This is a genomic window from Nonomuraea phyllanthi, assembly GCF_006334985.2.
GTDB classification, from domain to species: Bacteria; Actinomycetota; Actinomycetes; order Streptosporangiales; family Streptosporangiaceae; genus Nonomuraea; species Nonomuraea phyllanthi.
The window spans coordinates 285,147-341,369 of sequence record NZ_VDLX02000010.1 but is presented as its reverse complement, the minus strand read 5'-3'; the positions used below and the strand labels follow the sequence as shown (position 1 = coordinate 341,369).

Sequence of the window (56,223 nt, the reverse complement as noted above, 5' to 3'; positions counted from 1 at the left end):
CCTCCTCCGGCAAGGACCCGCTGATCACGCCCGGCCTCTTCCGCAAGCGGGCCTTCACCGGCGGGCTGGTGGCGGGCCTGGCGTTCTTCACCGGCATGATGGGCTTCGGCCTGGTCTTCAGCCTCTACACGCAGATCGGCCTCGGCTACACGCCGCTCCAGGCCGGCCTCGCCTCGCTGCCGCAGGCCATCGGCGGCGTGGTCGGTTTCGGGCTCGCCATGTCGGGGCTGCAGGAGAAGCTGGGCCGCGGCCTGCTGCAGATCGGCACAGCCGTCATGGCGGCGGGCGCGGCGGCGCTCGCCCTCACCATCCACCTGGCGGGCGTCGACGTCAGCGTCTGGCAGCTTGCCCCAGGGCTCGGCCTCGTCGGCATCGGGATGGGGCTGACCATGGCGCCGTTCTTCGACATCGTGCTCGCCGGGGTCGAGCCGCACGAATCCGGCTCGGCCTCCGGCACGCTCACCGCCACCCAGCAGCTCGGCGGCGCGCTCGGGGCGGCCGTGCTCGGCACGCTCTTCTTCCACCTGCTCGAGAGCCGGTGGAGCTTCGGGTCGTCGATGCAGGTCACGGTGTGGGTGGAGGTGGGGTTGCTGGCGCTGACGTTCGCGCTGTCGTACCTGCTCCCGCGCAAGGCCATGCCGGACACGTCACACGCCTGACCAGGCGGCCCCTCCCCTTGGCCGTGCGGCCCGCCCTCTGGCCGTGCGGCCCGGCCCGTCGCCCGGACCGCCGGCCCCTTAAAGAAACCTCGATCCCGTCAGCCGGACGTCTCGCCCCGGTTGGCGGGCCGCTGACCTGCAGATGCGCTGACCTCGGGCACGCGCTGCCGAGCCCGTCGACGGCACCGCTCACCTCGTCGATCGTGCAGCTGGCCTTGTCGAGAGGCTGCTGAGGAGCAGGGCCACCCGTCCGATGGGGCGAGCCTTGACCAGGTGGACGGCCAGGCGAGACGGTCCGCAGCATCGCGCGGGGGCTCACCTCGCGAGGTGGCGTTCGGCCCACTGGGTGATGTCGCGCCGTTCGATCGCCGCCGCCATCAGCTCGGGAAAGGCGTCCGGCGTACACGCGAAGGCAGGCACGCCCATCGCCGCCAGCGCGGCCGCGTTCTCGTGGTCGTAGAAGGGCGCGCCCTCGTCCGACAACGCGAGCAGCACGATCACCTGGACCCCCGCCTGCGTCATCGCGGCCACCCGGCGCAGCATCTCCTCCCTGACGCCACCCTCGTACAGGTCGCTGATCAGCACGAAGACGGAGTCGGCGGGCCGCGTGACGAGGCCCTGGCAGTAGGCGATGGCCCGGTTGATGTCGGTCCCGCCGCCCAGCTGGGTGCCGAACAGCAGCTCCACCGGGTCGTGCAGCTGGTCGGTGAGGTCCACCACCGCCGTGTCGAACACCACCAGCGACGTCTTCAGCGACCGCATCGACGCCAGCACCGCCCCGAACACGCTCGAATAGACCACCGAGGCTGCCATCGAGCCGCTCTGGTCGACGCAGAGCACGACCTCGCGCTGCACCGAGCGCTGCCTGCGGGCGTAGCCGACGAGCCGCGAGGGGACGACCGTGTTCCTCTCCGGCAGGTAGTTCTTGAGGTTGGCCCTGATCGTGCGGTCCCAGTCGATGTCGGCCACCCGCTTGGGGCGGTGGGTCCTGGCCGAGCGGTCGAGCGCGCCGCTCACGGCGGCCCTGGTCTTCTGGGCGAGCCTGCGTTCGAGCTCGTCGACCACCCTGCGCACGACCGCCCTGGCCGACTCGCGGGCCTGGTCGGGCATGACGCGGTTGAGCGCGAGCAGGGTGCCGACGAGGTGCACGTCCGGCTCGACGGCCTCCAGCATCTCGGGCTCCAGGAGCAGCCGGGTGAGGTTCAGCTTCTCGATGGCGTCCTTCTGCATGACCTGGACGACCGTGGAGGGGAAGTACGTGCGGATGTCGCCCAGCCAGCGGGCCACCCGGGGCGCGGACGCGCCGAGCCCGCCCTCGCGGCCGCCGCCGTGGTCGTAGACGGCGGACAGGGCGGCGTCCATGCGCGCGTCGGCGCCCTCCAGCGAGCACCCGGTGCCGTCGGCGTCCCCGCCGCCCAGCACCATCCGCCACCTGCGCAGCCGCTCGTCCTCGTCGTTCATCGTCCCGCCTTTCCGAGGATCGTGAGCACGGTCTCCACGGCCGCCGCCGCGCGCCGCTCGTCCACGTCGCGTTCCTGCTCCCCGGCCCGCTCCCCCGCGCGTTCGCCGTGGCCGGCCGTGCGGACGCGTTCCCCGACGGCCCGGCGTTCCGGCGCGGCGAATCCCCCGAACGTACGGCGCAGCAGCGGCAGCACGTCGGTGAACTGCTCGCCGGGCAGCCCGGTGAGCCACCCGTCCACCAGGCCCAGCAGCCGGGGGTCGTGCACCAGCAGCAGCCCGCCGCCCGCCAGGAAGCCCTCGATCCAGGCCGCCGCGCGAGCCGGCGCCTGCCCCCTGGACGTGGCCCTGGCCAGGCGGTCGGCGGCGTCGTCGAGCTCCCCGCAGTCCAGCAGGATCCTGGTGAGCCGCCCCTCGATGAGGCCGTGCAGGTCGTGCCGGTCGCTGACGCCGAGCAGCGTGGCCAGCCACCGGGCGCGGGGCGAGGCGTCGTCGTCGCTCAGGAGCGCCACGGCGGCGTGCACCGCGTCGACGTGCTGGAGCAGGCCGGCCGCCGCCTCGTCGTCCAGCCCGGCCACCGCGACCGGCAGGCCGACGCAGATCCGGTCGAGCATCGAGCGCACGATCACCGCCAGCCCCTCGGCCGAGGTGCCGCGGACGTCGCCGTACCGGTGGGCGCGCACCATCGCGGGCAGCGCCGCCATCAGCCGGGTCACGTCGGTGTCGAGAGCCGCCCTGGCCGACAGCGCGGCCAGCACCTCGGGCAGCGCATCCGGCAGGTCGGCCAGCAGGCACCGTTCGACCAGGGACGTCAGGTCCGCCAGGGACGCGCCGCCCGAGCCCGCCAGGTCGGCGGCCCGGCGTGCCGCGGCCCCCGCCACGGTGGTGCCCAGGGCCGCCCGCTCGATGAGCGCCAGGTCGTGCTCGGGCCGCCACCGCAGCGTCCACGTCTCCCTGAACGTCCCCTTCCCGCGCGACTCGCCCAGGCCGCCCCATGCGACGCCGAGCAGCCCGAGCCGGTGCAGCAGGTGGCTGCGGCCTAGATCGAGCGGTTTGCGCAGGTCGAGGTCGATCTCACGGTCGAGCGCCTCGGGCTTGAGCTTGAGCCGCCGCTGCTGCTCGCGCAGGTCGCGCTGGAGCGGCACCATCGGCGTGCCGTCGGTGACGTGGCCCAGCCGGTCGCCGACGACCATGCGCCGCTGGATCAGCTCGACCGCGAGGTCGTCGCCCTCGCACAGCACCGCCCTGGCCGCCTCGGTGACCTCGCCGAGCCCGGCCAGGGGCCTGCCGCGCAGGGCGGCCAGGCCGTGCGCGAGCCGTACGGACTCGATGACGTGCGCGGACGACACGGCCAGCCCTTCGTCGCGCAGCACGGCGGCGGCGCCGGCCAGCCACCGCTCCACGGGCCGGTCGGGCGCGCCGAACAGGTGGTCGTACCAGCCGGGCGAGCTGATCCCCGCGCCGTAGCCGCTCCAGGAGGCCAGCCGCCCGTACGTCCACGGCACCCACGTCAGCTCGGCTTTCACCTTGGGCAGTCCGCGCAGGACCGCGTTGTCCCGCGCGGCGGGCGGGAGGCCGCCCGTCAGCGCCGGCACGTGCCAGGCCCCGCAGATCACCGCGATCCGGCCGTGCCCCTGCTTGACGGCCGCGCGGAGGGTCTTCCGCAGGTACGCCTCGCGCCTGGCCTCCCTGCCGTCGGGCTCGTGCCCCTCGCGCACGGCGGCCATGGCCTCGGCGATCACCTCGAACGGCGTGTCGCCCCGGTGCTCGACGACGTCCTCCCACCAGCGTTCGGGATCGTCGTATCCGGCCGCCGCGGCGAGGTTCGCGATGGGGTCGGTACGCAGGCCGTCGTCGTGCTGCTCCTCGTCTGGCTCCGCCAGGCTGTGGGCGGCGGGCAGGTCGCAGAAGCGGACCGGGATGCCGGCGGCCGTGCCGTACAGGATGGCCTGCCACTCGGGCGAGAACGCGGCGAACGGCCAGAACGCGGCCCGCGCCGGGGCCCCGGGCACGTGGGCCAGCAGCGCGACGGGCGGCTCGAGTTCGGGGGCGAGCGCGACCAGCGCGTCAGCCTCGGGCGGGCCCTCGACGAGGATGGCGTCGGGGCGCAGGCGCTCGAGCTCCCGCCGTACGGCGCGTGCCGAGCCCGGCCCGTGATGCCGTACGCCCAGGACGGAGACGGACGTTTCCCCCAGGACCAGCTCGTTCACCCCAGCACCACCGCCCGCGCCACCCTTCCGCGCACCCCACCACCGCAGGGGACGCTCGCCGGCCCCTCCTCCACCAGGGTGGGAGGGCCACCATCCGGCAGGACGCCCGCCATCGCCCCTGTGTCCGGGCCGCCGGGTGGCGGGGTGGTCCGCGCGACCTCGCCGGCCGGGGCGGCGCAGGGCGGGATCACGAGACCTCGCGGCAGGCGCGGTAGAAGTCGCGCCAGTCAGGGCGCTCGCGCACCACCGTCTCCAGGTATTCGCGCCACACCACCCGGTCCGACACCGGCTCCTGCACCACCGCCCCCACGATGCCGGCGGCCACGTCGGAGGGGCGCAGCACGCCGTCGCCGAAGTGGGCCGCGAGGGCGATGCCGCTGGTGAGCACCGAGATGGCCTCGGCCGTGGACAGGGTGCCGCTGGGCGACTTGACCTTGGTGCGGCCGTCCTCGGTGACGCCCGTGCGCAGCTCGCGGAACACCGTCACCACCCGCCGGATCTCCGACAATCCCGTGCTGGTCTCGGGCAGCTCCAGGGCGCGCCCGAGCTGGGCGACGCGGCGCGAGACGATGTCGACCTCCTCCTCGGCCGTGGCGGGAACCGGCAGCACGACCGTGTTGAAGCGGCGGCGCAGCGCGCTGGACAGCTCGTTGACGCCCCGGTCGCGGTCGTTGGCCGTGGCGATGACGTTGAAGCCGCGCTCGGCCTGGACCTCCCGGTTGAGCTCGGGGATCGGCAGCGTCTTCTCCGACAGCACGGTGATGAGGGCGTCCTGGACGTCGGACGGCATGCGGGTCAGCTCCTCGACCCGGGCGACGCGGCCCTCGGCCATGGCGCGCATCACGGGCGACGGGGTGAGCGCCTCGATCGAGGGGCCCTCGGCCAGCAGCCTGGCGTAGTTCCAGCCGTACCGGACGGCCTCCTCGGCGGTGCCGGCGGTGCCCTGGACGAGCAGCGTGGAGTCGCCGCTGATGGCGGCGGCCAGGTGCTCCGACAGCCAGGTCTTGGCCGTGCCGGGCACGCCGAGCAGCAGCAGCGCGCGGTCGGTGGCCAGCGTGGCGACGGCGACCTCGACGATGCGGCGCGCGCCCACGTATTTGGGGGTGACGCGGTCGCCGTCGCCCAGGATGTACGTGGTCACGGCCCACGGCGACAGCTTCCAGCCGGGCGGCCTCGGCCGGTCGTCGTCCTTGGCCAGGAGGGCCAGCTCCTCGGCGTACTGATCTTCCGCGTGCGGGCGCAGAACGGTCATGAGCCCTCCTTCGCCGGTCTCGTGCTCTTTGCCATGGGTTGTTCAAAGCTCCTTGTACATGTCGGCGCGGAACCGCAGCAGGGCCGCCACCTGCTGGACGGACTCCGCGGGTGAATAGCTCAGGACCAGCGGGAACAGGGCCGGGTCGATGCGCTCGCCGGCCAGCTTGACCAGCTCGCCGAGGTTCCACGGCTGCGTGGCGGCCACCCTCACGATCTTGTGGAGCACGGCCGTGGCCAGGCCCTCGCGCCAGTGGGACGACACCCCGCCCAGCACCATGATCAGCTGGCTGTCCACATCATGCTTTTTCACGAAATCAGCAGCGAGCTCCTGCTGCTCGTCAGGCGGCAGGGACTCCAGCAGGTCCGCGATCGGATCCCACCCGAACATCGCCCGCGCCCACTCCGGGTCCTTCTGGAGCACGGCGGCGCGCACCCAGGCGGCCTTCACCTCGGCGTCCCAGTCGGGGATCCTCATCTCCAGCAGCCGCGCGGGCGGCAGGCCCCAGGTCGCCAGCGGGGCGCGGGCGAGCACCTGCTGCAACCACCAGGCCCGCTCGCCGATGCCTCTGGGCGGTTTGGGGCGGATGCCGTCGCGTTCCATCGCCTTGTCGCACGTCTTGGGGGCCTCGACCGTGATGACGTTTCCCGCCACGGCCACGCAGGCGCGCGCCCGTTCGGCCATGCGCTGGGACATGCGCGACCCGGGCAGGCGGGTCAGGAGGTTGGCGGCCGCCTGGCGCACCTCCCTGCGGCGGTCGTCGAGCGCGCTCTCCAGGAACGGCTCGTCGTCCATGCTCAGCCCGTCGGCCAGCAGCTCCACGAACTCCGCCCGGTCGTCGGGCGTCTCCCGCTCCCACGTGCTCTCCAGCAGCCGCCTGGCCTCCGCCGGATCGGCGGTCCTGAGGGCACGCAGGTGCGCCCGCCGGTCGGCGGCGCCGCCCAGCTCCCACGTCTCGCCGGTCGGCTCCTCGAGGAGGTAGCCCCAGGCCGGGTTGAGCCCGGCCAGCCACCGGCCCCGCTGCCCGGCCAGCACCCCCAGATGCACCCGGATCGACCGGTCGCGCCGGCCGCGCTCCAGCAGCTCGGGCAGCACGTACGCGGGCACCCGCCGGCCGGTGCCCGCCGCCGCGGCCAGCCACTCGGGCAGCAACCGCTCGTGCTCGCCGCCCATGATCCGCGCCAGCCGTCCGGCCGCCCGCCTGCCCACGGCCACCCGCTCCTCGTGCGGCGCCGGCTCCTGGAGCCGCGCCTCCCCCGGCTTGCCTCCGGCCCGGTGCCGCGCCACCTCGACGGCCGCCGCTTCCAGCAGACTTCCTCGGTACGGCCGGCGATCGGTGCCCACGAGCGCCGTCGATGCCAGCTCCTCCCACCCGGTCAAAGGATCACCGCCCTGTCGTCGTCGTCCCAGGTGGTCAGGGGTCGCAGGCCGCGCGGCGTCCACTCGGCGGCGACGGTGAGCGGCCGGCCGCCGGAGACGGCGATCAGCCGCCAGGGGTCACGGGCGGCCGGGTGCAGCGGGAGGCCGCCGATCGAGCTCCGCCCGGGTACCACGCCGGCCAGGACCAGCGGCCACGACTCGGTCCACGGGTCCTCCGCCAGCGCCCCGGCCACCTCGTCGAGCGCCTCCTCCGGCGGCACCCCTGGTGGGGCTCCCCCGGTGGGGGCGTCCTGGGAGGGGTCGCGGCGGACGGCGACCAGTGCCCTCAAGGGGGCGGCGCCCGGGTAGTAGGCGAGGTCGGCGTCGATCACCGTCCCCGTGACGAGGGAGGCGTCGAGCGACTGGCCCGGCGGCGCGAACGACAGAACCAGCGCCGCCCGTCCGGTGTGGCGCCCTCGCAGCCACACCCGCCGGGCGGTCAGCTGGTCCTGCACGTCATCCCGCCTCCCCAGCACGTCCCACTGGTCGCGCACCACGGGCCCGGCCAGCACCTCTTCCCGCGTCACGGGGAATCCGACCCGGATCAGCACGGTGTCGGCCAGCGGGGCCGGCAGGTCCGAGCGCCGCCGGTAGGCGGCGGCCAGCAGGTGGAGCAGCGCGTACTCCTCCAGCAGCCGCCCCGGCCAGTCGTCGTCGGCCCGGACCCGGGCCAGCCTGGACACGACGCCCGCCACGCCCGGCGCCTGGGCGTCGATGAGCCGCTTGGCCAACCCCTCCCATTCGTGCTCGGCCGCCTGCGCCAGCCCTTGCCGGAGCTGGTCGGCCAGCCACCGCTCCAGCTCGCCCAGCCCGGCGGCGACCCGCGCGTGCCGCGCGGGGGTCCCCTCCACCCGCGACGCTTCCCTGGACGGCCCCGCCCCGCCCGCGCCGATGGGCTCGGGTGCCGACCCGCCCAACCCGCCATCGCTCGCACCGGCGATCCCCGGCGTCGCCTCACCGGATCCACCGCTACCCTCGTCGGAGGCGGCCAGCGGGAGCTCGCGACAGGCCCCGTGGCCCGTGGCGGCGGTCTCGGGTGCTGGGCCGGCGGAGTCGGCGGTGCGCGCGTCGGTGGCGCCCCGCCCGGAGACGTCTGCGGCTGCGGGCTCGGGTGACGTGGCGGCGGGCTGGTCGGCGATCGTGTCCGGGGCGTTCCTGGCGCGGATGGCCTCGATCTTGGCCGCCGCCTTGGCGGCGCGTTCGGCGCGGGCCTCGGCCCACTCCGTCGCCCACTGCGGCGCCGCCCGCTCCTCCGGCACCTCGCCGGCGGACCACAGGAGCAGCAGCCCCAGCGCGTGCTTGCACGGGAACTTCCTGCTCGGGCAGCTGCACCGGTAGGCGGGCTCGGTCAGGTCGACGCAGGCGAGATAGGGTCGCGCCCCGCTGCCCTTGCACTCGCCGTACAAGAGCGTGCCCGTCGTGCCGCGCACCGGCCACTTCCCGGCCGCCGACACCCCCTGCGCCGCCTTCTGGGACGACGCGTCGGGGGCGAGGGCGAGCACCTGGTCACGGCTCCACCGTTCGATCACCTGCCGCAGACTAGCCACCCTGACCGACAATTCGGGGCCGTCTCCACGAGGTGCCGACTGTGTCCGTTTTTATGGTTATTTATCGCCGTAAAATGGGGCGGGTGGAGTTGCGGATCTACCCCCACGGCCCTTCCGTCGAGGTGCCCGACGAGGCGGCGGCCCTGGCGAGCCCGCTGGACGGCCAGCTCGTCCTGGACGGCGACCGCTTCCTGCGCAGGGACGTCACCGGCGCCCCCGTCGCGTTCGTCGAGCGCCCGCCCGTCGCAGCGGCCCTCGACCTGCTGCCCCACCCTGAGGGCGGCTGGTTCAGGGAGACGTGGAGGTCCCCCGTGACGTTCGAGCCGGACGGGTACGCGGGACCGCGGGCGAGCGCGACCGGCATCTACTTCCTCCTGCAGCCGGGCGAGGAGTCGGTGCCGCACGTGGTCAGGTCGGACGAGGTCTGGCTGTGGCACCGCGGCGGCCCGCTGAGCCTGACGGTCGGCGACGAGACGATCACGCTGGGGCCGCTGGTGGAGCAGGGGCAGGTGCCGCAGGCGGTGGTGCCCGGCGGCGTGTGGCAGTCGGCCCGCCCCGCCTCCGACGAGCCGGTGCTGGTGAGCTGCGTCGTCTCGCCGGGTTTCGACTTCGCCGACTTCACCGCCTGACCCATGGCCGCCACCGCCTGACGAGCGCGTGAAACGGCTCGGGTAACGTCGGGCTGGATCACGCCGCTCGATCAAGGAGAGACGCATGGTCCACAAAGCCGTCATCCCCGTCGCCGGCCTCGGCACGCGGCTGCTGCCGCTGACCAGGGCGCTGCCCAAGGAGATGCTGCCCATCGGCGACAAGCCGGTCATCGAGCACACCATCCGCGAGCTCGTGGACTCCGGCATCGACGAGATCACCATCGTCACCTCGCCGCGCAAGGACCTCATCCAGCGCCACTTCGCCCCCGACGCCGACCTCGAGCTCCAGTTGCGCGCCGCCGGCAAGGACGACCTGGCCGACGCGGTGGCCGAGCTGTCGTCGCTGGCCCACATCACGTACCTCTACCAGAACGGCCCGTACGGCAACGGCACGCCCGTGCTCAACGCCGCCCGCGTCATCGGCGACGAGCCGTTCATGGTGCTGTGGGCCGACGACGTGTTCGTGGCGGAGGTGCCGAGGGCCAAGCAGCTCAAGGCCGCGTACGAGGCCACCGGCGCCCCCGTGCTGGCCCTGATGCCGATGGCGGTCGAGGACGCGTCTCGCTACGGCGTGCCGGTCGTCAAGGAGGACCTCGGCGGCGGGCGCCTGCTGATCTCCGGGCTGGTGGAGAAGCCGTCCCCCGAGCAGGCGCCCTCGCGGTACGCCGCCATCGGCGGCTACGTCGTCACTCCCGGCGTCGTCGAGGAGCTGCAGGAGCAGACGCGCAGGTGGCACGAGAACCCGAAGGGCGAGATCTACCTCACGGACGCCCTGCACCGGCACGCCGCCGGGCACCCGGTGTACGGGCAGGTCATCGACGGCACCTGGTGGGACACCGGCTCGCCGCTCAACTACCTCAAGGCCCAGTTCGCCGCCGCGCTGGCGCATCCGGTGTTCGGGCCGGAGCTGCGGGAACTCGCCCGGGAGAGCGGCTGACGCCTTGGGTTTTTTCCGGCGAGATGATTGTCTGTCCGGAGGAACTATGAGGAGGACGCCGGTGAGCCGTCAAATCGTTTCCGTCGTGGGTGGCAAGGAGGCGGGGGCCGCCGCCACGTACGCGTCGACCAACCCCTCGCGCACCGGCGAGGTCGTGGCCCAGGTCGGTCTGGCCGACGCCGGCACCTTCGCGGCCGCCTGCCGCACCGCCAAGGAGGCGCAGCGCGAGTGGGCCAAGGTGCCCGCCCCGGTGCGCGGGCGGGTGATCGCCTCCATCGGGCGGCTGGTCGAGGCCAACGCCGAGCGGCTGGCGCACCTGGTGACCGAGGAGATCGGCAAGCCGTACGCCGAGGCCCTGGGCGAGGTGCGGGAGATCGTCGACACGTGCGACTTCTTCCTGGGTGAGGGCCGCCGGCTGTACGGGCAGACGGTCCCGTCCGAGATGCCGGACAAGAACCTGTTCACGTTCCGCAACCCGATCGGCGTGGCCGCGGTCGTCACCGCCGGCAACTTCCCGGTCGCCGTCCCTTCGTGGTACCTCGTCCCGGCCCTGCTCTGCGGCAACGCCGTCGTCTGGAAGCCCGCCGAGTACGCCGCCGCGTCCGCGCACGCCATGTTCCAGCTCTTCGTGGCCGCCGGGCTGCCCGACGGCGTGCTCAACATCGTGTTCGCCGACGGCGCGCAGACGTTCGAGGGGCTGGAGCGGGCGCTCGGCGAGGGCAGCGTGCAGAAGGTCGGGTTCACCGGCTCCAGCGAGGTGGGCAGGAGCATCGGCGAGCTCGCCGGGCGGCACCTGCAGTCGGCCTGCCTGGAGCTGGGCGGCAAGAACCCGATGGTGATCATGCCGGACGCCGACCTCGACCTGGCCGTGGAGGGCGCGCTGTTCTCGGGCTTCGGCACGGCGGGGCAGCGCTGCACGAGCCTCGGCACGGTGATCGTCCACGAGAGCGTGCACGACGAGTTCGTGGAGCGGTTCGCGCGGGCGGTGCGCGAGTCGCGGATCGGCCACCCCGAGGAGGACGTCCTGGCGGGGCCGCTGCTCGACCAGAAGTTCGCCGACCGGTACGAGGAGTACCTGACCTGGATCCAGCCCCACCACCAGGTCCTGCCGGGGAAGACCGGGAAGATCACGAAGGAGGCCCCGCACCGCGACTTCGACGGAGAGCAGGGGCTCTACTACCACCCGGTCATCGTCGACGGCGTGCGCCCCGACGATCGGCTCTTCCTGGAGGAGACGTTCGGCCCGATCGTCGGCGTCACCACGTTCACCACCCTCGACGAGGCGATCGAGCTGGCCAACCTGCCCGGTTACGGCCTGTCCAGCTCCATCTACACCACCGACCCGCAGCACGCCTTCCGCTTCCGCGAGGGCATCTCGGCGGGCATGGTCAGCGTCAACAACTCCACCTCGGGCGCCGAGGCCCACCTGCCGTTCGGCGGCAACGGCAAGTCGGGCAACGGCAGCCGCCAGTCGGGCATGTGGGTGCTCGACCAGTTCACCCGCTGGCAGGCGATGAACTGGGATCATTCGGGCCGCCTGCAGAAAGCCCAGATGGATGTCGCGGAAATCGAGCCCGATCTGGCCTTCCGGCTGCCATAATGAGTCTCGTCTCGATGCAAGAACGGGCCCCTCGGTAACGAGGGGCCCGTTCGTTTCTCCGCTCGGGCGGTCAGACCTGGCCGGCCTTCTCCAGGGCCGAGCAGCAGGTGTTCACCAGCAGGCGGGTGACGACGTACGGGTCGATGTTGGCGTTGGGGCGGCGGTCCTCGATGTAGCCCTTCTTGTCCGTCTCGACCTGCCACGGGATGCGCACGGACGCGCCGCGGTCGGAGACGCCGTAGGTGTACTTGTTCCACGGGGCGGTCTCGTGGTGGCCGGTCAGGCGCAGCTCGATGTCGGCGCCGTACTGGGAGACGTGCTCCATCGGCTTGTCGCCCTCGCCGAGCGCCTCGCAGGCGGTGATGATGGCGTCGTAGCCCTCGCGCATGGCGCGGGTGGAGAAGTTGGTGTGCGCGCCGGCGCCGTTCCAGTCGCCGCGGGCGGGCTTGGCGTCGAGCGTGGCCTCCACGCCGAACTCCTCGGCCGTCCGGTAGAGCAGGTAGCGGGCGACCCACAGGTGGTCGGCGACCTCGATCGGACCGGCCGGGCCGACCTGGAACTCCCACTGGCCGGGCATGACCTCGGCGTTGATGCCGGAGATCTTCAGGCCGGCGGCGAGGCAGCGGTCGAGGTGGAGCTCGACGATGTCGCGGCCGAACACGGCCTCGGCGCCCACGCCGCAGTAGTAGTGGCCCTGCGGCGCGGGGAAGCCGCCCTCGGGGAAGCCCAGCGGGCGGCTGCCCTTGAAGAACGTGTACTCCTGCTCGATGCCGAACCACGAGTCCTGCTCGGCGTACCTCTCGGCGATCGGGCGGAGCTGCGCGCGGGTGTTGCTGACGTGCGGGTCGCCGTTGATCTCCTCGACCTCGGCGAGGACGAGGATGTGGTCGCCGCCGCGGATGGGGTCGGGGCAGCTGAACACGGGGCGGAGCACCCGGTCCGACGCGTGGCCCTCGGCCTGGTTGGTGCTGGATCCGTCGAAGCCCCAGACCGGAGGCTCGGCGCCGTCGGCGAGGATCTTCGTCTTCGAGCGCATCAGAGCGGTGGGCTCGGTGCCGTCGATCCAGATGTACTCAGCCTTGTAGCTCACGGCGGTCCTTTTCCTCAGGGTGTTTCCGTTTCACAGCCACGCCGAGTCTTATGGATGGCCGTTTCCCGGTTTTTGCCCGAATGTGAACGCCGTGTTAAGCGGGGGCCGCCTGTGTTAACGCTGGTGAACGGTTCCGTGGGGTCAGGTACGGCCTCCCGTTCCGTTGCCGTTGCCGTCGTAGCCGAGCAGCCGCATGGCCGTGTCGGGGTCCATGGCGGCGGCCAGGAGCTGGGCACGGGCGTGGGCCTCGTCGCGCTCGCGTTCGGCCTTCGCCTGCGCCGCGCGTACGCCCTTGACCGCGACCAGCGCGAGCCCGGCCCCCACGATCACCGCGACCACCAGGACGAACAGCACGAGCAGCAGCCCGGGAGAGGCCACGCCGGCCGAAGCGGCGTTCGCGCCGTCGCCCGATCCCGTGCCCGCGCCCGTGACGGCGAGCGCCGCGATGATCGAGAGCACCACCAGCCCGAGCAGGCTGGCGACGACGAGCCAGACCCGGCTCAGCCGCCGGCGCCTCCGGGTGGCCTGCGGCGCGGGAGGCCCGGTGGGAGCCGTGGCGGGGGTGCCCACGACGACGGGCTGCGGCGCCGCCCACGGCACGAAGTCCGGCCGGTCGGACGGCTCGTCGGCCCCGTCCGCGGCGACCGGCACCGGAGCAGGGACCGGGACGGGAATCGTGGGTGGCATCTGGACCGCCGGGCCTCCCGCCGGCGCCTGGACGACCGGGCCGGTGACAGGCACCTGGAGCGCCGGACCCGCGGGGGGCACCTGGAGCACCGTGGCGCCAGGGGCCGTCAGCTGGACGGCCGTCCCGCCGGGACCGGCGTACGCGACCGCCTCCTCCGGCTCCTCGGCGTGCCCCGGCAGGTCCCGCTCGATCCGGCTGTGCTCCTTGTGCGCCCTGGCCGCGTCCCGGTGGTACTCCTCCAGCTCCCGGTAGAGCTCGTCCGAGGCGTAGATCGTGCCGTCGATGAGCGGCCCCGGCCGGCGCTGGATGATCGCCACCACGTCGTCGCCGTTGAGCGTCTTGTGCGTCTCCAGCGCGTGCGCCACGCAGAGCACCTCCCTGCGGTGCTCCTCCAGCAGCTCCTCGGTCTTCTCCAGCAGCCGCACCAGGTTGAACTCGATGCGCTCCCCCAGCACGTCGGGCGTCAGGTCGGGCTTGGCCTTGACCGGCTCCCTGTCGGTGATGCCGATGGCGCCGCCCGTGGGCCGCGCCTTGCGCATGGCCTTGCCGCCCATGATCTCCAGCTCCTGGAGCGCGGGCAGCGAGGTGACGCCGGAGCCCATCCCCCAGTACGACTCCATCATGGCGGTCAGGTATGTGGCGGAGTACAGGTCGCCGGAGACGCCCGAGGAGTTGTCCTCGCCGAAGAACATCCGCTCGCCGGCCAGCGAGGCCAGGGAGACCATGATGTCGGCCTCGTGCTCCGACTTCCACCGGGTGAACTGGTCCTCCGGCTTGATGGAGGCGACCATGCCCAGGTAGTCGGCGCCCTTCTCGATGGTGGCGATGTCGATCTCGAGGTGGAAGCGGGTCGCGTACGCCACGACGGCGTGGCAGGCCTCGTGCACGGCCACGGCGTGCCGCTCGCGCTCGATGTACTCGACGTCCTCGGGCGGGCCGAGCTGCTTGAGCCGCTTGGCGCGCAGCACGTCCGACCAGGTGATGATCTCGCGGCCGTCCCTGATGGCGGTGATCAGCGACTCGTTGACCAGGTCCTTGATCGTGGCGCCGGTGGCGTACGGGGTGATCGTGGCGAGCTTGTCGATCTGCTCCTCGGTCAGCTCGTGCCACACCTTGTCGAAATAGCCCTGGTACGTGCGCACCCGGCCGGCCTTGGACGGGTAGCCGACCTTGTAGATGCGGTCGATGCGGCCAGGCCGCAGCAGCGCCTCGTCGAGCGCGTCGGGGCGGTTGGTGGCCATCATGACGAGGATGCGGTATTTGGGGGGCGGCTTGGGGCGCATGCCGAGCAGCCGCCGTACGAGCCGGTTGAAGAAGCCGCGCGGCTTCTTGAGCCCGGACAGCTCGGTGAGCAGCGCCTGCAGCGTGCCGGGGTCGCCGCTGCCCATCATGCCGCCGCCCATGACGAAGCGGTCGCGCAGGCCCGGCTCCTCCTCGGCGCGACGGGCCGGGCCGCCGCGGAAGGCCAGCACCTGGCGGGTCTCGTCGGACAGGTAGTTGAGGCCGTGGCAGCCGTGGTGGCCGGACAGCCCGGAGAAGCCGCCCTGGCCGGGCGGGCCCTGCTGGGCGAGCCGGCCGCGCTTGCCGAGGGAGTCGGCCTCGTCGAAGAAGACGATGACGCCGCCGTACCGGAGCGCCAGCTTGCGCAGCTTCCTGAACAGCGACTTGACCTTGAGGATGCCGATGCCCATGAACATGTTCGTGAACGCGCCCGGGTCCACGAACACGTACGGCTTGCCGGTCTCGCCGGCCACGGCCTCGGCCATGAGGGTCTTGCCGGTGCCGGGCGGCCCCCACAGCAGCAGGCCGCTGGGGACGTATCCGCCGCGCCGCTCGATCTCGTCGGGCCGCTCCAGGAACACGATGTTCTCGCGGACGCGCTCGACCACGTGGTCCTGCCCCCACACGTCGTGGAAGCGGGTCTTGATGTCGTCGGGGAAGTACGTCTCCACCCCGCCCCTGGACAGGAACCAGAACAGCCCGACGAACTGGATGATGACCACGAAGAACAGGAACACGATCTGGATCAGGAACGGCATCGCGTTCCACAGCAGCGCCGGCGCCTGCATGACGGCCATGAACGGGCTGACGTCCAGCACCGCGCCCAGCACCAGGGCGATCAGCACGACGAAGAAGGCGATCTTGAGCGCGCGGGACAGGCGGTAACGCGTCCAGTCGTCGAAGCGGCGGTGCGTCCAGCGCTCGAAGCCGCCGAAGATCCTGTGGCTCCACAGGCGGTGGTAGGCCGACCAGTGCTCGCTGACGAGGAAGTGCAGCTGCCGGAGGGCCTCGACGCCGAGCAGCCAGAAGATCCACTGGTACTCGTACGCGATCGTCTGCGCGGCGCCCCGGAACGTGGCGACGCCGGGGAAGTCGGCCATCACCTTCCACGTCAGGACGAGGTAGGCCAGCGCGAGGGCGATGAGGAACTTGCTCCGGTCCCAGAACGGCATCTTCTTCCTGGTCACGGATTCGGGGTCGGAAGGCCCGCTGCCGGGGGCGCGCAGCCCTTCATGGTGCACGGTGGTGGTCACTGACGCTCCCTCATCCAGGCAGCCGCAGCAGCTTGAACGTACTCTCGATCTTGTCGAACTCGGCGGCGCGCTTCCTGAAGCAGACGGACTCGCAGCCGATGAGCATGACGGAGACCGTGGCACCCTTCGCGTCGAGGATGGCGGTGTGGTCGAACATCTGCATGTCCTGACCGATCTGGTATTCGAAGCGCACCCGGACCCCCCTGGCGCCGTCCTCCAGGGTCAGCTCCTCGTCCTTGATGAGCATGAAGTTCGTGAACAGCAGCGGCTGTCCGGTCGCCGCGGCCTTCTGCGCGTAGAGCTCGCGCACCTGGTCCGTCACCGGGAGGATGAAGTCGCGCAGCCGGTTGAGCGAGACCGCGTTCCGCTGCTCCTCGGTGAGCTGGTGGACGGTGGCGTAGATGAACGGGTCCGGCGAGCCGAGCAGGTGGTCGACCGAGGGCCGCGAGGCCTGGTCGAAAGCCGTCGACCAGACCCGCTGGGCGCGTACGGCCGCCGCCACCGAGCTGGGGTTGCCGCCGGACAGGAACTGCTCGATGGGCTCGCTGTCGAGCTGGGTGAACGACGACGGAACCGCGAAGTAGGTGGTGCCCGCCTCGTCACGTACGTAGTGGACATCGGGCTGCCCGCACGCGGACAGCATCAGGACCGCGACCGTGACCGCGATCAAACCCCGTGCTTTTTTCACCAGGGCTTACCTCCGCTTTGCGGACCAACGCAGTTGTTGTGCCCGCTTTCAGGCGGAATGAGCCCGATGTGCGATGAGAAATCTTGACCAAATCTTGGCCGTCCATTGGCTTTACTTGTTACAGATCCATTACGGACGGTTGCTTACCGTGTCGCCCTCCGTGGTGAAAGGTCACTACAACGTTCATGCAACCCCCATTGGTTCAACTCAGGAAGTAGCGAAAGATATGAGGATCCCTTCCGACCGCCCCGGGAGCTCACAATGACCGAACCCGTGATGGAGAGCGTCGACTCCTTCGGCCTCACTGCCGAGCGGCAGTTCGCCGACCTCTGGTCGAGGCACGTCCTGACGGTGCGTGAGCGCCGCCTCCTGCTCCTCGGGCTGCTCGTCGGGGACGGGCTGCACGAGCAGACGGACATCCAGCTCGACGTCGCGCTGCGCGGGGGCGAGCTCTCCGAGACCGAGCTGCGCGAGGTGGCCGCCTTCCTCACGCACTACGCCGGCTGGGCGCGGGGATCCAAGCTGAACGACCAGGTCGAGAAGCTGATCGAGCGGGTCGCGCGGACACCACCGGATGGCGGGGGCCCGGCGGGCTGAGCACCGCCCTTCCCCGTCCCGGCGCTAAGGTTCAGGCATGCCTACCGCACTGATCACCGGCGCCACCTCCGGCATCGGCGCCGCCTTCGCCCGGCGCCTGGCCGCCGAGGGCTTCTCGCTCGTCCTGGTGTCCCGCGACGAGCACCGGCTCGCCGGCGCCGCGGGTCAGCTCAAGCTCAGGTACGGCGTGAGCTCCGAGGTGCTGCCCGCCGACCTCGCCACCGAGGAGGGCCTGGCCAGGGTCGAGTCCCGGCTCGCGGAGGGCGTCGACGTGCTGGTGAACAACGCCGGGTTCGGCAACCCCGGCCGCTTCCCCGACGTGCCGGTCGAGGACGAGGTGCGCATGCTCAAGGTGCACTGCGAGGCCGTGCTGCGGCTGACGCTGGCCGCGCTGCCCGGCATGCGCGAGCGCGAGCGGGGCGCGATCATCAACGTGGCGTCCGTGGCGGCGTTCTTCCCGCGGGGCACCTACAGCGCCTCCAAGGCGTGGGTGGTGAACTTCAGCGAGTCGGCCGCCGCCGACGTGGGCGACCCGCGCATCAGGATCATGGCGCTCTGCCCGGGTTTCGTGCGGACGGAGTTCCACCGGCGGTCCGGGATGGACACCGCGGGCATCCCCGGGTTCCTGTGGCTGAAGGCCGACGACGTGGTGCGCGCGGCGATGCGCGACCTCGCGCTCGGCAGGCGCGTGTCGGTGCCCGACCCGCGCTACAAGGCCATCGTGGCGATCGGCAGGCTCGTGCCGCGCGGCCTGCAGGCCCGCGTGTCGGCGGCCATCGGCCGCTGACGGCCCGCCCCACGGCTCCGTGAAAGGGCCCCGGCCCCCCGCTCCGTGAAAGGGCCCCGGCCCCCGCTCCGTGAAGGGGCCCCATGGAACGGGCCCCCGCCGCGGGAGGGGGTCGCGGTGGGGGCCCGAGCGGCCGTGAGCTCGGCTCACGGCCGGGAACCAGGAGACGGTGACGGCCACCGTCTGGAGTGGGGTCTAGCGGTTGGCCTCGTGGCCGATCGACAGGCCGCTGGACGGGTCGAAGAAGTGCAGGTTGTGCGTGTCGACGACCAGCTCGATGTTCTGGCCGGGGCGCACGTGGCTGCGGGCGTTGACGCGGGCGGTCCACAGGGACTTGTCGCCCGACAGCGGCAGCGCGGCCTCCTCGTCGTCACCCGCGTCGGCGGCGGCGACCGTGTCCTTGTGCTCGACCGGCGGGGCGTCGATCAGGAACAGCACGTTGATCTCGGAGCCCAGCTCCTCGGTGACCTCCGCCTTGACCGGCAGCGTGGCCCAGCCGTTGGCGTGGTTGCCGGCGGAGCTCGAGTCCTCGAAGTCCGACGGGCGGATGCCGAGGATGATCTTCTTGCCGACGTACTGGTCGAGGCCCGGCTTGTCGGAGAAGGTCGACTCGGGGATCGGCAGCTTGATGCCGGCGAAGGAGACGGCGGGGCCGTCGTCGCGGACGAGCTCGGCGGTGGCGAAGTTCATCGACGGCGAGCCCATGAAGCCGGCCACGAACAGGTTGACCGGCTTGTCGAAGAGGTTCTGCGGGGTGTCGACCTGCTGCAGCAGGCCGTCGCGGAGCACGCAGACCCGGTCGCCCAGGGTCATGGCCTCGACCTGGTCGTGCGTGACGTACACGGTGGTGACGCCGAGGCGCTCGTGCATCTGGTTGAGCGAGGCGCGCATGGAGACGCGGAGCTTGGCGTCGAGGTTGGACAGCGGCTCGTCCATGAGGAACGCCTGCGGCTCACGCACGATGGCGCGGCCCATGGCGACGCGCTGGCGCTGACCACCGGAGAGGGCGGCCGGCTTGCGCTTGAGGTAGGTCTCCAGGCCGAGCATCTTGGCGGCGTCGTTGACCCGCTTCTGGATCTCCGGCTTGGGCATCTTGCGGAGCTTGAGGCCGAAGGCGAGGTTCTCCTCGACCGTCATGTGCGGATAGAGCGCGTAGTTCTGGAAGACCATCGCGATGTCGCGGTCCTTGGGAGGCAGGTGGTTGACCACCTTGTCACCGATGGAGATCTCGCCGCCGCTGATGTCCTCAAGGCCGGCGATCATCCGGAGTGCGGTCGACTTACCGCAACCGGAAGGACCGACCAGCACCATGAACTCGCCATCCTTGATCTCAAGGTTGAGCCCGTTCACGGCCTTCACGCCACCGGCGTAGATCTTGTCGACGTTCGTCAGAACGATGGATGCCATGACATTCCTTCGCGCTCCAGGGCTGTGGCCCGGATGTTGTTACCGATGCCCACTCAGGTGGATACGTTTTCAAACATCTCACCCGAAACGGACATCGGTGTCAAGGGTTGCCGTGTGACCAGCCGTTGTCGAAGCGTGAGACTTCCCGTTCTCGCGAAATCATGATGGAATCGTTTCCATGGAGAAGCGGGCGACCATCAAGGACGTGGCCGTGGCGGCCGGAGTCGGCGTCGCGACCGTCTCCCGGGTGCTGTCGGGCGGCTCCGCCAGTCCCGCGACCAGGGAGCGGGTGCTGGCGGTCGCCGCCCAGCTCGACTACCGCCCCAGCGCGCTCGGCCGCAACCTGCGCCAACGCCGCACGGGCGGCATGGGGCTGCTCGTCCCCGACCTGACCGACACCTTCTACGGCCAGCTGGCCGAGGGCGTGCTCGCCTGCGCCAGGTCGGCCGGCGAGCCGGTCGTGCTCGGCTCCACGGGCGGCGACCCCGAGCAGGAGGCCGACATGATCGGCATGCTGCTGGAGCAGAGCGTCGACCGCCTGATCGCCGTGCCGTCGGGAGACGCGGAGACGTGGGTGCCGGCGATCCGCGCGGGCATGACGGTGGTCTTCGCCGACCGCTTCCCCGTCGAGCCGTCCCCCGAGCCGCCCGCCGGGCCGACTGCCGGGCCGGCCGCCGGTCCCGTCCACGAGGGGAGCGGGGCCGCGTCCGTCAGCGACCTCATGGCGCTCGACGGCATCGCCCCCGCTCCCCAGGCCCGCCCGCTCGACGCCGCGTCCCAGGCCCGACCGCTCGACGTGCCCGCCGTGGTGGCCGACGACCGGGCCGGCATCCGCACGGCCGTGCGCTATCTCCGCGGCCTCGGCCACAAGCGCATCGCCTTCCTCGGCGGTCCCGGCCACGACCGGCGGGCCGCCGCGTTCAGGGAGGCGGTGGGGGCGCCGGTGGACGAGGAGCTGGTCGTGTTCGGCACCGGCAGCCGCGACTCCGCCTACGCCGCCGCCTCCGGCCTGTTCCAGAGCCGCCCCGACCTGTCGGCCGTGGTCGCCGGGGGCAACGTGCTCGGCGAGGCGGCCGTGCTCGCGGCCAGGGAGCTGGATCTGCGGGTGCCGAAGGACGTCTCGCTGGTGATGTACGACGACGTGCCCTGGGCCGAGCTGTGCTCCCCGCCACTGACGGTGATCGCCCAGCCGGGCCGCGACATGGGCTACCGGGCGGCGGAGCTCGTGCTCAGGACGGGCGGCAGGAAGCAGCGCGGCGTGGTGCTGCCGACCGAGCTCATCATCAGGGGCAGCTGCGGCCCGCGCCGCTAGGCGGTGCGGGCGGCGCCGGTGTGGCGGCGCGGCAGGACCATGACCGGGTTGTCGTCGAGGATCATCTCAGGCGGGCCGAACCGCTCCGCGACCTGCCGGATCTCCGGGTCGTCCAGCATCAGCAGGCGCCCCTTCTCGATGAACAGCTCGCCGTCCACGAGCACGGTGGGCCGGTCGAACTGGCAGTCGCAGTGCGCGAAGCCCGGGCCGGTCGTGACCGGCATCCCGCCGGTCAGGCCGTCGATGCCGCAGTAGAACGAGCCCGCGTGCTTCTCCCGCTCGAACTGGGTGCCGCCGGACACCCGCACCTTCGGGTTGAGCCCGAGCAGGGCGTGCCGCATGTAGTAGCCCTCGGGCGCGTAACGCCGCAGGTGCTCGGCGGCCACCCCGCCCTCGATCTTGCGGACCTGGTTGCCCTCCAGGGTGAGGGTCACGGGCTCCTCCGGCACGCCGGTGACGGTGGAGTCCTCGATCACGATGACGCCCTCGGTGTCGTCCGGCCAGAAGTTGGCCCCGCCGTACGGGAAGGGCCGCCAGTCGCCGGGCCGCATCGCGCCGGGGTCGGGGTCGAAGGTCAGGCCCGAGAACGTCACGTCGGTCCCCCCGCCGGAGGTCATCCTGATCGTCCGCGCCGGCGACAGCTGCCGCAGCGCGCGGCGCAGCAGCGCGTAGAAGACCTCGGCGGGCAGCCGCCCCCCGGTCATCAGCGCGCCCGCCGTGGCCGTCATGTGCAGCGACAGCCACCGGGCGGTGCGCGACTTGATCTGGTCGAAGAAGAGCGGCGCCGTGTGCACCTCGCCCCACCAGGTGCCGCTGATCACGACGTCGGCCTCGTGGAAGGCGGCGGTCTCGATCCGGAGCGAGGCCTGCCGGTCCCAGCCGCCCGCGCTGAACGGCGGCACCGACAGGATGCGCACGTCGGCGTCACGCAGCGCCGCCGCCGCCGCGACGGCCTGCACGACGACCGGGTCGACGGTGTGCTCCATGAGCAGCAGCACCCGCTCGCCCGCCGCCACCCCCGCGTAGTCGAGCAGGTTGCGGACGCCGGGCATCAGCTCCACGATCGAGTAGGGCCCCACCGCCGGCTCGGCAGCGTAGCCGAAGGGCGATCCGGCGTACGGATTGGTGGTCATCGCGTGCTCCCTGTGGGACATCGGGCCCATGACTCCTATGGATACCCATTACGCAGAGAAATCACGCGATTACGGAAATCGCCTGCCGATTACCCCAGGAGCTTCTCGATGGCGGTGGTGACGGCCGGGTCGTCCGGGGTGGTGCGGGGGCGGAAGCGGGCCACGACCGCGCCGTCGCGGTCGACCAGGAACTTCTCGAAGTTCCACTGCACGTCGCCCGCCTCGCCCTGCTCGTCGGCGGCCAGCGTCAGCTCGGCGTAGAGCGGGTGCCGGCCGGGCCCGTTGACATCGGCCTTCTCCAGAAGCGGGAAGTCGACGCCGTACGTGGTGGAGCAGAACCGCTGGATCTCCTCCGCCGTGCCGGGCTCCTGGCCAGCGAACTGGTTGCAGGGCATGCCGATCACCGTGAAGCCGCGCGGGCCGTACTGCTCCTGCAGCTTGACCAGGGCGGTGTACTGCGGGGTGAGGCCGCACTTCGACGCCACGTTGACGATGAGGGCGGCCCGGCCGGCGGCCAGCTCACCGAGAGTAGTCGGAGCGTCGTCGAGGGTGCGGAGCTGGATGTCACTGAGGCTCATGCAGCGACCCTACGCCCGCGAGCCGCCCCTCATACCCGCTGTCCGCGGTAGGGCAAACCTCATATCTGCCCTCGTGTTGCGGCAAGTCCCGGCCATCCCGGCGGCGGGGTGGGCAAGCTCGGCCCAGCGAGACGGGCCATTATGGGCCAGGATCCCGCAAACACCTCTCCATCGCGTGTCGAGAGGGGGTGACCGGTGGTGACTCTCCGTAATAGGAATCGTGCTAGTGGACACGTCGCGGCGCTCTCCGGGCCGCCCAGCAGGACCGGGCGGACACAGGATTCCCGGAGGGCCGCGCGGACTCTCCACGTCCGAGCCACGGGCGGGGACCGGCAAGGGCGCCGTACGGATGGCGCCTGTCCGCACGCGACCCTATGGCTAGGATCGACTTGGACAGCAAACGCACGCTCAACGGCACATTCGTCACCGTCACCGCGTTCACCGCGCTCACCGCGCTGGGCACGCCCGTGGCCTGGGCCGAGGCCCGGCCACCCGTCGTGAGGACCGCGAAGTGGACGACGTCGGCCAAGCCGAGACCGCCGGTGACGACGCCCAACAGGAACAAGAAGATCGCGCTGGACCAGGTCGTCCAGCGGTCGTGGAACCTTCGCCAGTTCCACTGCCTGGACAATCTGTGGACCAGGGAGAGCAACTGGAACCATCGGGCGCGGAACAACTCGTCCGGCGCGTACGGAATCCCGCAGGCGCTGCCCGCGGGCAAGATGGAACGGGCCGGGCACGACTGGAAGTCCAACCCGGAGACACAGATCCGATGGGGTCTGGCATACATCAAGGGGAGGTACGGCAGGCCGTGCGGCGCCTGGGGGCATTGGAAATCGCACAACTGGTACTAGGCACCGACAATGAGGGCATCCGGCGGTCACATCCGCCGGATGCCCTCCCTACTTCGGGCCCTACTTCGGGCCCTACTTCGGATCCGCGCGGGGCAGGCGCAGCACGAGCCGGGTGAGCGGACCTCCGTCCTCGACCTCCAGCGTCCCGCCGTGGGCCCTGGCGATGTCGCGGGCGATCGGCAGCCCCAGCCCGCTGCCCCCGCTGTCCTTCGACCGGGTGCGGTCGAGCCGGATGAACCGCTCGAACACCCGCTCCCGCATCTTCTCCGGGATTCCCGGCCCGTCGTCGCAGACCTCCACCACGGCCTGATCCCCTTCGCCCCGCACGCGGACCCACACCCGGGATTCGCCGTACCGGTCGGCGTTGGACAGCAGGTTCGTCAGCAACCGGCACAGGCGCAGCCGGTTGCCCCTGATGAGGACCCCGGGCTCGACGTCCATGCTCACCGGCAGCCGGCCGGGCCGCCGCGCGACCTCCTCCTCGGCCAGCATTCCCAGGTCCAGACGCTCCCGCCCGCCCTCCGCACCTGCGTCCAGCCGGGCCATCAGCAGCAGGTCGTGCACGATGTCGGACAGCCGCCGCGCGTCGTCGGTCGCCGCCCGCCAATCCGCCTCGTCCCGCTGTTCGAGGCCCGCCTCCAGGCGTACGAGCAGGCCGGTGATCGGGGTGCGCAACTCGTGGGAGGCCTCCGCGATGAACCGCGCGTTGCGCTTCACCGCGTCCTCCAGCCGCGCCAGGGTGTCGTTGACCGTCGCGGCCAGCCGGGCGACCTCGTCCCGGGTGGCGGGCACCTCGACGCGCCGGCTCAGGTCCTCGGCGCCGATGCATTCCAGGTCCGACCTGATCCGCTCGACGGGGGCCAGCACCCGGCCGACCCCGTACCAGGCGGCCCAGCCCATCAGCGCCACCAGCACCACCGACCCGGCGGACAGCAGCAGGGGCAGCAGCGACGATCTCAGCAGGAACGGCTCGCGCAGCGCCGCGTAGGCGACGACGGGGCCGTACACGCTTCGGGGGCTGCTCGTGCCGACCACGACCAGGCAGCCGTCGCGCCGGCACACCCGGTCCTCGACGCTCGACGCGCCGCCCGCGGGACGGGCCCGGGTGAGGGGCGGCCGGCCGGCGAGGCTCGAGTTGGACGCCACCACCCGGCCGTCGGGGGTCACGACCTGGAGGAGGAACGCTCCCTTCCTGGGCGGGATGGAGCCGGTGAAGCGGTGGCGGCCGATCTCGGACGCCAGGCTGCGGCTGGCGTCGCCGGCCTGGGCGACGAGGTCCGCCCGGGCCCGCACCGGATAGGTGAGCGAGATCAGCAGAACCCCCACGGTGATGACGGCCCCGAACAGCACCACCGTCGCGATCGTCATGCGGGCCCTGATGGAGCGGCCGAACGCCATAGGAGACTGCTACCCACGCCGATCAAACCCCAGGTAAAACCGCACACCTCATCAGATTCCCACACATCGCAACAAAGGTAGAGGTCTGCCGAAATGACCTGGTTTATTGCCGTTTTCCCATGTCACGTACGGGAATGCCGCCGCTGGGGCTACTGAAAATCGGTTGAACCGGCGTACTAGCCTAGTAGGGATGCCTCCCGATACGCACATACCTCGCCGTCCCCTGCTCTCCTCCAACTCCCTGTGGCGGATGAAGTCCTACCTCCGCCCGTACGCCGTCCGCCTGATCCTCATCTGGCTGGCCGCGGTCGTCGGCATCGGCGCCTCCATCTCGACGCCTCTCATCAGCGAGAAGGTCATCGACGGCCCGATCCTGCACGGCGACCACGAGGCGTTACTCCCGCTCGGGCTCCTGGCTCTGGGCGTGGGCGCGCTCGAAGCGTTCATGATTTTCCTCAGGCGCTGGACCCAGGTCACGCCCGTGCTGGGGCTCGAGACCCGCATCCGCGACGACCTCTACGAGCACCTGCAGCACCTGCCGATGGGCTTCCACGGCGACTGGCAGTCGGGCCAGCTCCTGTCGCGCGCCACGACCGACCTGTCCACGATCCGCCGCTTCCTCGGCTTCGGCATGCTCTTCCTGGTCATGAACGTGCTGCAGCTGATCACGGTGACCGTGCTGCTGCTCAACAAGTACTGGCCGCTCGGCCTGCTCGTGGCGATCTCGGCGGTGCCCATCGTGTGGGTGTCGCTGCGCTTCGAGAAGCGTTACATCAAGATCTCCCGCCGGGTCCAGGACGAGCAGGGCGACCTCGCCACGCTCGTCGAGGAGTCGGCCATCGGCATCCGGACGATCAAGGCGTTCGGCCGCCGCCACCACGTCTACGACACCTACGACGAGGCCGCGCTCAAGGTCTACGGCTCCTCGCTCGACAAGGTGCGCCTGTCGGCGAAGTTCTTCGCCTTCCTCGGGCTGATCCCCAACATCACGCTCGCCCTCGTCCTGCTGCTCGGCGCGATGGCCGTCGGGTCGGGCGCGCTCACGCTGGGCGGGCTGGTCGCGTTCACGACGCTGATGCTGCAGCTGGTCTGGCCCATCGCGAGCCTCGGCCACATCCTGGCCATGGCCCAGGAGGCCATGACCTCCGCCGACCGCGTGATGGAGGTCATGGACACCGTCCCGGCCATCGAGGGCGGCACCGAGGTCATCGACGCGCCCCGCGGCCACCTTCGCTTCGAGGGGATCGGGTTCCGCTTCACCGGCTCCGAGCAGCCGGTGCTGCACGACGTCCGGCTGGAGGTGCGCCCGGGCGAGACCGTCGCCATCGTCGGCGCCACCGGCTCGGGCAAGACCACGCTGACCGCGCTGGTGCCCCGCCTGATCGACCCGACCGAGGGCCGCATCACGATCGACGGCCACGACGTGCGCGACCTGACGCTGCCGGCGCTGCGCTCGGTCGTGGCGACCGCGTTCGAGGAGCCCACGCTGTTCTCGATGAGCGTGCGCGAGAACCTCACGCTCGGCCGGCTCGACGCCACCGACGAGGAGGTGGCCGCGGCCGTCCAGACCGCGCAGGCCATGTTCGTGTACGACCTGCCGTGGGGCCTCGACACCCGCATCGGCGAGCAGGGCCTGTCGCTGTCCGGCGGCCAGCGACAGCGGCTCGCCCTGGCCAGGGCCGTGCTCAGCAAGCCGCGGATCCTCGTGCTCGACGACACCCTGTCCGCGCTCGACGTCGAGACCGAGGCGCTGGTGGAGGAGGCGCTGCGCCACGTGCTGCGCGACGCCACCGGCATCGTGGTGGCCCACCGGGCCTCCACCGTGCTGCTCGCCGACAAGGTGGCGCTGCTGCGCGACGGCACCATCACGCACGTCGGCCGCCACCACGAGCTGCTGGCCGAGGTGCCCGAATACCGCGAGCTGCTCGCCCAGGACGCCGACTTCGACCCCTCGGAAGGAGCGCTGCGGTGACCACCACCACGACCAACACCACGACCAGCACCTGGCGCGGCGTCGCCTCCGAGGAGCAGGACGAGCTGTCCGAGAAGGTCTCCGTCCTGCTGCGGGAACGTTCCCGCCGGCTGCTGGGCGACCTGCTCTCGCCGTACCGTCGGCAGATCGCGCTGCTGACGACGATCATCGTCGTCAGCAACCTGGCCGGGCTCGCGATCCCCTACCTCGTCAAGGTCGGCATCGACGCGGGCATCCCGCCGATGATGCGCGGCAGCGGCCCCGCCACGCTGCTGACCGTGGTCGGGGTGATCCTGGCCGCGGCGGTGACGCAGGCGATCACCCGGCAGGCGTTCCTGCGGCTGTCCGGCAAGATCGGCCAGAGCATCCTGCTGGAGCTGCGCCGCAGGGTGTTCGACCACTTCCAGCGGCTGTCGCTGAGCTTCCACGAGAAGTACACCTCAGGCCGGGTCATCTCCCGCCTCACCTCCGACATCGAGGCCATCGCCGAGCTGCTGCAGTCCGGTTTCGACGGGCTGGTGACGGCGGTGCTGACGATGTTCGGCACGGCGGCGCTGCTGCTGGTGCTGGACGTGCACCTCGGCCTGGTCGCGCTGATCCCGCTGCCGCTGCTGCTGCTGTTCACCCGGTGGTTCAGGCGGCAGTCCGCGATCGTCTACCGCCGCACCCGCGAGACGGTCGCCCTGGTGATCGTGCACTTCGTGGAGTCGATGACCGGCATCCGCGCGGTGCAGGCCTTCCGCAGGGAGCCGCGCAACCAGGAGATCTTCCAGCAGCTCAACGACGACTACCGCAGCGCCAACGCCCGCAGCATGCAGCTCATCGCGGTCTTCATGCCCGGCATCAAGCTGATCGGCAACGTGACGGTCGGCGGCGTGCTGATCTACGGCGGCTACCTCGCCTTCAACCAGGAGGTCACGGTCGGCGTGCTGGCCGCGTTCCTGCTGTACCTGCGGCAGTTCTACGAGCCGATGCAGGAGATCAGCCAGTTCTACAACACGCTCCAGTCCGCGGGCGCGGCGCTGGAGAAGCTGTCGGGCGTGCTGGAGGAGGAGCCGTCGGTGCCCGAGCCGCGCGAGCCCGCGGCGCTGCCGCAGGGCAGGGCGCGCGGCAAGGTGCGCTTCGAGGGCGTCAGGTTCGCCTACGTCGAGGAGATGCCGATCCTGCCCCACCTCGACCTGACGGTCCCGGCCGGGCAGAGCGTGGCGCTGGTCGGGGCGACCGGCGCGGGCAAGACGACGCTGGCCAAGCTGATCTCCCGCTTCTACGACCCCACCGGCGGGCGCGTGCTGCTCGACGGCGTCGACCTGCGCGACCTGGACGAGCCGACGCTGCGCCAGGCCGTGGTCATGGTGACGCAGGAGAACTTCCTGTTCACCGGTACGGTCGCCGACAACATCCGGTTCGGCCGGCCCGACGCCACCGACCGCGAGGTGCGCGAGGCGGCCAAGGCGATCGGCGCGCACGACTTCATCGCGGCGCTCCCTGACGGCTACGACACCGAGGTGGGCAAGCGCGGCGGCCGCATGTCGGCCGGGCAGCGCCAGCTCGTCGCCTTCGCCAGGGCGTTCCTGGCCGATCCGGCGGTGCTGATCCTGGACGAGGCCACCTCCAGCCTCGACGTGCCGAGCGAGCGGCTGGTGCAGCGCGCGCTCCGCACGATCCTGGCCGACCGCACGGCGCTGATCATCGCGCACCGGCTCTCGACCGTGGAGATCGCCGACCGGGTGCTGGTGATGGACCGCGGCGAGATCGTCGAGGACGGGCCGCCCAACCAGCTCATCGCCGCCTCCGGCAGGTTCGCCGGGCTGCACCGGGCCTGGCTGGAGAGCCTGAGCCAGACGTAGTCCGTGAAGCCGCTAGCGGTGGTGGGCCGCGGCCGCCACGGCGTTGGCGTACAGCTCGTAGCCGACGAATAAGGCCAGCGGCACACCCAGCGCGATCAGCAGCCTGCCGGGCAGGTTCGTCCGCGGCGCGGACGTCCTGCCCGGCTCGGCCACCGCCGGCACGCCGGCCGGCGCGGGCCCGGGCACGAGCTCCGGCTCGGGGCCGGCCACGAGCTCGGGATGCCGGGCCAGATAGCCCCACGGGAACGAGGTCGCGTGGTACGCGCCGCAGTGTGGGCAGCACGCGCCCGACCACGGCGGCGGCACCGCCACTCCCGAGCTCAACCAGATCTCGACCTCGTTGCCGTGGACGTCCGTGAGATGCCGGACGACGAAGTGCTCCTCCCAGACGTGCAGGCAGCGAAGGCACTCGAAAGGCCACGTCTCGCGGGTCTCGAACCCGTCGGTCACAGGACCACCCCCGGCCTCGGATCGCCGTTCGACCCGAGTGTCCGCCGGGCGCTACGGCCCCGCAAGACGGACCTTATTACACTTACCGCTACGGAATGCTCACCATGTGTCAGGTTAGCCAGCTGTGGAGCGGCTTCCTGACCGGGCTGAGCAGCGGCGTCTCGTCGGGCTCCGAGGGGTGGGGCGGCGGGATCAGCTCCGGGTGGCGGGCCAGGTAACCCTCAGGGAACATCGTGGCCTGCTGACTCCCGCACCGCGGGCAACTGACGGCGCCCGGCGACGGTGGCAGCGCGGGCAGCCCCCTGCGCAGCCAGATCTCGCGCTCGCGTCCGCGACGGTCATGGACGTGCCCGACGACGTATTCCTCTTCCCAGACATGCCAGCAACCGCGGCACTCGAAAGGCACGCTCCTGATTTCTTCTTCCAACGAGGTCACCCCCTCACCTTCGAGTGTGTGCCTCCTTGTCCGGATCCCGCAAGCCGGTCACCGGGCGTCGAACACGAACGTGAAGGCGCCCGCCACCACGCTCAGCGTGCCGAGCCAGGCGACGAACGCGTCCAGGCCGGGGGCCAGCGGCCGGCCGCCGTGCAGGGCCTCCTGAACGCGGCGGAAACGGGGCTTGGTCCTGATGAGCAGCACGCTGCCGCAGAGCGCCGCCACCCCGAACGCCACGACGGCGGCCACGGGCAGGCCCACCCTCAGCGAGAGCCCGGCCGCGCCGAGGCCGCCGGTGCACAGCGCCACGGCCGTGCGCACCCAGGCCAGCCGGGTGCGCTCGCTCTGCAGCCCCTGGTCCCAGATCTCCTCTTCCGGATTCATCCCCGACCCGCTCAGGCCGCCAGGATGATCAGGACGAGGGCCAGCACCGCCACCACCGCCACGCCGTACCCGAAGACCGCCGCGAGCGCGGGCGGCGGCAGCGGCGCGTTCTGGCGCAGGGCCCGCTGGATGTGGCGCCAGCGCGGGTAGGCCATGCCCGCCGCCAGCGCGGAGAGCGTCACCAGCACGATGGCCAGCGTGGTGCGCAGCCACGGCACGAACACCTCGGACGGCACGGCCGCCATGGCCACCCCACCCGCGCTGAGCGCCAGCGCCGTGCTCAGCCAGGTGAGGAAGGTCCGTTCGTTGGCCAAAGTGAAACGCGGGTCCGGTTCCATGGGAAAAACGGTAGTTCGTACATATTTCCCCTAGAGACACCGGGATTCAGCCGGTGCAGGCCTTGGTCACCTTCTCCACGTACGCCGCGCTCTCGGCGGTGACCTTCTGGGCGGCGTCGACGGCGTCGTTGACGTCGTTGACAGTGATGCCGCTCAGCGTCTTGGCCAGATCGTCGGAGGCCTCCTTGATCGTCGTGTTGGCCGCCTTGTCGGCGACGTCGTTGAGCTTGGCAGCGGCGTCGTCGATCGCCTTGTCCATCGCGGTGGGGTCGTCGGCGAACTTGGTGATCTGAGCGCCCAGGTCGGTGACGATCTTCGGGGCCTCGAGGCACGCTTGGGCCTTGTCGATGGTGTCGTTGACCTCGCCGCATCCGGCGGCGAAGACGCACACGGCGAAGGCGGCCAGGGGCACGAACCGGCTCTTGAGGAGACGCATGCTTTGACCCTACCCAACGCATTCCAAAGGATCCCTTGACTTCTCGGGGCAGGGTCACTCAAGATTCCAAGCATGTCTTTGGAATCTTCGGGGCGGCGGCGGCTCGACGACGCGGCGGCGATCCGGGCCTTCGCCCACCCGGTGCGCCTGGCGCTGCACGAGCTGCTGATGCGGGCGGGCGCGCTGACCGCCGCCGAGGCCGGGCGGGAGGCCGGCATCAGCCAGGCGCTGGCCTCGTACCACCTGCGGCAGCTGGCCAAGTACGGCTTCGTGGAGCAGGCGGAGGCCAGGGACGAGCGCGAACGGCCGTGGAAGGTGACGCAGACCGTCCAGGAGTGGGACGAGGTGGCCGCCGAGCCGGACCAGGCGGCCGCCCGGAGCCTGCTGGAGCAGGTCATCGCCGAGCGCGCGCTGGCGCGGCTGGCCGAGTGGCAGCAGCACCGGCCCGACGAGCCGATGCCGTGGCGGGCGGTCGGCGGGGTGGGCAACACGTACCTGTACGCCACGCCTGAGGAGGTGGCGGCGGTGAGCGCGGGCATCGAGGAGCTGCTGGAGCCGCTGAGGGCGCGCGTCGACGACCCGGCGTCGCGCCCCGCGAACGCCCGCCCGCTGTCCTGGACCCAGGTGGTCGCCCCGCTGCCGCCCACGGGTTCCGGTGACTGAGACGCGCCCCGCCGACCTGATGCGGGGGCTGTCGGGTGGTGGGCGCGAGATTCGGGCGCTGCTGGGCGGCAACCGGGACTACCGGCGGCTGCTGCTCGCGGGCCTGATCTCGCAGACCGGCGACTGGGTGATCGGCACCGGCCTGGCCTTCCACGTCTACCGCCTCACCGGCTCGACCCTGTCCGCCGCGGTCATGCTGCTGCTCTCCCGGCTGCCCGACGTGGTGCTCGGGCCGGTGGCCGGGGCGCTGGCCGACCGGTGGGACCGCCGGCGGCTGCTGGTCGCCACCGACGTGCTGCTCGCCCTCGGGTTGCTGCCGCTGGCGGCGGTACGCGAGCCGGGCCAGATGTGGATCGTGTACGCCGTCGCGCTCTGGACCGGCGTCCTGAGCACCGTGCTCGCGCCCGCCCAGAAGGCGCTCGTCCCGCAGATCGTCGCGGGGCCGCAGCTCGTACGCGCCAACGCCTTGCACGGCCAGGCCGGCCAGGCCGCCCGCCTGCTGGGCGCGATGCTGGGCGGGGCCGCGGTGAGCGCGGGCGGGCTGGCCGCCGTGGTCGCGATCGACGTGGCCAGTTTCGCGGTCTCGGCGGTCCTGCAGGCCGGGCTCAGGACACCCCGGCCTCCCGCCGGAACGGCGGCCGCGGGCGGGCGGCGGGGACCCGGGCTGGACGGGGGCGTGCGGCTGCCGGTCGCCGGGCGCGGCACGGGTGTGCGCATGCTGGTGGCGTACATGATGATCGTGGGGCTGGGTGAGGGCGTCTTCGCCACGCTCGCCGCGCCGTTCGTCTCCGACGTGCTCGGCGGCGAGGGCGACGCGTACGGGCTGTTCCTGTCGGCGCAGGCGGTGGGCGGGATCGCCGGCGGGCTGCTGGTCGCGCTGCACCCGGGCCGCGCCGCACCGCGGACGCTGCTCGGCGGCGCGACGATCGCCCTCGGGGTCGTGGACCTGGCCCTGTTCATGTATCCGCTGGCCGTGCCCGCGCTGTGGCCGGCGCCGGTGCTGATCGGGCTGGCCGGGCTGCCCGCGGCGGCGGCGACGGCCGGGTTCACCACGCTCGCCCAGACCGTGACGGACGACGCCCGGCTGGGACGGGTCTTCGGCGTGCTGGCCGGCGCGCACGCGGCCACGGGGCTGGCCGGCATGGCGCTGGCGGGGCTGCTCGGCGGCGTGGTGGGGATCGTGCCCGTGCTGTGCGTGCACGCCGCCGGGCTCGTCACGGCCGGAATCCTGGCGCTGACCTGGCGTCATGCGTGAACCGATATCGAGCTCTTCTCGATATCGCTATTAGACATGAGGTGATCGCGTCTGCTTTGCTCCTTGCCCACTGACGGACGACGGCAAGGACGACACCATGCGCAAGCGCCGGTTCACGGCTGCGACCACGTTGACGATCTCCCTCCTGGCGGCCGGCGCGCTGCCGGCGGCCCCTGCCACCGCGGCCACCGCGGCCACGGCCGGCACCTCGGCGCGGGCGTTCCCGCAGGAGGCGCAGGCGTTCTCTCGCGAAGCTCAGGCGCGCAAGGAGCTGCGGGCGCTGGAGAAGAAGTTCGGGGGCCGCATCGGCGCGTACGCCATCGACACGGCCACCGGAAAGACGATCGCCTACCGCTCGGCCGAGCGCTTCCCGCTGCTGTCCACGTTCAAGGCGATGGCCTGCGCGGCCGTGCTGCACAAGGCGCGCACCTCCGAGCCGGGGCTGATGGACAAGGTCGTGCACTGGACGGCCGGCGAGGTCAAGCCGAACTCCCCCACCACCTCCAAGCACGTGAAGGACGGGCTCACCGTGAGCCGGTTGTGCGAGGCGGCCATCACTCTGAGCGACAACACCGCGGGCAACATGGTGCTCAAGCAGATCGGCGGCCCTGCCGGGCTGACCCGGTACTTCCGCACGCTGAAGGACCCGCTCTCCCGCCTGGACCGCTGGGAGACCGAGCTGAACGACTGGACGCCCAAGGACAGGCGCGACACCACCACGCCCGCCGCCATCGCGCGCGACCTGCGCGCCGTCACGGTCGGGAGCGCGCTCGACGCCCGTGACCGCAGGCGGCTCAACGCCTGGCTGCGCGCGACCGAGACCGGCGACGCCCGGATCCGCGCCGGCCTGCCCAAGGGCTGGACGGTCGGCGACAAGACCGGGTCGAACTCGGCGTTCGGCGGCGGCAACGACATCGCGGTCGTCTGGCCGGGGAAGGGCGCCGCGCCCATCGTCATGGCCGTCTACACCCACCGGGCGGCGGGCCAGGCGGGCGACGACACGGCCATCGCGCGTACCGCCACCATCCTCGCCCGGGGCCTCGGCAAGCTCTGACGCGACGCGAGCCCGGCGGCGGCACAGCGGTGGCCCGGCGGCAGCGGCACAGCGGTGACGCGGCAGTGGTGGCACAGCGGTGACGCGGCAGTGGTGGCACAGCGGTGACGCGGCAGTGGTGGCACAGCGGTGACGCGGCAGTGGTGGCACAGCGGTGGCGCGGCAGTGGTGGCGCGGCGAGTGGCGCGGTGTCAGTGGCCGGGGGCGATCAGGGCGGTGGGGTCGATGACGCGGACCCGGGGGTCGCCGGGCTCGCGGCTCAGGCGGGAGACGAGGTCGGACGTGCCGCCCGGCCCGTCACCCGCCCGGCCGTCCCACACGACGACCGCGCGGGGGTCGGGGTCGAGCGCGAACGCCTCCTCGATCATCCACGCGTTCGTACGGGCGAACACCTCGTCACCTTCCGCCGCCCCGGCCGGCAGCGACCGCATCTCGGCCCGCCGGAGCAGGTCCTCGAACCGGGCGTGCCAGCTCGTGCCGGGCAGGTCGACCGAGCGCCGGGCGAACTCCGCGGGCGGCAGGGCGAGGTACAGCCGCACCGAGGCGCCGCGGCCCAGGCCGAGCTCGGCGCCGATGAGGTCGGCGCCCCGCGCCCCGCCGCAGAGCAGGACCGTCCCGGGGCCGACGTCCCATTCCTCGAAGACCGCGTCCATCCGGGCGGTGACCTCGCCGGTCACCCGCTGCGGGAAGCGCGGCGGCTCCCGGCCGGGCCGGTCGACCATGTGGCCGCTGACGATGAGGGCCCGCGTCACGCCTGTTCCTGTTCCCCGGCCACCGGCGGGGCCACCTGCTCGTTCTGGACCATGAGCTGCCCCCACTGGCCGTTCTCCGTACGGAAGATCTGCTCGATCCGGTCGATCTGCGGCGCGACGTCGTCATCGGGGCCGGCGGCGTCCCAGTCGAGGGCCGCCGCCCGCAGGTTCAGCGCCGCGTCCCCGTACAGTTTGCGCAGTTGCGCGAAGCCGATCAACGCCTCGTACGCCGTCACCGCGCCCGCCAGCGCCGCCAGCACGGCGGCCGCGACGCCGCAGGAGGCGCGGCCGGTGCCGGTCGCGACCTGGCCCGCCACGCCGGCCAGCGCCGCGAGGACGAGCAGCACGTTGCGGACCACGATCGCCTGGTGGCGGGCGCGGCCGTACTCCTCGGAGCGCCGCTCGTAGAAGCCGCGCTGCTCGCCGATGCGGAGGTCGCGGTAGAGCGCGCGGAACTGCGCCTGCCGTTCCGTCATTCCGGCTCCTGGTCCGACTCGATCGCGAGCACGGCGCGGCGGAGCGCGAGCTCCCTGTCCTGGCCCGCGTACGGGCCGGTCGCCGACAGGTAGCGGAAGTACAGGGCGCGCAGCCGTTCGGCCTTCACCCGGGCCGCGAGGTAGCCGTCGAGCGTCTCGCTCTCCTTGACGTACTTGGTGCTGGCGGCGAGCGCGATGCCGATCACGGCGAGCAGGACGGCCGGCCAGCGGTGGCCGGGCAGCGCGGCCTGCAGGCCGCCGAGACCGGCGATGAGGGCGGACCCGAGCAGGATGAGGACCTGCTGGCGGCGGTAGCGGTTCTGGTCGCGCAGCGCCGCCCCGTCGTACCGGGCGAAGGCGGGGCCCACCTCGCGGTCGAGGACCTCGAAGTCGGCGGCCAGCCCGGGGTAGGCCGCGCGCTGCGCGGCGGGGATCACCGTCCCGGACGTGACCGGTGCGCGGAGGGTGGGGAATCGCTCGAACAAGGGTGGCCTCACGGCTACCTCCCGCACCGGAGGGAGAAGGCGCTGTCGCTGTGGAATGTAAACAAAATCCGGGGCGCCCACAATGGAGCGTCAGGCCGGGGCGGGGCGGCGGGCGAGCCAGGTGGTGGGATGCCGGCGGATCTGGTCGATGGAGGTGAGGGCGGCCCCGATCACGGCGGCGTCCGGGCCGAGCAGGGCGGGCCGGAGGGTGATGGGCGCCCAGGCGGCGGTGAGGACCCGCCGGTCGATCTCGGCCCTGGCGTTCGCGGTGATCCAGGACGCCAGCAGGGCGAAGCTGCCGCCCAGCAGGACGGTGTCGATGTCGAGGATGTTCAGCATGTCGGCCAGCGCGATGCCGAGCGCGGTGCCGGCGGTGTCGAGGGCGGCGATGGTGGCGGGCTCGCCCGCCTCGGCCCGGCCGGTCGCGGCGGCGTCGGGGGTGGTGCCGGCGGGCGCGGGCCGGTCGCCGAGCACGGCCTGGAGGCTGGCGTACGTCTGCAGGCAGCCGCGCGACCCGCACGGGCAGGGGTTGCCGTCGGGGTAGACGGTCACGTGCCCGAGCTGGCCGCTCCAGCCGCGGGCGCCGCGCATGAGGTGCCCGTCGAGGACGATGCCGGCGCCGATGCCGAGCCCGCCCGAGACGTAGACGAAGCTGTCGAGGGCGTTGTCGCCGGCGTAGAGCTCGCCGAGGGCGGCCAGGTTGGCCTCGTTGTCGACGGTGATCGGGATGTCGAGGGGGTGGACGGCGCCGCGCAGCAGGGCCGTGGTGTCGACGTCGCGCCAGCCCAGCTCGGGCGCCGAGTGCACGACGCCGCCCTGCACGGGGCCGGGGACGGCGAGGGTGGCGGTGACGACGGTCAGGTCCTCGGCGGCGATGGCGTCGATGGCGGCCCTCGCCATGCGGGCCAGGTGCGCGAGCACGTCGGGCGCGCCCCGCCCCGCGTAGGTCGCGGGGTCGAAGGCCAGGTGGCGCACGGTGCCGGTGAGGTCGACGACGCAGGCGGCCAGGCCGTCGGCGCGGATGTCGAGGCCGAGCCCGGCGGGCCCCCTCTCGGACAGGGTCAGGCCGACGCGGGGGCGGCCCGCCCGCCCGTTGTGGGGCAGGCCGGCCTCGGTGATGAGCTGGCCCGCCAGGAGCTCCTCGGCGATGCGGGTGATGGTGGGGCGGGTCAGGCCGGTGGCCGTGGCGAGCTCGGTGCGGGAGATGGGGCCCGCGGCGGAGACGATGTGCCGGAAGACCAGCTCCAGGTTGATGGTGCGCAGGTTCTCCTGGCGTACGGGCTCCTCCTGCCGGCGGGGACTGCTCGGCCGGACCTGCGCGGTCATGCGGCCGACCGGGCGCCGTCGGCCAGCTCGGCGGCCTCGCCGGACGAGACGGCGCCGTCGATCACCACGGCGACGACGTGCCGGTCGAGGGTCTCGCCGGGCGCCAGCAGCAGCGGCTCGTCCCAGGCGGGCGACGAGCACACGCCGAGGTAGTCGCGGGCGCGGACGAACCAGCGGTCCCGCGCGGTGGCCTCGTCGGCGGGGGTGAACAGCGTCGTCCAGGCGCGGCCCTCGCGGTCGGCGCCGCTGACGGCGACCCAGTCGGCGGAGCGGCCGTGGACCCGCCCGACGTCGGCGCCGGCTGGGCTGAGCACCCGGGCGGGCCCGGTGAAGGCGGGGCCGCGCCAGAAGATGCCGCCGAAGCCGGCGCCGGCCCGGCCGAGCGCCGCGGGGCTGCGCCACGGCAGCGGCCGGTCGGTGGCGTTGGTCAGCCGGGTGCGGATGCTCAGCGACCACGCGGTCTCGTTCACCCACCGGCAGCTGATCGACCGGTGCTCGCGCAGCAGCGTGGCCTGGCGCGGGTCGGCCCATTCGAGCGTGTGGTGCAGCTCGGTGGTGGTGCGGCGCAGCCAGCGCTGGTGGCGCTGGGTGCCGTGGTTGTCGAGCCAGGCCGGGCCGTGCCCGGCGACGAAGGTGCGCCCGCCCCAGAAGTTGCGCCCGTCGAGGTCGGGGGCGGCCACGCTGATGCCGAACTGGTGGGGGTGGGAGTCGGGCGCCGCGTCGGTGACGGTCACCCCGGCCAGCGTGCGCACCGGGTGCAGGTAGGGGCGCGGGGACGCGGACAGCGGCAGGTCGGGCTCCCAGACGTAGTCGGCGACGTCGTGGCCGTGCAACCGCAGCACGGCGACGCCGCGCCGCCCGCCGGGAGACCGCATGGTCGCATCGCCGCCTCTCTTGGCCGTGCCGAGGCCGAGGGTGTCCCCCCAGGTCCGCTGTGCCTCCTGAGCGTACGGCACGTCCCGGATCCCTTGTTCGAGGGCTATTTCAGCCCGGTGGTGGCGATGCCCTTGACCAGGTACTTCTGACCGGCGATGAAGAACCCGACGACGGGCGCGAGCGACAGGAACGACATGGCGAACATCTGCCCCCACTGCGACTGCCCCTCGGAGTCGATGAACTGCCGCAGGGCCAGCGGCACGGTGTACAGCTCCGAGTCGGTCAGGTAGAGCAGCGGCCCGAAGAACTCGTTCCACACCGAGATGAACGTGAAGATCGCCGTGGTGGCGAACGCCGGCAGGCACAGCGGCATGATCACCTTCCAGAAGGTGCGGAACGGGCCGCACCCGTCGATGCGGGCGGCGTCGTCGAGCTCCTTGGGCAGGGCCCGCATGAACTGCACCATCAGGAAGATGTAGAACGCGTTGGTGGCCAGGAAGTTCGGCACGAGCAGCGGGTAGTACGTGTTGAGCCAGCCGAGCTTGGCGAAGACGATGTACTGCGGCACGAGCAGCACGTGTCCCGGCAGCATCATGGTGCCCAGCATCAGGGTGAAGAAGAGCTTGCGCCCGGTGAACCTCAGCCGCGCGAAGCCGTACGCCGCCAGAGAGCACGACACCAGGTTCCCGATGATGCTCAGCACGACGATGACGAACGAGTTGACCAGGTAGACGCTGAACGGGTGCTCGAGCGCGGTCCACCCGTCGGCGTAGTTTCCGGGGTTCCACTCGGCCGGCCACAGCGACAGGTCGGTGAAGATCAGCCCGTTCGGTTTGAGCGAGCTGGAGACCAGCCACGCCAGCGGATACATCATGACCGCGCCGACCAGGCAGAGCAGCACGTGCTTGGCGTACCGGGACCGGCGGGTCCTGCCCACGCGCTCGACGAAGGTTTCCTCAGTTGTCATAGAAGACCCAATACTTCGCGGCCAGGAAGTTGATCGCGGTGAACGCCGCGATGATCACCAGCAGCATCCAGGCCATGGCCGAGGCGTAGCCCATGTGGAACTGGGAGAACCCCTGCTGGTAGAGGTAGAGGTTGTAGAAGAGCGTGGAGCCCGCGGGCCCGCCGGTGCCGCCGCTCATGACGAATCCCTGGGTGAAGGTCTGGAACGACGAGATCAGGGACTGGATCAGGTTGAAGAAGATGATCGGGCTGAGCAGCGGCAGGGTGATCGAGCGGAACTGCCGCCACCGGGACGCGCCGTCGATGGCCGCGGCCTCGTAGTACATGCCCGGGATCTGCCGCAGCCCGGCCAGGAAGATCACCATGGGCGAGCCGAACGTCCAGATGTGCAGGACGATGAGCGTGGTGAGCGCGTAGTCCGGGTCGGTGGTCCAGCCGGGGCCGTCGATGCCGAACCAGCCGAGGAACGCGTTGACGATGCCGTCGAGGCCGAAGATGTAGCGCCACAACAGCACGATCGCGACGCTGCCGCCGAGCAGCGAGGGCAGGTAGAACACCGCCCGGTAGACGGGCAGCCCCCGCACGCCGCGGTTGAGCAGCATGGCCACCCCGAGCGCCGCCGCCAGCGACAGCGGCACCGACACGAACGTGTAGATGAAGGTGACCTTCAGCGACTGATGCAGCAGCGGGTCGCGGAGCATCTCCGCGAAGTTGTCGAGGCCGATCCACGTCGGCGGGTTGAGCAGGTTGTAGTCGGTGAACGCCAGGTAGAGCGAGGCGAAGAACGGGATGACCGTGAAGAGCATCCCGATGAACCACGGCAGCAGGAAGAGGTACCCGGCCCGGTCCTGGGGCGGCCTGGCCGGACGGCGGCGGCGCGGCCCGCCGGCCGGGGCCCCGTTCGCCGCCGGCCGGTCCAGGACCGGCGTGTCGATGGGCCGGCTCACCCGCCGAGGGCCTTCCTGCCCGCGTCGAGGAAGGCCCTGGCGGCCTGCTGGGGCGTCTGCCGCCCGAACTCCACCTCGGTGGCGATCGACTCCAGGCTGGAGGCGATGGCGCTCGAACCCGGCGGGTACGTGTACGCCCGCGGCAGGTCCTCCTTCTGCAGCGCGATGAGGTAGTCGGTGGCCACCTGGTCGTCGTGCGGCAGGCTCGGCTTGACCTCGGCGGCCACCTCCGCGTTGGCGGGCACGCCACGGGTCGTGCCGGTCGCCTTGGAGGCGTCCGGGTCGTTGATGAGGAAGTCGAGCAGCTTCAGCGCCTCGGCCTGGTGCTTCGACTGCGCGGCGATCGACCACAGGGCCGGCGTGTCGATCGACTGGCCGCGCCGCTTCTCCGTGGTCTCGCCGGGCATCCGCAGCAGGGCGAGGTTGCCGCCGGCCGCGGCGTTGTAGGACAGGAAGTTGTTGGTGGGGATGATCTGTGACGCGAGCGTGCCCTTGGCCAGGTACGACTGCTCGGCCCCGCCGCCGATGTTCTCGAAGAATCCGGCGGGCGGGAACCCGCCTTCCTTCCGCATCGCCTCCACCATCTCGAACCAGGCGACGATCGTGGCCTCGCTGATGCCGAGCCGGCCGTCGGAGGTGTAGAAGTCCTCGCCGCGCTGGCGGGTGTACACGATGATGTTGGCCAGGGTCGCCGGCTCGAACCCGGTCCCGTACACCTTCTTGCCACTGGCCTCGGAGATCTCGCGGGCGAACGTGGCCAGGTCCTTCCAGCCCCAGGTGTTCCCGTCGGGGATCTTGACGCCGTACTTCTCGGTCAGGGTCCTGTTGACCACGAAGCCGATGGTGTTCAGGCCGGAGGCGATGCCGTAGTTCTTGTCGCCCACGGCCGCCAGCGATTTGACGCTCTCGCTCAGCCCGGAGACGCCCACGGCGCCGGTGTGCCGGTTGAGGTCGAGCAGGGCCCCGCGGTCGGCGTACTCCCGCAGGCTGTCCATGCGCATCATCATCAGGTCGGGCGGGTCCCCGGCGGCGAAGCGCGTGGCCAGCTTGTCCTTGTACGGGCCGCTGTCCTGGTACTCGGTCTTCACGGTGACGCCGGGGTTCTTCTTCTGGAAGATGTCCAGCGCCGCCTGCGTCTTCTGCGCCCGGGAGGCGTCGCCCCACCAGACCATGTTGAGCTGGACGCCACCTCCCTCGGATCCGTCGCCGCCGCCGCCGAATCCCCGGCCGCACGCCGTCAGTCCGGCGCCGAGGCCGGTCAGCGCGGCCAGCTTCACGAGGTTGCGGCGGCTCAACACCATCGGAACGGGTCGAGGGGTCATCTCGGGGCGGTCCCTTCGGAAGGACGCCGGCGGGCCGGCGGCGTGACGTGCTGGGGAGTGAGGCCCTGAACCGGAACTGGCGCCGGGGCCGGGAACGGGGACGGCCGCGTGCGGCTCGCCGCGGGCACCCGGGCCGGGACGCCGCTGTCACGGCGGCCGGGCTCGCCGGCGGCGACGGCGGTCCGCGGGGAGGCGGGCCGCCCGTCCGATTAGAAGAGGACGTTACGACGGCATTTCCGGTTACGTCAACCCATGAAACAAATAGGGCGAGGGCCCTCCATGAACGCCACGGGCATGGTCATAAGATTCTGGTATGGCAACTTGTGAGCATCTTTCCCAGGCAGGCGACCCCACGGCGACGACGCCGAAGGGGTGCGCGGAGTGCCTGGCGGACGGGGGCCGGTGGGTGCACCTGCGGCGCTGCCTGGACTGCGGCCACATCGGGTGCTGCGACTCCTCGCCCAGCAAACACGCCACCAAGCACTTCCATGACACGGGTCACCCGGTGATCCAGTCGTTCGAGCCCGGCGAGGACTGGCGGTGGTGCTTCGTGGACAGCCAGATGGGCTGACCCGGGCCGACGCTCCGGGCTCGCGCCTCTAGCGCTCCAGGATCGCCTCTTCGAAGTCGAGCTCGGCCATCACCTTGCGCAGCACCTCGTCGTCGAGGCGGCGCTCGTCGCGCAGGCGCACGAAGACCTGCCGCTCGGCCTGGAGCATGTCGCGCCGCAGGCGGCGGTAGAGGGCGCTGGGGGTCTCCGCGCCGCCCGGCCCCGTGCCGCCGCCCAGGCGCTCCCACGCGGTCAGCGAGCGGCGCCACGACTTCTCCCTGAGCTGGTCGATGACCTGTCTCTGGATCTCGTCGGGCTCGCCGTCGGCCTCCACCAGCCGCTCCAGCTCCGCCAGGCCGGCCTCCAGCGCGGCCTGCTGGGCCGACGCCTCGGCCAGGCGGTCCTCGTAGTGCTCGCGCTCGCTCGACACGCGCAGCCGCCTGATCAGCGCCGGGAACGTGGTGCCCTGGATGAGCAGGGTGCCGATCACGGTGGTGAACGTCAGGAAGAGCAGCATCGCGCGATCGCGCTCCGGGATCCCCGGCGGGAGCGCGAACGCGGCGGCCAGCGACACCACGCCGCGCATGCCCGCCCAGCCGAGTATCACCGTCTGCGGCGCGCTCGGCTGGGTGTCGCGCCTGCTCAACGCCCCGATCAGGTAGGTCACCGCGAACACCCACACGAACCTGCTGGCGATCGTCACCGCCAGCACGGCCGCCGCGTATCCCGCCACGGCCCACGGGCTGTAGCCGGAGATGCCCTGGACCACGGTGGCCAGCTGCAACCCGATCAGCGCGAACACGATCGTCTCGAGGAAGAAGTCGGTGACCTTCCACACGGCGTCGGACACCAGCCGCGTGCCGAACCCCCGCAGGTGCATCCGGTTGCCCAGGTAGAGGCCCACGATCACCACGGCGATCACGCCGGAGGCCTCCACCGACTCCGCCGCGAGGTAGGCGGCGAACGGGATCAGCAGCATCAGCGTGTTCTCGACCAGCGAGTCGCGCGTGCGCTGGAACAGCCAGGCCAGCACGAACGCCAGGGCCAGCCCGATCGCGACGCCGCCCACCGCCGCGAACGCGAACTGCTCGAGGCTGTGCCACAGGTCCACGGTCCCGCCTACGGCGGCCCCGACGGCGACGCGGTACGCCGTCAGCGCGGTGGCGTCGTTGAACAGGCTCTCCCCCACCAGGATCGTCAGCGTCCTGCGGGGCAGCCCCAGCCGGCGGCCGACCGCGACGGCCGCCACGGCGTCGGGCGGCGCGATGATGGCGCCGAGCGCGAACGCCAGCGCGAGCGGCAGCGAGGGCAGCAGCAGGTGCACGACCAGCCCCACGATCGCCGTGGTGAAGATCACCAGCCCGATCGACAGCAGCGCCACGGCCCGCTTGACGTCACGCAGCCGCAGGTAGGAGCTGTCGAGCGCGGCGGAGTAGAGCAGCGGCGGCAGGAACACGAACAGCACCAGGTCCGGATCCAGCGGCACCGCCGGCACCAGCGGTGAGACCAGCAGGCCCGCGGCCACCAGCAGCAGCGGCGCCGGCCACCCCCTGCGCCGCGCCACGGCGGCGACGGCCACCGCACCGCCGAGCAGCAGCAGCAACTGCAGGCCCAAGGTCGGATTCACCGGCGCTCCCTCTGCCTCGGCCCGAACATTCCGCCTGGAGCGTACCGGCCGTTTCGCGGGCGCGCGTCACCACTCCCTGCGGTCGCTCCGCTCGTGGTAGTCGGGCTGCTGCTCGGGGCGCAGGCGCTCGCCCGTGGAGAACATGGGGTCCCCGACGTACGGGCGGGACAGCGGGTCGGGCTGCTGCTGCTCCTGCCTGCCCATGGACAGCAGCGGGTCCACCGGGTTCGGCCTTCCCTGCTGGTAGGAGCCGTAGTCGTCGTGGACGGGCCGGGGCTCGGGGCGGGGCCGACCGGCGCCCGGGATGCCGTGCATCGGGGTGCCCAGGCCCGCCGTGCCCTGGCTCTGCTGGGCCTGCTGGTACTGCTCGGGGCGGCGCGCGAACGCGTCGGAGGGGTAGGGGTCGCTCGGGTACTGGTCGTTCCCGTACTGATCGTTCCCGTACTGATCGTTCCCGTACTGGTCGGCCCGGTGCTGGTCGGCCCGGTCCGCGCGGTGCTGATCCGCGCGGTGGTGGGACGGCTGGTGGGGCGGGTTGGCCTGGGAGGGGAAGCCGAGCGGGTCGGTGCTCAGCGGCGACTGGCGGCGCGGCTCCGCGGCCGGCTGGTCGCCCGGCATCTGGTAGACGGGTCCGCTGTCGGCGTACTGGCCGTCGGCGTAGGGCGCCTCGACGTACTGCGGGCCGGTGAAGGGCTCGCCCTGCGCGTGGCCGCCGTACTGGGGCGACTCGGCGGTGTACTGCGGCCCGCTGAAGGGATCGCCGGTGTAGCGCTGCTGGGGAGCGGTCGTCTCCACGTACTGGGGGCCGGTGAACGGGGAGGGCTCGGCGTAGGCCGGCGCCGGATCGCCGTAGCCCTGGGGCGCGGTGCTCTGCGGCACGGCGTCCCGGGGGGCCGTGGTCTCGCCGTACGAGGCCACCAGCTTGTCCTGGTGTGCGGCGGGAGCGCCTCTGGCCACGAGGACGTCGCTGGGCGACAGGGCGGCCGTGGGCCGCTCGTCGGGCTGGCGCTGCGGCGCGGCCGGCGGCTGGACGTGCTCGGGCGGCCGGTGGTACTGGCCGGTGCCCGGGATGGCCTCGGTGGCCGGGTCGTGCGCGGGCACGGCGGGCTGCTCGCCCGTGGCCTCGGCGTAGCCCTCGTCAAGCGTGTCGAGCAGGCGGCCGACGTCCTCCATCGGCATGCGGAAGCTGGCGGTGCACATCTCGCCGCGCCACAGGCTGAGGACCAGAGTGCCCTCATGCCACGTGACGCGCAGGCACCGCTCCTGACCTCGCGCATCGAAGAAGACTTCGCCGAACGACGGCAACGGGACAACTTCCGACATGGCAGACATACTGCTTTAACCAGCCTTTATTCGTCCACTCAACCCCGGAAAACCCTCTGGAAACCGGCCTTCCCATCTACACCGGGGCCCCCTCTGGTCACGCCCCGTGAAGGTCGCCCAGCCGGTTGGGGTCCCGGTCGCCCAGTGTGCCATGCGCGCCGCCGCCAGGGTCCGCGAACGCCGGGATGCGTCTGGCCGATCACACCGCGTTCGGCGCGGGGACCTCGGAATGCGGGTAGCGTTTACTGCCGTGCCGGACTCCCATCTCCCGTCAGTGGACGAACTGCTCAACGTCGCGGTAAACGCTCTCGGAGGGAGCGAACGGCCGGGCCAGATCACCATGGTCCAGGCCGTACGTCAGGCCATCGACGAGGAAGAGCATCTGGCGGTCCAGGCCGGCACCGGCACCGGGAAGTCGCTGGCCTACCTCGTGCCGTCGATCCGCCACGCGATGGGCAGCGACACCCCCGTCGTGATCTCCACGGCCACCATCGCGCTGCAGCGCCAGCTCGTCGACCGTGACCTGCCCCGGCTGGCCGAGGCGCTGGGCAAGGAGCTGCCGCACGAGCCGACGTTCGCGATCCTCAAGGGCCGCCGCAACTACCTGTGCCGTTACAAGGCGACGGCGGGCTGGCCCGAGGAGGACGAGCAGGACCAGCTCTTCGACCCGCGCGAGGTCAGCGCGACCGGGCGCATGGTGCAGCGCATCCAGGAGTGGGCCGAGGAGACCGAGACCGGCGACCGCGACGAGCTGGTGCCGGGGGTGAGCGAGCAGGCCTGGCGGCAGTACTCGGTGAGCGCGCAGGAGTGCCTGGGCGCGCAGCGCTGCCCGAGCGGCGCCGAGTGCTTCGCCGAGCTGGCCCGCGCCCGGGCGGGCGAGGTGGACGTCGTGGTCACCAACCACGCGCTGCTCGCCATCGACGCCATGGGCGACCTGCCGGTGCTGCCCGAGCACAAGGTCGTGGTCGTGGACGAGGCCCACGAGCTGGTCGACCGGGTGACGTCGGTGGTGACCGGCGAGCTGTCGGAGCTGACCGTGTCGCTGGCCGTGCGCCGCGTCGGCCGGCTGATCGAGCAGTCCGTCGCCGACCAGCTCCAGGAGGCCGGCGAGGACCTCAAGGCGCTGCTGGCCGCCGCGCCGCCCGGCCGCATCGACGAGCTGCCGCAGGTGCTCGGGCTGACGCTGGCGCTGGTGCGCGACACGGCCTGGCGCTGCATCACCGCCCTCGGGCCGCGCGGCGCCGACAAGGACGACCCGGACAAGGCCGGGCAGCGCAAGGCGGCGTTCTCGGCGCTCGACGAGGTGCACGACACGGCCGTGCGCATGCTGGAGGCCTACGGCCACGACTCCGAGGCCGACCGGGCGGAGGTGGTCTGGCTGGACGGGAGCACCGACCGGCGCCCGCCCGTCCTGCGGGTCGCGCCGCTGACGGTCAGCGGCATGCTGCGCGACAAGCTGTTCGGGGATCGCACGGTGGTCCTCACCTCCGCCACCCTGGCCCTGGGCGGCACGTTCGACGGGCTGGCCGCGCAGTGGGGGCTGGGCGACTCCAAGGACTGGCGGGGCATCGACGTGGGCTCGCCGTTCGACCACCCCCGCGCGGGCATCCTGTACGTCGCCAAACACCTGCCCCAGCCGGGCCGCGACGGGCTGCCCCAGCAGTACCTCGACGAGATCACCGAGCTGATCGAGGCGGCCGGGGGGCGCACGCTCGGGCTGTTCTCCTCGATGCGGGCCGCCAAGGCCGCCACGGAGGCGCTGCGCGAGCGGCTGGACGTGCCGCTGCTGTGCCAGGGCGACGACTCGACGATGCTGCTGGTCAAGCAGTTCGCCGAGGACGAGCCGACCTGCCTGTTCGGCACGCTCTCGCTGTGGCAGGGCGTGGACGTGCCGGGCCCGTCCCTGCGGCTGGTCATCATCGACCGGGTGCCGTTCCCGCGCCCCGACGACCCGCTGACCTCGGCCCGCCAGCGCCACGTGGCGGCCAAGGGCGGCAACGGGTTCATGTCGGTCGCCGCCAACCACGCCGCCCTGCTCCTGGCCCAGGGCGCGGGCCGCCTGCTGCGGGCGCAGGACGACAAGGGCGTGATCGCCGTCCTGGACCCCCGGCTCGCCACGGCCCGCTACAGCAGCTTCCTCCTGGGCTCCCTCCCCCCGTTCTGGCGCACCACCGACCCGGCCATCCCCCGGGCCGCCCTCAAGCGCCTGGCCACCGAACCCGCCTGACGCTGGTTCGGTCCGAGGACACGGCTGAGGGCGCACCCGAACGCGTCCAGGGCACACGGGGCCCGCCATGCGGGGGGTCGGTGGGCACGGCACCGCGTGCGGCGAGCCGACGGGCCCAGCGCCGTACGGCCAGGAACGGAGGCAGGCGCCTACGGTAGGCAGGCGCCGGACACGACGAGCAGGCCGCCGCAGGAACCACCCGGCCGGTCAAGCGGGCGCTCCGTAGCGGCGCTCAGCCGGTGAAGGGTCAGAGGGCGTTACATGGAGGGCCGTCAACCGAAGTGCGGCGGGTGGCCTGCCCGTGCGCAGCCGTAACGTGAAACCTCGATCAGAGACCGTTGCCCGGAGAACCATCGGCCGAAGCACGGGCCGGGCCGGGCTCAGCCGTGACATCGAAGGGCGAGAGCAGCGGGCGCTTCGGGGAACGGCCATCGCCCGAGGAGACGCCGCGGAGGCGGCGGGACACCCATGGGGCGAGGTGCTCGCGCAGCCATTGGGCGTCCTCGCGCCGCCGGGCGCGAGGGTCGGCGGTGCGCGGCGGCCAGTCCTTGCGCCAGTCCTCGAACGGCACCCCCAGCACGTCCAGCACCCGCGCCGCCACCAGCCGGTGCCCGTCCTCGTTCATGTGCAGCCGGTCGGCGCTCCACGCCCGCCAGTCGCGCAGCCCCTGCATCGACCACTGGTCCACCAGCCGGCACCCGTACAGGTCGGCGATGGACCGCACGTGCAGGTAGAAGATGGCGAACCGGCCGCGCAGCCGCCGCATCAGCGGCGTGTCGCGCGGATCGACGCCCGTGAAGAGCAGCACGTCGGCGCCCCCGGCCCGCAGGTCGCGCACCGCGCGCGCGACCTTCTTGGCCATCACGTCGGGGTCGCTGCCCGGCCTGAGCAGGTCGTTGCCCCCGGCGCAGAAGCTGACGAGGTCGGGTGCCATGTCGACGGCGGCCGGCACCTGCTCGGCGACGATCTGGTCGAGCAGCTTGCCGCGCACGGCCAGGTTGGCGTAGCGGAAGCCGGGGTCGTCGGCGGCGAGCCGTTCGGCGACCCGGTCCGCCCAGCCACGGTAGTGGCCGTCGTGGCCGGGGTCGTTCAGTCCTTCCGTGAAGCTGTCGCCGAGTGCGACGAAGGACTTGTAGTGCCTCATGAGGTGGAATTCATCTCCGCGAGAGCGTGCAGCGCAAGGACGTATGACTGTAGTCCGAAGCCGGCGATCGTGCCCGTCGCCACCCCGGCGACGACCGAGGTATGCCGAAACTCTTCCCGCGCGGCCGGGTTGGTGATGTGCACCTCGACGAGCGGGGCCGTGCGCTGGGCGATGGCGTCGCGCAGGGCGTAGGAGTAGTGGGTGAAGGCGGCCGGGTTGAGCACGACCGGGATGCGGCCGTCGGCGGCCTCGTGGAGCCAGCCCACCAGCTCGGCCTCGTCGTCGGTCTGGCGCACCTCGACGTGCTCGCCGAGCTTCCTGCCGGTGTCGCGGCAGAGGGTGACCAGGTCCTCGAACGTCTCCACGCCGTATTTGTCGGGCTCGCGGATGCCGAGCCGCCCCAGGTTGGGCCCGTTGAGCACCAGGATCATGCCGAGATCTCCTTGTACGCCGCTTCGAGCAACTCTTCGGCGGGGCCTTCGAGCCGGCCCGGCCTGGCCAGGCCGTCGAGCACGACGAACCGCTGCTTGGCGCCGCGGTTCTTCTTGTCGAGCCGCATGTGGTCGCGCAGCGACTTCCAGGCGTCGGCGCGGTAGGCGACGGGCAGCCCGACGCCGGTGAGGATGGACCGGGTGCGCTCCACCAGGTCGGCGCGGCCGGCGAGCCTGGACAGCTCGGCGGCGTAGACCATGCCGATGGCGACGGCCTCGCCGTGGCGGATGGCGTAGTGCTCCTCGCGCTCGATGGCGTGGGCGAGCGTGTGGCCGTAGTTGAGGATCTCGCGCAGGCCCGCCTCGCGCAGGTCGGCGCCCACGACGTCGGCCTTGACGCGGATCTTGCGCTCGATCAGCTCGCGGGTGTGGGGGCCGTCGGGACGGGTGGCGGCCTCCGGGTCCGCCTCGACGAGCCTGAGGATCTCCGGGTCGGCGATGAAGCCGCCCTTGATGATCTCGGCCAGGCCGGCCACGTAGTCGCGGCGCGGCATGCTCGCCAGCGTGGACAGCTCGCACAGCACCCCGGCGGGCGGCAGGAACGTGCCCACCAGGTTCTTGCCCTCGGGGGTGTCGATGCCGTTCTTGCCGCCGACCGCCGCGTCCACCATGGCCAGCAGCGTCGTCGGCACGAGCACGACCTGCACGCCGCGCAGCCACGTGCCCGCCACGAACCCCGCCAGGTCGGTCGTCGCTCCCCCGCCCACGCCGACCACGGCGTCGGAGCGGGTCACGCCGTGGCGGCCGAGCTCCGACCAGAGGCCCGCGGCGACCTCGACGGTCTTGGCCTGCTCGCCGTCGGGCACGGGCAGCTCGACCACCTCGTGGCCGGCCGCGCGCAGCGCCTCGCCGACCGGGGCGGAGATCTCGGGCAGGGTCTCGGGGTGGATGACGGCGACCGTGCGCACGCCGGGCTTGAGCAGCGTGGGCAGCTCGCCGAGCACGCCGGTGCCGACCACCACGTCGTACGGGCTGTCCCCGCGTACGGAGATCCTGGTCGGGCTCATGCGGGCAGCCCCTTCACGATCTCGTCGGCGAGCTCCTCCGGCGGGCGCTTGTCCGTCACCACGGTCATCACCGCCAGCCCCTCGTAGACCGGCCGCCGCTCCTCCATGAGCTTCTTCAGCTGGCTGCGCGGGTTGAGCACGAGCAGCGGCCTGGCGGAGGCGAGGCCGACCCGCTGGACCGCGTCCGACAGCCCGACCTGGAGGTAGACCACGTGGTGTCCCTTGAGGAGCGCCTGCGTCTCCTCGTTGAGCACCGCTCCCCCGCCGAGCGACAGGATGCCGTCGTGCTCGGCCAGCGCGCGGCGCACGGCGTCGTGCTCCAGCTCGCGGAAGCGGGCCTCGCCGTCCTCCACGAAGATGTCGGAGACGGGCTTGCCCGCCACGGCCTCCACGTCGGCGTCGGTGTCGCGGAACCCGACGCCGAGCCGCTCGGCCAGCAGCCGCCCGACCGTGGTCTTGCCGGACCCGGGGGGCCCGATCAGCACAACCCTGCTCATAGGCCGCTCACCATTCCGCTCCGTGCTCATCGGTCGCTCACCGCTCACTTGATCACCATCGAGGACAGGTAACCGGACAGGTTGCGGGCGACCTCCTCGACCGAGTCGCCCCCGAACTTCTCCAGCGCCGCGTCCGCCAGCACCAGCGCGACCATCGCCTCGGCGACGACGCCGGCGGCGGGGACGGCGCACACGTCGGAGCGCTCGTGGTGGGCCTTGGCCGCCTCGCCGGTCTTGACGTCGATGGTGGCCAGCGCCCTCGGCACGGTGGAGATCGGCTTCATCGCGGCGCTGACCCGCAGGATCTCGCCGTTGGTCATGCCGCCCTCGACGCCGCCCGCGCGGTTGGTGATGCGCCGCACGCCGTCTTCGGCGGTGTATTCGATCTCGTCGTGAGCCTGGGAGCCCGGGCGCCGCGCCGTCTCGAAGCCGTCGCCGACCGCGACGCCCTTGATCGCCTGGATGCCCATGAGCGCCCCGGCCAGCCGGGAGTCGAGCCTGCGGTCCCAGTGCGTGTAGCTGCCGAGGCCGGGCGGCAGGCCGTAGGCGAGGACCTCGACGACGCCGCCGAGCGTGTCGCCGTCCTTGTGGGCCTTGTCGATCACGGCGACCATCGCGGCGCTGCCCTCGGGGTCGGAGCAGCGCACCGGGTCGTCGTCGATCCTGGCCAGCTCGCCGGGGCCGGGCAGCGTCTGGGACGGGTTTCGCGCGCCGCCGATCTCGGTGACGTGGCTGACGATGTCGACGCCCAGGGCCTGCTTGAGGAAGCGCCTGGCGACCTCGCCGAGCGCGACGCGGGCGGCCGTCTCGCGGGCGCTGGCCCGGTCGAGCACCTGCCTGGCGTCGTCGAACCCGTATTTCTGCATGCCCGCCAGGTCGGCGTGGCCGGGGCGCGGGCGCGACCGGGGCGCGTTGCGCGCGAGGCCCTCCAGCTCGGCCGGGTCGACCGGGTCGGCCGCCATGACCTTCTCCCACTTGGGCCACTCGGTGTTGCCGACGCGGACGGCGACCGGGCTGCCCATCGTGCGGCCGTGGCGCACCCCGCCCACGATCGTCACCTGGTCCTGCTCGAACTTCATCCGGGCGCCCCGGCCGTAGCCGAGCCTGCGGCGGCGCAGCGCCTCGGCGATGGCGGCCGTGGTCACCTCCACCCCGGCGGGCAGCCCTTCGAGGATGGCGACGAGTTCGGGGCCGTGGGACTCTCCGGCGGTCAACCAGCGCAACATGCGTACAAGTCTTCCACGTGCTGCCTAGTGAGATGTCCCGTGCTCACCAGCCGAGACAAAGGGTCGTGGACGCCCCGAGCAGCATGAAAGGGCCGAAAGGGAACTGGGTGTGCCTGGTTCCCCGCCTGGTCAGGAGGAGGGCGACGCCGTAGAGGGCGCCGAGCGCCTGCCCGCAGAAGGCGGCGACGATCCACGCCTGCCAGCCCAGCGCCCCGGCCGCCAGGCCGATCAGCCCGGCCAGCTTGACGTCCCCCAGCCCCATCGCGTCCGGTTTGACGAACCAGAGCACCGCGTACACCGCCGTCAGCGCCGCGCCGCCGGCCAGCGCGCGCGGCAGCTCTCCCGTCGGGGCCAGCGCCACCACCATGATCGGGTACGCCGGGAGCGTGATCGCGTCGGGCAGCAGGCAGGTACGCCAGTCGATGACGGCCAGGGCGGTGCCGATCACGGCGAACGGCACGTACGGCAGGCCGAGCCGCCACGCGACGAGCGCGGCCACGGCGGCGGTGACCAGCTCCACGGCGCCTCCGGCCGGCGCGGCCGCCGGCCACACGGACGTGCGGGGCGATCGGGCGAGCAGCCTGGCCCGTCCCTGGTCGTAGTGGGGCGGGTCCTCGTCGTAGGAGTCGGCCAGCGCCCCGATGAGGCGTCCGCAGATCAGCCCGGCGAGCGCCATGAGTGCGACCACGAGGCGACCTTAGTGCGGCGCCCGGCCGGCGTGCGGCCGTTCGACCCACTCGGTATCCCGGCGGACGCGCAGGCTCGGAGAGGTCAGCGGCCCTTCCGGGAGAACCACCGGCGGCGCCGGGCGGGCTCGGTCCGGTCCGCGGGGCCGGTGGGCCGCACCCGGGCCACGGTCACGCCGGTGAGCCGGTCCATCGTGCCCGACTCCACGGCGGCGAGCGCCTCCAGCACCGCCCCCTCGATCACGAACTGCACCGGCCCCGCCACGTCCACCACGACCGCCGCCGCCTGCTCCTGCACGGCCGCCCTGCACACCTGCAGTGCGGTGGCCTGGATCGGCCGCGCGTCCGGACGCCACCTGGTCAGCGACTCCGTGCCGGTGAAGGCGAGCACCGCCTGCCTGCCGTCCGCCCCGACGAGCTTGGGCAGGGCCATCTCGCTCTCCTTCTCCTGCCGCAGCCCGTGCTCGCCGACCTCGGTCTCGGTCAGCAGCGCCACCACGGGCACCAGCAGCCTGGCGCCGCTGAGCGCGTTGAGCACGGCGGCGGCGTCGGACGTGCCCTCCTGGTAGGAGGCGAGCGCGGCGGCCACGCCGGGCGCGGCGCCGCCATCGTCGTGGGGGTCGAGAGGTCGCGGGATGCTCGGCACAACCCCCGAGACTACCCGGCCGGTGCCTCACCCCAGGTCGGAGATGGCCGCCACCGGGCCGCCGCCCGAGGGGCCCTGGTGGACGGCGGCGACCGAGACGAAGACGGCCGGGTCGCCCGTGACCGAGGCCGCCACCCCGCCCACCGCGGCCTTGATCTGCCGGTGCCAGTGCACGTCGGAGTCGTCGAGCATGATGTTGCGCCGCCCGCGAACGCGCCCCGACGGGTCGGCCTCGCACTTCATGAACACGTTCACCAGCCGCCCCCCGAGGTCGGACGGATGGGGGCGGTCAGGCAGCGGCAGGCCGGAGTTCCTGATGGCCTCCCAGATGCCGTCGGCGTCGAGGGCGTCCTTCATGACGCTGTGGCCGATGCGGTAGCGGCCGCCGATGCCGCGCACGTTGCCCACCAGCACGATCTGCGCCCGGTCGAGCTCCACCCCGGACGAGCAGGAGGCCACGGACGAGTACAGCGACAGGTCCTTGTGGATCTGGTCGGCGCGCGGCATGTCGATCTCGCCGAGCGCGACGGCGATGCCGAGGGCGGTGGTGGAGTTGGACAGGTCCATGGAGGGTCCGGTCTCCTCGATGGCGGTGTCCTGGCCGCGGCTCCTGGCGTCGGTGATGGTGGCCAGGGTGAGGAGCGGGGTCTTGGACTGGACGTAGTGGACGTCGCGCGGGTCGTCGATGCCGGCGATCTTCATGGCCTCGCGTACGCCCGCCGCGACCTTCTCCACCATGGCCGGCCTGCCGATGTCCTCGGGCAGGATCACCTCGCTCATGGCCACGCCGACCGACAGCCGCGGCTCGTCGGAGGGGGGAGCGTCGGCGGTGGTGGCGAAGACGGTGGCGTGGGGGCTGAGGATGCCGTCGGTGCCGCCCGACCACACCAGCGGCACGCTCTCCGGCGACGGGTGGCCATGCTCCGCCAGCACCTCGCGGAAGGCCCGGTCGGCGAGGATGCGCGTGTAGTCGTTCACGCCGCCGTTGCCCTCGGTCTTGCCGATGACGGCGAGCACCCGGCCCGCCTCGATCACCCCGTCGGCGATGAGCCGGGAGAGGCCCGAGGCGTCGGTGACGCTCTCGATGGGCACTTTGCGCACTTCAATCGGGTCCGGCATGCGAAGCCCCTTCTCCCGTACCGGTGTCCCCAGCCTGACAGAGCCGGTCAGCGGGGTTCTTGGTCAATGTGTGCCCATGAACCCCGCCGGCGATGTCAACCTGTGCCCAGCGCTCGGGTGCCCGTACGGGCTCGCCGGGGCAAACGACCCAGAAGCGGGCAGGCGGTATGGTCGCCGGTGTGATTCGCGAAGCGCACGTCAACGGGATCAAGCTGGTGTATCGCGAGGAGGGCGACCCCGCCTCTCCCCCGCTCGTGCTGATCCACGGCCGCACCGCCGACCACAACGACTGGAACGGCATCACGCAGCACTTCGCCGCCCGCTACCACGTCGTCGTCCCCGACCTGCGCGGGCACGGGGCCAGCGCCCGTCCGGGCTCGTACGCGGTGACGGAGATGGCCGAGGACGTCGTCGCGCTGCTCGACCACCTGGGCATGGGACGCGTCACGCTGATCGGGCACTCGCTCGGGGGCGTGGTGGCGTACCAGGTGGCGATGAACCATCCCGACCGCGCCGAGCGGCTCGTCCTGGAGGACCCGCCGCCGCCCGTCCCCTTCAGGAACCGCCCGCCGGTCGTCGAGGACGATTCCACCGGGTTCGACTGGCGCATGGTGCACGAGGTCGAACGGCAGCTCGTCGATCCCGACCCGGCCTGGCTGGAAGGGCTCGGCGGGATCACGGCGCCGACGCTCGTGCTGAGCGGCGGGAAGCTGAGCCACGTCGGGGCGGACCAGCTCGCCGCGCGCATCCCCGGGGCGCGGTTGGTGGTGATCGAGGTGGGGCACCTGATCCACGTGACGGCCCGCGCCCGCTTCCTGGAGGCGGTCGACGCGTTCCTGGCCGGCTGAACCCCCGCCTCACCGGCCCGGCCGACCGCGACCTCGCCTCAGCCCAGGTGAACGCGACCTCGCCTCAACCCGGGTGAACCCGGACCTCGCAACGGCCCGGGTGAGCGCGCTCTCATCGGGCTCTCACCCTGGTGTCACGCTCTCAGGCCGGGGTATGTGGCGTGGTTGACATGCACGTTCACCAGCGCCTGAGCCGGCTCAGGCTGATGGCGCCCTCGATCGCCCAGTGCGCCGTCGGAGCCGCGATCGCCTGGCTGGTGGCCAGGGACCTGCTCGGCCACAGCCGTCCGTTCTTCGCGCCCATCGCGGTCGTGATCTGCATCGGCGTCGGGCTGGGGCAGCGGCTGCGGCGGGTGTTCGAGCTGGTCGTGGGCGTCAGCCTGGGCATCGGCGTGGGCGACCTGCTGGTGGCGCGGATCGGCTCGGGCACCTGGCAGATCGCGCTGGTCGTGGCGATGGCGATGGCCGTGGCGGTGCTGCTCGGCAGCAGTTCGATGATCGCGCTCCAGGCGGCCTCCTCGGCCGTGCTCGTCGCCACGCTCCTGCCGCCGGGCGGTGCCGGCGGGTTCGCCCGGATGGTCGACGCCCTGGTGGGCGGCCTCGTGGGGCTCGCGGCGGTGGCGCTGCTGCCGGCCAGCCCTTCGGCGCTGGCGACGCGGCACGCGAAGGGCATGTTCGCCGCGCTGGCCGACGCGCTGCGGCAGATCGCCGAGGCCGTCGAGCGGCGCGACGTGAGCCTGGCCGTCGACGCGCTGGAGGAGGCGCGGACGAGCCAGAAACACGTGGAGGAGTTCCGGCAGGCGCTGGACACCAGTACGGAGATCGCCACCATCTCGCCGCTGCACCGCCACCGCCGCCGCGGCCTCCAGGGGTACGAGCGGGCGGCCAGGCCGCTCGATCACGCGCTGCGGAACACCCGGGTGCTGGCCAGGCGCGCCATCTCCGCGCTCGACGCCTCCGGCCCGCTGCCGCCCTGGCTGCCCGGCGCGCTGCGCGAGCTGGCGGGCGCGACGCTCACGCTGCGGGACGAGCTGGCCGCCGAGGCCCCGCCGGAGAAGGCCACCGCCGCGATCCTGGCCGTGGCCTCGCGCCAGCGGTCCGAGCGGTGGGGGTTCTCGGCGGACGTGATGATCGCCCAGCTCCGCTCCATCATCGTGGACCTGCTCCAGGCGACCGGCATCGAGCCGCAGGACGCCCTGGCGTCGCTGCCCCCGCTGGACGCGCGCGCCTCCGACCGATCGGCCGGGCCGCAGCCCGCCCAGGAGGGCCCCGCCAGAGCACCGGCCAGTCCCGACGAAGAGGACTTACATGGGGCAAACGTGACCCCAATGTCATAAAGATCCGCCAAGGTAGAGGGGTGCGCACCAGGCTCCGCGATCATGTGAAGGAACGACTGGGCACGTTCGGCCTTCTGGCACCCTCGATCGCACAGTGCGCGGCCGGTGCCGCGCTGGCCTGGATCATCGGCATCGAGCTGCTGCATCACCCCCGCCCGATCTTCGCACCGATCTCCGTGCTGATCTGCGTGGGCGTGGGGCTCGGCCAGCGGCTGCGCAGGGTGGCCGAGCTGGTGATCGGCGTCAGCCTCGGGGTGGGCATCGGCGACCTGCTGGTGTCCTGGATCGGGTCGGGCGCGTGGCAGCTCGCCCTCGTGGTGGCGCTGGCCATGAGCGTGGCGGTGCTGCTCAACAGCGGGGCGCTGTTCATCGCGCAGGCCGGATCGTCGGCCGTGCTGGTGGCGGCCCTCGTGCCCGGTGACGACGTCGGCGGCCTGGACCGGATGGCCGACGCGCTCACCGGCGGCGTCGTCGGGATCGTGGCGGTCGCGCTGCTGCCCGCCAGCCCGTTCAGGATCGCCGCCAAGCACCTGTCCGGCGTGCTCGACGCGCTCTCCACGGTGCTGGAGCGGGACGCGGAGGCGATCGAGAAGCGGGACGTGGAGCTCGCGGCCGAGGCGTTGGAGGAGGCGCGCACCACGCAGGCGGCGGTGGAGGAGTTCGAGCACGCGCTGGAGACGGCCAAGGAGATCACGCTGATCTCGCCGCTGCA

General features: G+C 72.2%; 54 protein-coding genes (2 of these 54 running past the window's edge). 18 read left to right on the top strand and 36 right to left on the bottom strand.

Annotation, left to right across the window (positions count from 1 at the left end):
- Positions 1 to 659, top strand: the 3' portion of a protein-coding gene (locus tag FH608_RS27340; protein ID WP_139633446.1) for an MFS transporter. 787 nt of this gene lie to the left of the window's left edge; 659 of the gene's 1,446 nt are visible here — the last part of the coding sequence; its start codon lies off the left edge, out of view; it ends in the stop codon at positions 657 to 659.
- A 315-nt stretch (positions 660 to 974) separates the two neighbouring features.
- Here the strand turns inward: FH608_RS27340 and FH608_RS27335 are convergent, their stop codons facing one another.
- Genes FH608_RS27335 through FH608_RS52980 form a run of 6 tightly spaced genes read right to left on the bottom strand, consistent with a single transcriptional unit; the run spans position 975 to position 8,527 of the window.
- Positions 975 to 2,120 carry a VWA domain-containing protein gene (locus FH608_RS27335; RefSeq protein WP_139633445.1) on the bottom strand — a complete coding sequence of 382 codons (1,146 nt, stop codon included), beginning with the start codon at positions 2,118 to 2,120 and terminating at the stop codon, positions 975 to 977.
- Positions 2,117 to 4,327, bottom strand: a complete 2,211-nt coding sequence (locus tag FH608_RS27330; RefSeq protein WP_226899953.1) for a DUF5682 family protein — start codon at positions 4,325 to 4,327, stop codon at positions 2,117 to 2,119. The genes FH608_RS27335 and FH608_RS27330 overlap by 4 nt, the downstream gene beginning before the upstream one ends.
- Complete coding sequence (locus FH608_RS27325) at positions 4,324 to 4,518, bottom strand: hypothetical protein (protein WP_139633444.1); 195 nt, start codon at positions 4,516 to 4,518, stop codon at positions 4,324 to 4,326. Before FH608_RS27325 ends, FH608_RS27330 begins: the two co-directional genes overlap by 4 nt.
- The gene (locus FH608_RS27320; protein ID WP_139633443.1) at positions 4,515 to 5,579 is read right to left on the bottom strand and encodes an ATP-binding protein; all 1,065 of its coding nucleotides are present in this window, start codon (positions 5,577 to 5,579) and stop codon (positions 4,515 to 4,517) included. Before FH608_RS27320 ends, FH608_RS27325 begins: the two co-directional genes overlap by 4 nt.
- A gap of 42 nt (positions 5,580 to 5,621) precedes the next feature.
- Complete coding sequence (locus tag FH608_RS27315; RefSeq protein ID WP_226899952.1) at positions 5,622 to 6,959, bottom strand: DUF5691 domain-containing protein; 1,338 nt, start codon at positions 6,957 to 6,959, stop codon at positions 5,622 to 5,624.
- On the bottom strand, positions 6,956 to 8,527 hold the full coding sequence (locus tag FH608_RS52980) for an SWIM zinc finger family protein (RefSeq protein ID WP_226899951.1): 1,572 nt from the start codon (positions 8,525 to 8,527) through the stop codon (positions 6,956 to 6,958). Before FH608_RS52980 ends, FH608_RS27315 begins: the two co-directional genes overlap by 4 nt.
- 101 nt (positions 8,528 to 8,628) lie before the next feature.
- Between FH608_RS52980 and FH608_RS27300 the strand changes: the two genes are divergently transcribed.
- From FH608_RS27300 to FH608_RS27290, 3 genes are all read left to right on the top strand, one after another.
- Positions 8,629 to 9,174 carry a cupin domain-containing protein gene (locus FH608_RS27300; protein ID WP_226899950.1) on the top strand — a complete coding sequence of 182 codons (546 nt, stop codon included), beginning with the start codon at positions 8,629 to 8,631 and terminating at the stop codon, positions 9,172 to 9,174.
- 85 nt (positions 9,175 to 9,259) lie between these two features.
- A complete protein-coding gene (locus FH608_RS27295) occupies positions 9,260 to 10,132 on the top strand; it encodes a UTP--glucose-1-phosphate uridylyltransferase (protein ID WP_139633441.1) in 873 nt (290 codons plus the stop codon).
- A 61-nt stretch (positions 10,133 to 10,193) separates the two neighbouring features.
- The gene (locus FH608_RS27290) at positions 10,194 to 11,732 is read left to right on the top strand and encodes an aldehyde dehydrogenase family protein (protein ID WP_139633440.1); all 1,539 of its coding nucleotides are present in this window, start codon (positions 10,194 to 10,196) and stop codon (positions 11,730 to 11,732) included.
- A gap of 70 nt (positions 11,733 to 11,802) precedes the next feature.
- Here FH608_RS27290 and glnII read toward each other — a convergent pair whose 3' ends face one another.
- The 3 genes from glnII to FH608_RS27275 all read right to left on the bottom strand — a co-directional run bounded on the left by glnII (position 11,803) and on the right by FH608_RS27275 (position 16,732).
- Positions 11,803 to 12,822 carry a glutamine synthetase gene (gene glnII / locus FH608_RS27285; RefSeq protein WP_139633439.1) on the bottom strand — a complete coding sequence of 340 codons (1,020 nt, stop codon included), beginning with the start codon at positions 12,820 to 12,822 and terminating at the stop codon, positions 11,803 to 11,805.
- A gap of 141 nt (positions 12,823 to 12,963) precedes the next feature.
- Complete coding sequence (locus tag FH608_RS27280; RefSeq protein ID WP_139633438.1) at positions 12,964 to 16,044, bottom strand: AAA family ATPase; 3,081 nt, start codon at positions 16,042 to 16,044, stop codon at positions 12,964 to 12,966.
- Between the two features lie 10 nt (positions 16,045 to 16,054).
- A complete protein-coding gene (locus tag FH608_RS27275; protein ID WP_139633437.1) occupies positions 16,055 to 16,732 on the bottom strand; it encodes a hypothetical protein in 678 nt (225 codons plus the stop codon).
- 261 nt (positions 16,733 to 16,993) lie between these two features.
- Here FH608_RS27275 and FH608_RS27270 point away from each other — a divergent pair, with 261 nt between their 5' ends.
- Both FH608_RS27270 and FH608_RS27265 read left to right on the top strand, forming a co-directional pair.
- Entirely contained in the window at positions 16,994 to 17,329 is a 336-nt protein-coding gene (locus FH608_RS27270) for a carboxymuconolactone decarboxylase family protein (RefSeq protein ID WP_139633436.1), read from the top strand.
- Positions 17,330 to 17,366: 37 nt separating this feature from the next.
- On the top strand, positions 17,367 to 18,116 hold the full coding sequence (locus FH608_RS27265; protein ID WP_139633435.1) for an SDR family NAD(P)-dependent oxidoreductase: 750 nt from the start codon (positions 17,367 to 17,369) through the stop codon (positions 18,114 to 18,116).
- 195 nt (positions 18,117 to 18,311) lie between these two features.
- On the opposite strand, the gene FH608_RS27260 is transcribed toward FH608_RS27265, so the two are convergent.
- Positions 18,312 to 19,523, bottom strand: a complete 1,212-nt coding sequence (locus tag FH608_RS27260; protein WP_139633434.1) for an ABC transporter ATP-binding protein — start codon at positions 19,521 to 19,523, stop codon at positions 18,312 to 18,314.
- A 178-nt stretch (positions 19,524 to 19,701) separates the two neighbouring features.
- Here FH608_RS27260 and FH608_RS27255 point away from each other — a divergent pair, with 178 nt between their 5' ends.
- The gene (locus FH608_RS27255; protein WP_139633433.1) at positions 19,702 to 20,835 is read left to right on the top strand and encodes a LacI family DNA-binding transcriptional regulator; all 1,134 of its coding nucleotides are present in this window, start codon (positions 19,702 to 19,704) and stop codon (positions 20,833 to 20,835) included.
- Here FH608_RS27255 and FH608_RS27250 read toward each other — a convergent pair.
- Positions 20,832 to 21,968, bottom strand: a complete 1,137-nt coding sequence (locus tag FH608_RS27250; protein ID WP_139633432.1) for a M29 family metallopeptidase — start codon at positions 21,966 to 21,968, stop codon at positions 20,832 to 20,834. The two genes, FH608_RS27255 and FH608_RS27250, sit on opposite strands and share 4 nt — an antisense overlap.
- Before the next feature lie 89 nt (positions 21,969 to 22,057).
- Positions 22,058 to 22,546: a glutathione peroxidase gene (locus tag FH608_RS27245; RefSeq protein ID WP_139633431.1), complete on the bottom strand. Its 489-nt coding sequence runs from the start codon at positions 22,544 to 22,546 to the stop codon at positions 22,058 to 22,060.
- Positions 22,547 to 22,935: 389 nt separating this feature from the next.
- On the opposite strand from FH608_RS27245, the gene FH608_RS52975 reads away from it, so the two are divergent.
- The gene (locus tag FH608_RS52975) at positions 22,936 to 23,400 is read left to right on the top strand and encodes an aggregation-promoting factor C-terminal-like domain-containing protein (protein WP_226899949.1); all 465 of its coding nucleotides are present in this window, start codon (positions 22,936 to 22,938) and stop codon (positions 23,398 to 23,400) included.
- Between the two features lie 72 nt (positions 23,401 to 23,472).
- Here the strand turns inward: FH608_RS52975 and FH608_RS27235 are convergent, their stop codons facing one another.
- Positions 23,473 to 24,768 (bottom strand): sensor histidine kinase, encoded by a 1,296-nt coding sequence (locus FH608_RS27235; protein ID WP_193318638.1) that lies wholly within the window; start codon positions 24,766 to 24,768, stop codon positions 23,473 to 23,475.
- Between the two features lie 220 nt (positions 24,769 to 24,988).
- On the opposite strand from FH608_RS27235, the gene FH608_RS27230 reads away from it, so the two are divergent.
- Together FH608_RS27230 and FH608_RS27225 are read left to right on the top strand one after the other, a co-directional pair.
- A complete protein-coding gene (locus tag FH608_RS27230; RefSeq protein WP_226899948.1) occupies positions 24,989 to 26,770 on the top strand; it encodes an ABC transporter ATP-binding protein in 1,782 nt (593 codons plus the stop codon).
- Positions 26,767 to 28,617, top strand: a complete 1,851-nt coding sequence (locus FH608_RS27225; protein WP_226899947.1) for an ABC transporter ATP-binding protein — start codon at positions 26,767 to 26,769, stop codon at positions 28,615 to 28,617. Before FH608_RS27230 ends, FH608_RS27225 begins: the two co-directional genes overlap by 4 nt.
- Positions 28,618 to 28,629: 12 nt before the next feature.
- Here FH608_RS27225 and FH608_RS27220 read toward each other — a convergent pair whose 3' ends face one another.
- The 5 genes from FH608_RS27220 to FH608_RS27200 all read right to left on the bottom strand — a co-directional run bounded on the left by FH608_RS27220 (position 28,630) and on the right by FH608_RS27200 (position 30,661).
- Positions 28,630 to 29,067: a hypothetical protein gene (locus FH608_RS27220; protein WP_139633429.1), complete on the bottom strand. Its 438-nt coding sequence runs from the start codon at positions 29,065 to 29,067 to the stop codon at positions 28,630 to 28,632.
- A gap of 109 nt (positions 29,068 to 29,176) precedes the next feature.
- Positions 29,177 to 29,503 (bottom strand): hypothetical protein, encoded by a 327-nt coding sequence (locus tag FH608_RS27215; RefSeq protein ID WP_139633428.1) that lies wholly within the window; start codon positions 29,501 to 29,503, stop codon positions 29,177 to 29,179.
- A 48-nt stretch (positions 29,504 to 29,551) separates the two neighbouring features.
- The gene (locus FH608_RS27210) at positions 29,552 to 29,887 is read right to left on the bottom strand and encodes a DUF202 domain-containing protein (RefSeq protein ID WP_139633427.1); all 336 of its coding nucleotides are present in this window, start codon (positions 29,885 to 29,887) and stop codon (positions 29,552 to 29,554) included.
- Positions 29,888 to 29,898: 11 nt separating this feature from the next.
- The gene (locus FH608_RS27205; protein WP_139633426.1) at positions 29,899 to 30,225 is read right to left on the bottom strand and encodes a YidH family protein; all 327 of its coding nucleotides are present in this window, start codon (positions 30,223 to 30,225) and stop codon (positions 29,899 to 29,901) included.
- A 46-nt stretch (positions 30,226 to 30,271) separates the two neighbouring features.
- A complete protein-coding gene (locus FH608_RS27200) occupies positions 30,272 to 30,661 on the bottom strand; it encodes a hypothetical protein (protein WP_139633425.1) in 390 nt (129 codons plus the stop codon).
- Positions 30,662 to 30,733: 72 nt separating this feature from the next.
- Between FH608_RS27200 and FH608_RS27195 the strand changes: the two genes are divergently transcribed.
- The 3 genes from FH608_RS27195 to bla all read left to right on the top strand — a co-directional run bounded on the left by FH608_RS27195 (position 30,734) and on the right by bla (position 33,633).
- On the top strand, positions 30,734 to 31,324 hold the full coding sequence (locus tag FH608_RS27195) for a helix-turn-helix domain-containing protein (protein WP_139633424.1): 591 nt from the start codon (positions 30,734 to 30,736) through the stop codon (positions 31,322 to 31,324).
- Positions 31,317 to 32,579, top strand: a complete 1,263-nt coding sequence (locus FH608_RS27190; RefSeq protein ID WP_139633423.1) for an MFS transporter — start codon at positions 31,317 to 31,319, stop codon at positions 32,577 to 32,579. Before FH608_RS27195 ends, FH608_RS27190 begins: the two co-directional genes overlap by 8 nt.
- Positions 32,580 to 32,676: 97 nt before the next feature.
- Entirely contained in the window at positions 32,677 to 33,633 is a 957-nt protein-coding gene (gene bla, locus FH608_RS27185) for a class A beta-lactamase (RefSeq protein WP_139633422.1), read from the top strand.
- A 191-nt stretch (positions 33,634 to 33,824) separates the two neighbouring features.
- Here the strand turns inward: bla and FH608_RS27180 are convergent, their stop codons facing one another.
- The 8 genes from FH608_RS27180 to FH608_RS27145 all read right to left on the bottom strand — a co-directional run bounded on the left by FH608_RS27180 (position 33,825) and on the right by FH608_RS27145 (position 40,783).
- Positions 33,825 to 34,385, bottom strand: coding sequence for a hypothetical protein (locus FH608_RS27180; RefSeq protein WP_139633421.1), 561 nt, complete (start codon positions 34,383 to 34,385; stop codon positions 33,825 to 33,827).
- Positions 34,382 to 34,861 carry an SLATT domain-containing protein gene (locus FH608_RS27175; protein ID WP_139633420.1) on the bottom strand — a complete coding sequence of 160 codons (480 nt, stop codon included), beginning with the start codon at positions 34,859 to 34,861 and terminating at the stop codon, positions 34,382 to 34,384. Before FH608_RS27175 ends, FH608_RS27180 begins: the two co-directional genes overlap by 4 nt.
- Positions 34,858 to 35,358, bottom strand: a complete 501-nt coding sequence (locus FH608_RS27170) for a DUF4231 domain-containing protein (protein WP_193318637.1) — start codon at positions 35,356 to 35,358, stop codon at positions 34,858 to 34,860. Before FH608_RS27170 ends, FH608_RS27175 begins: the two co-directional genes overlap by 4 nt.
- A gap of 78 nt (positions 35,359 to 35,436) precedes the next feature.
- The gene (locus FH608_RS27165; RefSeq protein ID WP_139633418.1) at positions 35,437 to 36,672 is read right to left on the bottom strand and encodes an ROK family transcriptional regulator; all 1,236 of its coding nucleotides are present in this window, start codon (positions 36,670 to 36,672) and stop codon (positions 35,437 to 35,439) included.
- Positions 36,669 to 37,628, bottom strand: a complete 960-nt coding sequence (locus tag FH608_RS27160) for a DUF6807 domain-containing protein (protein WP_226899946.1) — start codon at positions 37,626 to 37,628, stop codon at positions 36,669 to 36,671. The genes FH608_RS27165 and FH608_RS27160 overlap by 4 nt, the downstream gene beginning before the upstream one ends.
- A 23-nt stretch (positions 37,629 to 37,651) precedes the next feature.
- Complete coding sequence (locus FH608_RS27155) at positions 37,652 to 38,515, bottom strand: carbohydrate ABC transporter permease (protein WP_139633417.1); 864 nt, start codon at positions 38,513 to 38,515, stop codon at positions 37,652 to 37,654.
- Positions 38,505 to 39,461, bottom strand: coding sequence for a carbohydrate ABC transporter permease (locus FH608_RS27150; RefSeq protein WP_226899945.1), 957 nt, complete (start codon positions 39,459 to 39,461; stop codon positions 38,505 to 38,507). Before FH608_RS27150 ends, FH608_RS27155 begins: the two co-directional genes overlap by 11 nt.
- A complete protein-coding gene (locus FH608_RS27145; RefSeq protein WP_226899944.1) occupies positions 39,458 to 40,783 on the bottom strand; it encodes an ABC transporter substrate-binding protein in 1,326 nt (441 codons plus the stop codon). Before FH608_RS27145 ends, FH608_RS27150 begins: the two co-directional genes overlap by 4 nt.
- Before the next feature lie 313 nt (positions 40,784 to 41,096).
- Here FH608_RS27145 and FH608_RS27140 point away from each other — a divergent pair, with 313 nt between their 5' ends.
- Entirely contained in the window at positions 41,097 to 41,354 is a 258-nt protein-coding gene (locus FH608_RS27140; RefSeq protein ID WP_139633416.1) for a ubiquitin carboxyl-terminal hydrolase 14, read from the top strand.
- A gap of 28 nt (positions 41,355 to 41,382) precedes the next feature.
- On the opposite strand, the gene FH608_RS27135 is transcribed toward FH608_RS27140, so the two are convergent.
- Together FH608_RS27135 and FH608_RS27130 are read right to left on the bottom strand one after the other, a co-directional pair.
- Positions 41,383 to 42,960 carry a Na+/H+ antiporter gene (locus FH608_RS27135; protein WP_139633415.1) on the bottom strand — a complete coding sequence of 526 codons (1,578 nt, stop codon included), beginning with the start codon at positions 42,958 to 42,960 and terminating at the stop codon, positions 41,383 to 41,385.
- Between the two features lie 66 nt (positions 42,961 to 43,026).
- Positions 43,027 to 44,283: a hypothetical protein gene (locus FH608_RS27130; RefSeq protein WP_139633414.1), complete on the bottom strand. Its 1,257-nt coding sequence runs from the start codon at positions 44,281 to 44,283 to the stop codon at positions 43,027 to 43,029.
- A 229-nt stretch (positions 44,284 to 44,512) separates the two neighbouring features.
- On the opposite strand from FH608_RS27130, the gene FH608_RS27125 reads away from it, so the two are divergent.
- Positions 44,513 to 46,510, top strand: a complete 1,998-nt coding sequence (locus tag FH608_RS27125; RefSeq protein WP_139633413.1) for an ATP-dependent DNA helicase — start codon at positions 44,513 to 44,515, stop codon at positions 46,508 to 46,510.
- Between the two features lie 328 nt (positions 46,511 to 46,838).
- On the opposite strand, the gene FH608_RS27120 is transcribed toward FH608_RS27125, so the two are convergent.
- From FH608_RS27120 to bar, 8 genes are all read right to left on the bottom strand, one after another.
- On the bottom strand, positions 46,839 to 47,654 hold the full coding sequence (locus FH608_RS27120; protein WP_226899943.1) for an SGNH/GDSL hydrolase family protein: 816 nt from the start codon (positions 47,652 to 47,654) through the stop codon (positions 46,839 to 46,841).
- Positions 47,651 to 48,085 carry a type II 3-dehydroquinate dehydratase gene (gene aroQ, locus FH608_RS27115; protein WP_139633412.1) on the bottom strand — a complete coding sequence of 145 codons (435 nt, stop codon included), beginning with the start codon at positions 48,083 to 48,085 and terminating at the stop codon, positions 47,651 to 47,653. Before aroQ ends, FH608_RS27120 begins: the two co-directional genes overlap by 4 nt.
- Complete coding sequence (aroB, locus tag FH608_RS27110) at positions 48,082 to 49,152, bottom strand: 3-dehydroquinate synthase (RefSeq protein ID WP_139633411.1); 1,071 nt, start codon at positions 49,150 to 49,152, stop codon at positions 48,082 to 48,084. The genes aroQ and aroB overlap by 4 nt, the downstream gene beginning before the upstream one ends.
- Positions 49,149 to 49,679, bottom strand: coding sequence for a shikimate kinase (locus FH608_RS27105; protein WP_139633410.1), 531 nt, complete (start codon positions 49,677 to 49,679; stop codon positions 49,149 to 49,151). The genes aroB and FH608_RS27105 overlap by 4 nt, the downstream gene beginning before the upstream one ends.
- Positions 49,680 to 49,693: 14 nt before the next feature.
- Positions 49,694 to 50,875 carry a chorismate synthase gene (aroC, locus tag FH608_RS27100; RefSeq protein WP_139633409.1) on the bottom strand — a complete coding sequence of 394 codons (1,182 nt, stop codon included), beginning with the start codon at positions 50,873 to 50,875 and terminating at the stop codon, positions 49,694 to 49,696.
- Between the two features lie 43 nt (positions 50,876 to 50,918).
- Entirely contained in the window at positions 50,919 to 51,563 is a 645-nt protein-coding gene (locus FH608_RS27095; RefSeq protein WP_139633408.1) for a prepilin peptidase, read from the bottom strand.
- 83 nt (positions 51,564 to 51,646) lie between these two features.
- Entirely contained in the window at positions 51,647 to 52,207 is a 561-nt protein-coding gene (locus FH608_RS27090) for an SseB family protein (RefSeq protein ID WP_139633407.1), read from the bottom strand.
- Positions 52,208 to 52,234: 27 nt separating this feature from the next.
- Positions 52,235 to 53,326, bottom strand: a complete 1,092-nt coding sequence (gene bar, locus FH608_RS27085; RefSeq protein ID WP_139633406.1) for a barbiturase — start codon at positions 53,324 to 53,326, stop codon at positions 52,235 to 52,237.
- Between the two features lie 179 nt (positions 53,327 to 53,505).
- On the opposite strand from bar, the gene FH608_RS27080 reads away from it, so the two are divergent.
- From FH608_RS27080 to FH608_RS27070, 3 genes are all read left to right on the top strand, one after another.
- Positions 53,506 to 54,174, top strand: a complete 669-nt coding sequence (locus FH608_RS27080) for an alpha/beta fold hydrolase (RefSeq protein WP_193318636.1) — start codon at positions 53,506 to 53,508, stop codon at positions 54,172 to 54,174.
- Between the two features lie 170 nt (positions 54,175 to 54,344).
- On the top strand, positions 54,345 to 55,511 hold the full coding sequence (locus tag FH608_RS27075) for an FUSC family protein (protein ID WP_193318635.1): 1,167 nt from the start codon (positions 54,345 to 54,347) through the stop codon (positions 55,509 to 55,511).
- Positions 55,512 to 55,531: 20 nt separating this feature from the next.
- Positions 55,532 to 56,223: the 5' portion of an FUSC family protein gene (locus FH608_RS27070; protein WP_139633404.1), read on the top strand. 406 nt of this gene lie beyond the right edge of the window; the window shows 692 of its 1,098 coding nt (coding positions 1-692); it begins with the start codon at positions 55,532 to 55,534; its stop codon lies beyond the right edge, outside the window.

Excerpts from the sequence above, each read along its gene's own strand:
- FH608_RS27200 (WP_139633425.1), bottom strand. The coding sequence starts at position 30,661 with ATGCGTCTCCTCAAGAGCCGGTTCGTGCCCCTGGCCGCCTTCGCCGTG.
- FH608_RS27295 (WP_139633441.1), top strand. The coding sequence starts at position 9,260 with ATGGTCCACAAAGCCGTCATCCCCGTCGCCGGCCTCGGCACGCGGCTG.
- FH608_RS27105 (WP_139633410.1), bottom strand. The coding sequence starts at position 49,679 with ATGAGCACGGAGCGGAATGGTGAGCGGCCTATGAGCAGGGTTGTGCTG.
- FH608_RS27165 (WP_139633418.1), bottom strand. The coding sequence starts at position 36,672 with ATGACCGCGCAGGTCCGGCCGAGCAGTCCCCGCCGGCAGGAGGAGCCC.
- FH608_RS27335 (WP_139633445.1), bottom strand. The coding sequence starts at position 2,120 with ATGAACGACGAGGACGAGCGGCTGCGCAGGTGGCGGATGGTGCTGGGC.
- FH608_RS27260 (WP_139633434.1), bottom strand. The coding sequence starts at position 19,523 with ATGGCATCCATCGTTCTGACGAACGTCGACAAGATCTACGCCGGTGGC.
- FH608_RS27205 (WP_139633426.1), bottom strand. The coding sequence starts at position 30,225 with ATGGAACCGGACCCGCGTTTCACTTTGGCCAACGAACGGACCTTCCTC.
- bar (WP_139633406.1), bottom strand. The coding sequence starts at position 53,326 with ATGCCGGACCCGATTGAAGTGCGCAAAGTGCCCATCGAGAGCGTCACC.
- FH608_RS27250 (WP_139633432.1), bottom strand. The coding sequence starts at position 21,968 with ATGACCACCAATCCGTACGCCGGATCGCCCTTCGGCTACGCTGCCGAG.
- aroQ (WP_139633412.1), bottom strand. The coding sequence starts at position 48,085 with ATGATCCTGGTGCTCAACGGGCCCAACCTGGGGCGGCTCGGCATCCGC.
- FH608_RS27235 (WP_193318638.1), bottom strand. The coding sequence starts at position 24,768 with ATGACGATCGCGACGGTGGTGCTGTTCGGGGCCGTCATCACCGTGGGG.
- FH608_RS27140 (WP_139633416.1), top strand. The coding sequence starts at position 41,097 with ATGGCAACTTGTGAGCATCTTTCCCAGGCAGGCGACCCCACGGCGACG.
- FH608_RS27175 (WP_139633420.1), bottom strand. The coding sequence starts at position 34,861 with ATGACGGAACGGCAGGCGCAGTTCCGCGCGCTCTACCGCGACCTCCGC.
- FH608_RS27075 (WP_193318635.1), top strand. The coding sequence starts at position 54,345 with ATGCACGTTCACCAGCGCCTGAGCCGGCTCAGGCTGATGGCGCCCTCG.
- bla (WP_139633422.1), top strand. The coding sequence starts at position 32,677 with ATGCGCAAGCGCCGGTTCACGGCTGCGACCACGTTGACGATCTCCCTC.
- aroB (WP_139633411.1), bottom strand. The coding sequence starts at position 49,152 with ATGAGCCCGACCAGGATCTCCGTACGCGGGGACAGCCCGTACGACGTG.
- FH608_RS27155 (WP_139633417.1), bottom strand. The coding sequence starts at position 38,515 with ATGACAACTGAGGAAACCTTCGTCGAGCGCGTGGGCAGGACCCGCCGG.
- FH608_RS27245 (WP_139633431.1), bottom strand. The coding sequence starts at position 22,546 with ATGAGCCTCAGTGACATCCAGCTCCGCACCCTCGACGACGCTCCGACT.
- FH608_RS27210 (WP_139633427.1), bottom strand. The coding sequence starts at position 29,887 with ATGAATCCGGAAGAGGAGATCTGGGACCAGGGGCTGCAGAGCGAGCGC.
- FH608_RS27230 (WP_226899948.1), top strand. The coding sequence starts at position 24,989 with ATGCCTCCCGATACGCACATACCTCGCCGTCCCCTGCTCTCCTCCAAC.
- FH608_RS27130 (WP_139633414.1), bottom strand. The coding sequence starts at position 44,283 with ATGTCGGAAGTTGTCCCGTTGCCGTCGTTCGGCGAAGTCTTCTTCGAT.
- FH608_RS27270 (WP_139633436.1), top strand. The coding sequence starts at position 16,994 with ATGACCGAACCCGTGATGGAGAGCGTCGACTCCTTCGGCCTCACTGCC.
- FH608_RS27255 (WP_139633433.1), top strand. The coding sequence starts at position 19,702 with ATGGAGAAGCGGGCGACCATCAAGGACGTGGCCGTGGCGGCCGGAGTC.
- FH608_RS27195 (WP_139633424.1), top strand. The coding sequence starts at position 30,734 with ATGTCTTTGGAATCTTCGGGGCGGCGGCGGCTCGACGACGCGGCGGCG.
- FH608_RS27320 (WP_139633443.1), bottom strand. The coding sequence starts at position 5,579 with ATGACCGTTCTGCGCCCGCACGCGGAAGATCAGTACGCCGAGGAGCTG.
- aroC (WP_139633409.1), bottom strand. The coding sequence starts at position 50,875 with ATGTTGCGCTGGTTGACCGCCGGAGAGTCCCACGGCCCCGAACTCGTC.
- FH608_RS27125 (WP_139633413.1), top strand. The coding sequence starts at position 44,513 with ATGCGGGTAGCGTTTACTGCCGTGCCGGACTCCCATCTCCCGTCAGTG.
- FH608_RS27145 (WP_226899944.1), bottom strand. The coding sequence starts at position 40,783 with ATGACCCCTCGACCCGTTCCGATGGTGTTGAGCCGCCGCAACCTCGTG.
- FH608_RS27120 (WP_226899943.1), bottom strand. The coding sequence starts at position 47,654 with ATGAGGCACTACAAGTCCTTCGTCGCACTCGGCGACAGCTTCACGGAA.
- FH608_RS27265 (WP_139633435.1), top strand. The coding sequence starts at position 17,367 with ATGCCTACCGCACTGATCACCGGCGCCACCTCCGGCATCGGCGCCGCC.